This window comes from Micavibrio aeruginosavorus (assembly GCF_051245535.1).
Classification (GTDB): domain Bacteria; phylum Pseudomonadota; class Alphaproteobacteria; order Micavibrionales; family Micavibrionaceae; genus Micavibrio; species Micavibrio aeruginosavorus_D.
Window position 1 is genome coordinate 114,369 of the sequence record NZ_CP195303.1, and the last position, 57,394, is coordinate 171,762.

The window sequence follows — 57,394 nt, forward strand, 5'->3', positions numbered from 1 at the left end:
TAATCCGTGCCCATGCAGGTTTGGGTGTTCAATCCCGGCGTTGCGCATCCACTGAGAAACACAGCGGCCAGACCCAGTGCCGATAACGTGCCCGCGCGGCGCAGTTTTGCGTTTTCAAACACAGCGCGCAGAGGGGCATTGTCGTTGGTTGCGGTCGTTACGGTCACGGTCATTGGTTCACACCCTTTTTGGTTTTTTAAGGCTGGAGATAATTACCATAACATAAATCGCCACGTCAACAAAAACCGCCACAAATTTGTTAATTTATTGAAATATCACGAAAAAGCGCCCGGCTTGGGGCCGGGCGCTTTCCTGCACAATTCTTGCTTATTGGCCGCTTATTACGGGCGGGAGCACGGGCTCACATAGCGTTTCGTGGTCGTGGAACCGTTGCTTTTTTCGGTTACGTTCACGGTCACTTTGCCACCGCAGCCAACTTGTTGCTGAACAACCGGTTGGGCCACAACCTGCTGAACCGGAGCCGGTGCAGCGGAGTTGTCGAAGCTGACGCCGATACCCAGCAATTGGTTCCAGTTTTCGGAACGAACGCTGACGTTCTGGCCGTTCACGGCTTTCTGTTGAACGTTTTCACGGATGGCTTGAACGGCTTGGGCTACTTTTTCATCCGACTGGGCGCGTTCTTGAACAGCGATTGCGCGCAGCATCGGGTCGCCGCTTTCGATATAGGCTTTGCGTTCTTCATGCGCCAGGCAGTCTTTGTCCGAGCTGTTGGCTTCGGAGGAACCCAGGCTGATACCACCGCCGATGATCTGGATCGCGCCGACTTTCGTCTTCACGTTCGCGCATTTGGACGTTGCCACCGTGCTCAAAGACGGAGCAATTGCGGAGGCTGCAGCAACTTCGTTTTTGAAGCTGATGTTGTTGTCGCCGCCGACGGCATTGGCGTTGGATGCGGATTGGCCACCTTGACCACCCTCACCACCTTGGCCGCCCTGACCACCGTTAGCCGTGGCGTTGCCGCCCGTGGCATTTGCGTTGGAATTGGAACCGGAAACGGCACCAGCGTTCACGTTGTTGCTGTTGCTAACGTTGTTTTTAACGCTGTTATTGTTCACGTTAGCGTTATTGTTTGTGTTCGCGTTGTTGTTCACATTCGTGTTGTGATTCGCGTTTGTATTCGTGTTGTAGTTTTTGTTGGTGTTGTTCACATCAACGTTGGTCGTCGGTGTGGACGGCTGCTCCGGATATTCCGGGTAGTAGGTTGCGGAAGCCGGCGCGGCGAAAGCGGCGCTCAGGGCCAGGGCAGCAGCGGTCAGTTTCAGTGTTTTGAATGTCATTTATTTTCACCTTCTATTTGCGCGGCATGGGCCGCCTATTGGTTACGGGACTAAAAGTCGCGCCCTTGATATTCCATAATTGAACTTTATGTCAAGAAAATAATCACGCCTTAAGGATGCTCTTTTTGCAGGGCAGCCATCGCACGAAAAGTTTGCATAATTCGCCGCTCTTATGTATAGACCTGCAAAGCTTTTAAAAAAGAGGCCCCCAAGACCATCAAAACCGGGCCCATAAAAAACCAAGACAATAGTAAGGCGATTAGAGAGATAAAGGATCATCCCATGACCGATATGCTGACCCAACAATCCGACGACCAAAACCCGCAAGAACCGAAAAAAGGCGGCTTTGCCAAAGGCGCATTGAGCGCGGCCTTCCACATGGCATCCGGTATGGCGCTCAGCGTCGCCGTGAAATGTATGGTTGGTGCGACGCTGGCGGGTGCGGGTGGTCCGGTTGTGGCGGTGGCAACGACGGCGGTGGCCATCGGTTTGCTGTCGACCACGGCGTCTTATCTGTGGCAACGCATGCAGGCCGCCCCGGAAGATAAAGCATCGGTCAAATTCTCGATGAAAACGTTTGCGATGCGCACGGCCTTTGCGGGTCTGGGTGGCGCGATCGGCATGATGTTTGGTGACAGCCTGTGCGCGGCCGCCGAAAAAATCTGTGACGGCGCAAAAGAAATGCTGGGCTTTGGTGCTGTTGCGCCCGTGGTTGATGTTCCGGTTGTTGCCGATGTCCCGGCGGTTGATGTGCCTGTTGCTGTTGAACCCGATTGTGTTGATCAGGTGGCCAAGGCCGCATTGGTCATGGCGCAAGAAACCGATCTGACCCCGTGCGCGGACGAAGCCCTGCGCCTGGCGCAAGCTGGTTCGGCACAGGCAACCAAAGATCTGGGCCTGTTCTTCCTGAGCGGGTATGAAGGTGTTCCGGTGGATACGGCGATGGCTGTTGATCTGCTGAAACAAGCCGCCACCGCTGGCAATGAACAAGCCATTCAGGATTTGGCCTATCTGGAATTCCATGGCAAGGCTGGCTTCGTTGCCAACCCGGGCGAAGCCCTGAAAGCCATGATGACCGTTGATACCGCAACCGCCCGCGAATTTGTCGCCCAATGGACAGCCATGGGCGTTGAGGTTCCGGCGGATGTCGTGGCTCCGGTCGTTGATACGCCAGTCGTCGAAACACCAGTCGCGGAAGCGCCTGTTGCCGCAGCCCATGTTGTTGAGGCAGTTGCACCGGAAGCCCCGCAGGCCGATGTTGCAACGGCTGAGGTTGATTGCGTTGATCCGGTGGCCAAGGCCGCTGTGATTATGGCGGCGGAACATGATTTGACGCCGTGCGCGGAACAATCCCTGAAAATGGCACAAGCCGGAAATGCACAGGGCGTGAAAGATCTGGCGGCGTTCTTCCTGAATGGCACCGATGGCCTGCCGAAAGATCCGGCGCTGGGCGTTGAATTGCTGAAAGGTGCCGCTGAAGCTGGCAACGTGCAGGCGCAAGTCGATCTAGCCTACCTGCAATATCATGGTTTGCATGGTGTTGAGGGTGGCAAGGATGCCGCTCTGGCCGCGATGCAAGAAATCAAATCCGCCGCCGCGCGCGAATTCGTATCCGCATGGACCGGACAAGTGGTTGAAGGCAGCAGCGACATGGTGCTGGATATTTCCGCCGATGCCCGTGGCAACATGGTCATTGATATCGATGCCGGAAATGAAAAAGTACTGAGCCAGTCCTGCACGTTCTCGATGGCGGCCAATGGCACGGGCACCGTGGATTGCGCAATTGAAACGAAGGGCGGCGTGAAGAATATTCAGGCGATCATCGAAAATTGCGACAAGATGTTCCCGAGCCTGAAGCCGGCGTTCTAATCGCTGCGGACAATATGATTTTTAAAAACCCCGGTGTGAACCGGGGTTTTCTTATTCCGCCGCGCGGCTTTGCAGGCTGGGGACCAGATCGCCGTAAAACGTGCTTTTGTGCCATATGATCGCGCTGGAAATAATGTCATTCAGGCTGGATCCGGCTTTCCATTCCAAAATGCGCTGGGCTTTGTCCGTTTGGGTCAGCATCACGGGCACATCGCCGGCGCGGCGTGGCGCGATACGCACATCGATGGTTTTGTTCAGGTGTGTTTCAACCGCATCAATAATCTGTTTCACCGAATATCCATGCCCGGTGCCCAGATTGACGATGTCACTAGCCCCACCATTTTGCATGTGGTGCAGGGCAGCGATATGCGCATCGGCCAGATCGCAGACATGGATAAAATCGCGCAACGCCGTGCCGTCCGGCGTGTCGTAATCATTCCCGAACAGCGACAGCGGCCCCTCGTAGCCCAGACCAGATAAAATCACACGGGGCAACAGGTTGGTTTCCGGCCAATGTGCCTCACCAATGCCAACCGCCTCCGGCGCCGCGCCCGCCACGTTGAAGTAGCGTAAGACCACTGAGCGCACACCCCGTGAATCCAGCGCGCGCAAGGCATTTTCCGCACGGATTTTGCTTTCGCCATAGGGGTTGGCGGGCTGTAATGGCGTGTCTTCGTTCACATAGCCATCGGCATGGGGCACGCCGTAAACGGCGGCGGTGCTGGAAAATACGAAATGGTTGATGCCACAATCGGCCGCCGTGTCGAACAGGATTTTGGCCCGGGCGGTGTTGTTGTCAAAAAAACGGTCCGGTTCGCGCATCGATTGCGCCACATCGGTCAGGGCGGCGAAATGCATAACCGCGCTGGGGTTATAATCGGCGCAGATTTTGCGGATCAAATCGGCATCGCCAATATCGCCCTGCACCAAATCACCCCACCGCACGGCCCAGGCGTGCCCGGTGGACAAATTGTCCAGAACAACGGGCGTGTATCCGGCGTCATGCAAACGCCAGCACACATGCGATCCGATATATCCGGCACCGCCGGTGACGAGGATGGTTTTGCTCATGTCCGTGTCCCGATCAGAGAGTGGTACACATCATACATGGCTTGCGTCACATGAGTGGATGAAAATTTTTCGGCAATCAACGCGCGGCTGGCCAACCCCATGCGGGTGGTTTTTTCGCCATCACTGGCAAACGATTGAATGGCATCCGCCAAGGCCTGTGGATCTTGCTCGGGGATCAGAATGGCATTCACGCCATCCTTCGCCACTTCGCGGCATCCGGGCACGTTGGTGGCGATCATCGGGCGGGCGCAGGCTCCGGCCTCCAGCAACGATACAGGCAAACCTTCGCCGCCGATGGTCGGTTGCAGGGCTAGATGTGCCTGCGGCCACAGGGCGGCCATATCGGTTTGGTATCCGCGATACATCACATTCGTGTTGGATGCGGCCCAGTCGGTCAGGCGTTGTTCATCCCATGATTCCGGATTGCCCGGGTCCGGCGTACCGCAGAGCCAGAGTTTAATATGCGGCGCGGTATCCTTTAAAATCGCAAACGCATCATGGATGGTTTGCAACCCCTTCATCGCAATCATGCGGCCCGCAAACATGCAGATGAAGAGCGGCGTGGGCGGCATGGGCGCGGTTTGATACCGGTCAATATTCACGCCCGATCCGGGAACGATGGTGGTGCGGGCCTGTACGGCCATGCGGTCGCGGATCATGCGGCCCGCATCATCACTGTTTTCAAACAAGGTCCAGACCGTGTCGCTTTTCACAACGGCGCGCAGCAACGGGAAGATCAATGGGCGCAAAATACGGGTCAGGGGAATATCGCTGTAAAACAACGTGCCCAGCCCGACATAGCCATTCACAATACGCGGCACCCGGGCCAGCCATGCGGCCAGTGATCCGAACAAGATGGGTTTCAGGGCGATGTGGTGAACAATGTCCGGACGTTCGCGGCGATAAATATTCGCCAGCGCGAAAACATTGCCGATCGCGGTAAACGGGTTTTTGCTTTTGCGGCTGAACGGAAAGGGGATGACGCGAACGCCTTCGGCTTCGATCCGGGCGCGGTGCTGGTCCACATGGGTGATCAGCGCAACGTCAAAACCGGCCCGCACCGCCGCCCGCATGGTGGGCAGGCGGTGGATGTAAAAAAACCAGTCTTCGGTCACAACGTAAATCAGTTTCATGCCGCCATCGTCTTACGGGAAAGCGCGGTTCAGGGCAAGGCAAGGCTTGATTTTGCCATAATTATTCAGCAATTATTCGTCCTCGGCCCCCGGCTTCCGGCGTGGGAACAACAACCCGGTCAGGATGGTGGCCTGCCGTGGCATGGGGACCAGTTTTTGCTGTTCATCCAGCGGCACGGGCGCGCGCATCCGCATCCGGTGCAGGACAAAGACGGCCAGCGCCGCAAAGGTCACGGCGATGAAGGCGAAGAAGGCGTGCGGCCCGAACATATCCATCAACGCGGCGGCCACCGTGGGGCCGAGGCAAGCGCCGATGCCGTTATAGATCAGCATGCTGGCGCTGGCCGATACAAATTGATCGGGACGCAAATGGTCGTTGGTGTGGGTGATGGCCAACCCATAAAGCGGCATCGCCATCCCGCCATAGAGAATAACGGCGAGGATACCCGGAAATTGCGCCGGGCTGCCAAGCGCGCACAGGGCGGCCATCAATGCGCCGACGCACGATGTCACCAAAATCATTTTCCGGTGGTCGAACCGATCGGACAACCATCCCATGGGCAATTGCGAAATCATCCCGCCCAGAATGATGCTGGCGATAAACAATCCAATCTGGTGCGATTGTAACCCTGTCTGCGCCGCGTAAACGGGGCCAATTCCAAGGGCCACAGCGCCCAAAACCCCGGCGCAGGCCGTGGCAACAACCCCCAACGGTGAGGCGTGGAATAATTCTCGCAAGCCCAGACGCGCGGGCGCGGCAAAGCTGGGGGCCGATCGCGGGATCAAGGCAATCGGCAACAACGCCAGTGAAATCAGGATCGCGATAATCACGAACAATTCCATCTGGGCCGGGTCGGCCACGGGCAACAGCAATTGTCCGGCGGCCAAGCCACCATGCGACAGCATCATATAAATGCTCAGGATCCGCCCACGGTTGCCCGCCTGCGCCAGATCGTTCAGCCAGCTTTCAACAACAACGTACAGGCCCGCAAAGCTCAGTCCGCTGAAAATGCGTATGATGGCCCAGGCGAGTGGATGGACAAACAGCCCGTGCAACAGAATGCAGATGGCGGCCATGGCGGCCAGCGCGGCAAAAACGCGGATATGCCCAACCCGGGCCAGCAATTTCGGCGTGGTCAGCGACCCCAGCAAATATCCGCCAAAATAACACGACATGATCAGGCCGATGACCGTCGTGTCATAATTTTCAATCGTTGCGCGCAGGCCCAGCAGCGTACCCTGTAGCCCGTTGCCAATCATGAGTAATGCAAAACCAAGGAAGAGGGGCCACGACTGGGCCAGTACGCTTTTCATTTTTAAGACACGCGGTTGATCAGGGGTTGAATGTGCGATTCATATTTGCGCCAGCTTTGCACGGCGGTTTTGTAAACGGGCTTAATCACCTGCGCCTTGCTGGCGGTAATGACGGCGCGTTTATGTTCATGCGGTTTCAGACATGCGTCATTCCAAGGCAGGCCGATATAATCGATCAGCTTGCGCGCCTGTGATTCCAGATCATTGACCGTGTCTTCGTAATCAATCTCGATAAACGCATCGGGGATGGTATCGCGCCAATGCTGCATCATGCGTGTGTAAGCCTGATAATATTGACCCAGCTCGTCCAGATCGTAACTCCAATATTGCCCGCGCGCGAAAAGCTGTTTGTAACAGGACAATCCCGTATCGACGGGGTCGCGGCGGCAATGGATAATTTTAGCATGGGGCAGGGCGGCGGCAATCATGCCGATGCGTGAAAAATTGCCAGGCATTTTGTCGGTGATGCGTTTGGCGTTCCCGGTTTTGTCCAGTTTGCGAATGCGTTCGATATAGGTGTGGCCAATATCGGCGGCATTGTCCGGTGTGACACGCCCGCCGAAGAGTTGTTCGCACACGGTGAAGTCATGCAATTCTCCGGCACCGTAAACATCCGGGTGCGATGATAAAATTTGTTCGGTCAGGGTCGTGCCCGACCGCGGCATGCCGACGATAAAGACGGGAATATCGCTGTCATAGCCAAGGTTTTTGGCAATCGCGGGTGATGCAAACCGGGCAATGTCGTCCAGTTGTTTGCACGCATCATCAATATCAAAGAAAATGGTTTTGCGTTTGGTGTCGTTGCCGCGCCGCAGATAATCAAAGGCGCGGTCGTAATCCTTCAAATCTTCGTAGGCTTTATACAGGGCGAAATACAGGCTGATTTCCTGTTGTTGGCCGAATTGTTTGATGCGTGGTTCCAGTGCGTGCATGGCGGCCAGATCGGCATCATCGGCGGATTCAAATTTTTTCAATTTGACCAATGTCAGATACGGCCCCGGAATATCCGGTGCCATGGTAATGGCGCGGCGGATATGGTCGAGCGCGTCCGCTTCGTTGCCCAATGACAAAGCAATTTCCGCCTGCATCGCAATGCCATGGGCGAAATCGGGTTTGAGGGCGAGCGCGCGATCAACATTGTCCCGCACGGAATCCAGATCGTTTTTGATAAATAAAATCCCGGCCTTGCGGTAATACGGGTCCGGCATTTCGGGGCTGAGGTCAATGGCGCGGTCGATAGATGATAACGCATCATCAATACGCCCGGCGCGTTCCTGGGCCGCGGCCAGTTTCATATAAACCCGCGTTGAATCGGGTTTCAACCGCAACGCTTCGTTCAGCGCCAGTTCCGCCTCGTCAAACCGTTCCGCCATCAACATGACATCGCCGAAATCCACCTGTGCTTCGGCGGAATCGGGTTTGAGTGACACGGCGCGGCGCGCGGCATCCTCGGCTTCGCGCAGGCGGCCCAGTTCGCGCAGGGCCAGGCTCATGCTGCTCCACGCTTCGACGTAAGCGGGGTCGAAGGTCACGGCGTATTTTGCGGAGACCGCCGCATCGGCCAGCTTCATCTGATCGATCAGCGCGATGGCCAGATTGTGGTGGGCCACGGCGTAATCGGGTTTAATGGCGGTGGCGCGGCGGTAATAATCCTCGGCCTCGACGCTGCGGCCCAGATCGCGCACAGCATTGCCCAGATTGCACCAGCCTTGTGCATTGTTTTCATCCAGAGCAATGGCTTTGCGGCAGGATTCTTCGGCGTCATGTAATCGCCCCAGATCGCGGTGGGCGTTGCCAATATTGCTCCACGCGTTCGAGAACGTCGGATTGAAGGTCAGCGCTTGGTGCCACGCCGCAATAGCCTCTTCGGCGCGGCTCTGTTCCACCAGCGCGTTGCCCAGATTGAGATAGGCGTCGGCAAAATCGGGGCGCAGGGCGATGGCGCGGCGGGCTGCATTTTCGGCATCCGCATAACGTTTTAAAATCCACAGCGTGTTGGCACGGTTGCTGTGGACATCGGGGTAATCGGGGTTGATGGCGATGGACCGGTCATATTCCGCCAGCGCCGCATCATACGCGCCCGATTCCGACAGCATGATGCCGTGGTGGTTGGCGATTTCGCAATCATCCGGGGCTTGCGTGGCGGCTTCGCGCAGGCTGTGGACCGCGTCCTGTAACTGCCCGCGGTGATAACAGGTCAGGCCCAGCATGTGGCGGGCCGGGTAGTAGTCCGGCATATTTGTCAGAATGTCGCGGAAGGTGCGGTCGGCCACCATCAGATTGCCCGCCTGCAAATGCTGGACCCCGATATCAAAGGCTTCGTTGATGGTGACAGTGCGTGGCGCGGTCATGGGTTTAAATTACATAATGCAAAAATTTGTTTTGTTGTTTTGGGCCTCTCCACCTCTATCACGCAACGAATGGAGCGGGCCAGAGGATGCGTGTGTAGCAATCGAAAAAAACATTGGTATTATGAAATTTCACTTAAATGACTCTTCAGGTGAATCGGGCACACTGCTGTGTATCGAATCGGAGAATCAGTGCGGCGTGTGTGCGCTCATTCTTCTCGCCAGCAGTGTCTGTGAAAAATTCTCTGCGTACATTTTCTTATTATTGATTGAACCCGCATTCGCATGGTTGTGATGATCCGTGGCGAATGACAACAAAAAGAATGATTAAAAGGAACCATGCCATGAAAATGATGAAGATTCTGATGCTGGGCGCTGCGGTCGCTGTGATCGGCTCCGGTATTGTGATGCAGAAGGCCGACGCGGCAACCGACGCATTGGATGTGGAAGCGCGGATTTTGAACGCCGTGACCATCACCTGCACGGATGAATTGAGCTTTGGCTATCTGGCACTTGGTGAAGCCGGAACGGTAACAATTGATACGGCGGGTGGTCGCTCAGAGACGAACGTGGACTTGACTATTCCGGGCGGTTCGTACCAGTCCGGCAGCTGTGATGTGACGGGTGACAACACCGTTGTCATGGAAATCACCGGAACGCCGGGAACCATTACCAATGGAACGGACACGCTGAACGTCAACAACTTCACCTTTGACGATCCGGTCGGTGCGCCAGGTGTGGGTCCATATCCGACAACGGGAACGGGCGCTGCTGTGGCCATCACCATTGGTGCTGATCTGGTTGTCGCCGGGACCGAAAGTGCTGGTCAATATCTCGGTACCGTGGATATTACGGCTGACTATCAGTAATAAGACCGCCTCTCTTGCGGTCTAATGCGGGTTCTTGGATCATGAAAGCCGGGGGTTGAAAAATCTCCGGCTGATCCTCTCGAAAAATAAGAACAGTAAAACGAAAAGGCGATCGCTATCTATGGCACGACGCCACACTCCATGGAAAAAAACACTGCGTTCCGGGGCCGCGCTGGTTTCGGCGGGGGCGTTGATGTCTGTTGGCGCGCTGGGTGTTGTGCGGGCGATGGCGGCCACGGTGACATTGCCCATTCTGGTGAATGTCGTTAAATCCATTGAAGTCACCATCAATACATCGCTGAATTTTGGCACCGTTGCCATCACCAACCCCGATGTTGTCGGGGCTGTGCGTCTGGATCCATCGACCAGCCGGCTCAGTCTGGATGGTCGTGGCGGGCTGGCGCTGGCGGGTGGAACGCCGAAGGCCGGGCGTATCCGCATCAGCGGCGCGCCATTTCCGGTGAATGTGTCTCTGGCCGCCGATACGATGCAAATCGGCAACGGCGTTGATTTTATGACGGTCAGCAAATTCAATTTTATGACCGATCAGGCCGGGCCCCGCGTCACCATTACACCGGGCGGTGCGGGCAGTTCGGCGTTTCTGAATATCGGGGCCACGCTGACATCGCGCACGGGGCAGCCGACGGGCACCTATACCGGGGCCAATACGATCTATGCCAACTATCAATAAAGCGCTGTTTTATTGCGTGTTGTCATATCGCGCCACTGTGGCCGTCATTGAATTGCCGGATGAAGTGGGGCACAATGGCATGATTATAAACCCATTTCACATTTTTTCGCGATCATAACGGACACACCATGTTGATGAATAAAAAGACCAAAGCGTCATCCCGTCACAGCCCCCTTGTGCGTGGTTTGTGTGTTACGGCGGCGGCGTTGGTTTTAACGCTGGCCGCGAATGACGCGCAGGCCATCCGCCTGACCATGAAACGCGTGATGTTCGAAGGGTCGCAACGCACGGCGGATTTGACCATCATCAACAACACGGCGGAAGAACAGGTTTACCGCCTCGGTTTCAAAACCATGCGGATGACGCAAGGCGATGGTCTGGAAACATTGGAAGACGGTGTACAGGACCCGGCCTTGAAAAGCGCTGATAGCATGGTGCGGTTCTCGCCGCGCCGCGTCACCATACCCGCCGGCGGTTCGCAACAGGTCCGCCTGATGTTGAACAAGCCGAAAGATGTGGCGGACGGGGAATATCGGTCCCATTTCTGGATCCGGCCCGAAGCTGAATCCGCAAAATTCGATCCCGCACCGCAGGATAATGCCGCCAGCGGCCCCAGCGTGCAGATTAAAATGCTGGCCGGCGTAACGTTGCCTGTGTTCGTGCGGGTTGGTCCCATGAACGTCACCGCAACCATCGCCAACGCCAAAGCCGAGCGCAAGGGCGAGCGGATTGCCGTGAGCATGGACATTAACCGCGAAGGAAATCGCAGCCTGTATGGCGATGTTGAATTTACCTGCAACGGCAAAGTTCTGCATCAGGTGCGCGGCATTGCGGTGTATACCGAAATTGCCAAACGGACCGTGCGGTTGAATGTGCCCGTGCCGAAGGATGGGTTCGGTGGCTGTTCAGCCATGGATGTCATTTATCGTGCCGAAACTGCGGATGCGCAGTACAAAGGCGGCGTCATCGCCCAGACACAAGTGGCCATTCCCTAAAGCGTTTATTACCAAACAAAAACCCGCCGGATGATGGCGGGTTTTTTGTTGTCCACAACTCGTGCAAAACGGGTTGCGTGCTTTGTGAACCCATTGAAAGTCATGATAGAATCACGGGTAATCCCCGGCGTATCGGGGGATGTTTCTGGCCGCCGGTCCGGCGGGTTTTTATCACATCTTGAATTTTCTGAACTACGAAATTTTGTCTGGGTCAAAACGATCACAATTGTATTCCATTCTTCGTGCCCTGTGCCTTGGGGTCGCGATAATTTTTTGCGCCGTCATCATGGCGAACGGCGCACGGGCACAGGACGATGATTATTATATCGATGGACCGGAGGAGCTGATCTTCTCCGTCACTGTTCCGCCTTACGTTTTGTCGTCGGGTATTGTCGCCTATCAAAATGATGTTCGATTTTATTTGCCGATTGTGACCTTGGCCAACCTTTTTGATTTCGGAATTGAATCCGATCTGGGGCGTGGTGTCGTGTCCGGTTGGGCGTTGGAGGAAGGTCATACGTTCAGCATTGATACCGAACGTAAAATATTTGAGGTGGCCGGAAAACGCGAAACGCTCGGTGATCTGGATGTGTTGTCCGGCGATGCGGTTGATGCCACGGATATGTATGTTGAAATTGGCGTGCTCAATAAAATATGGCCGGTTGAACTGGGGATCAATATTTCCATGCTGGCGGTTGAGGTTTCATCGGATCAAAAACTTCCCTTTATGCAGAAGATGGAGCGTCAGGATCATCGTGAAATGCAGCTTGAAATGCGCAAAACGCGACTGGCGGCGAAACGATCCGACCTGCCATTCGTGCCGACGCCCTATCGCGCGTTCAGCCTGCCCTTCATCGATTTGGATACGGAATGGGGTTATGACAGCGATGAGGATGATACGACCGGAACGCTGCGCCTGACGGGTGTAAACGATCTCGGATATTTCCAGGCCGATTACACAACGACGCTCGGCTATAAAAACGGTGATCTTGAAGAGCCGGATAATATCCGCCTGCGTTTCTCTCGTGAAGCACAGGGTGAAGATTCATTGTTTGCCGGCATTCGCCATGTCGAATGGGGGGATACACGGGCGCGGCATTCCACGTTGATTGAAAACGGAACGTCGGGCCGTGGTGTGTATGTAACATCAACGGACCGCGCCCGCGATGGCGAATACGACATCACAACGGTGGAGGGTATCGGTACGCCGGGGTGGGAAGTCGAATTGTACCGGAACGGCGAATTGCTGGATTTCCAAATTGTCGATGCGCGCGGTGAATACCGGTTCGAAGATGTGCCATTGAATTTCGGCAATAACCGTATTCGTCTGGTGTTTTACGGACCGCAGGGGCAAATCCGTGAACGGATCGAAAATTATTCATTCGGATCGGGCATGGCCGAGCCGGGCCAGTTTCAATACAGCCTGTCCGCCGTGGACGCGAACGAAGATTTAATCCGCCTCAGCGACGATAACGTCGATAACCCGGAGGGGATTGCCTATAACGGTCGTGTCTCCTATGGCTTGACCCGCGGGCTGACCGTTTTTGCCACGACATCGCAAACCCCGACGCGCGATGATGATACGCTGAATTACGTCACGGGCGGTGCCGCCTTGTCTACATCGCTCGGTTTGTTCCAAGCCGAAGCCTATAAGCAGACGGATGGCGGGCAGGCGATTGATTTGCGCTATAACACGGAATGGAAGGGGGTCAATGTGGCCCTGCGCACCGCGTTATATAACGATTTTGAAAGCCCCGATGCGGGGTTTGGTGACGGAGCGTTGAAACGCGACCATGAGGGGGATTTGTCGAAAAATTTCAAATTGCCATTCGGTCTTTTGACGCTGGGGTTCAATGCACAGGAAGAAGAAAACGAAATCGGCGACACGCGCACATCATATCGCACGCGGCAAAGCCTGTCCTTTGCGGGCATTCGTTTGGGGAATGCGACCACGACGTCGCTCAATGATGGCAGCCATTCGACATCCACAGGGCAGGCGAGCCTCAACGTGCGCCAGCAACGCTGGTTGCTGCGTTCACAACTGGATTACGATATTTTCCCGGACTGGGATGTCACCAGCGTGCAAAATGAATTGCGCTATAGCGAACCGGAAGGGTTCTTTACGGCCCTGAACGTCAATCATAACTTTGTGGAATCGCAATCCTCTGTCGGGGTGCAGGTGGGGTATGATTTTGAAAAATTCCTGGGCAGCGTGGAAAGCAACTGGCAACAGGATGATGGATTCAGCGTTCTGCTGCGGGCCTCAACCGCTTTGGCGCCGTTGGGGCCGGATGGCAATTATACGATGACATCGGAACGCCAATCGTCTGTCGCCCCGGTGCGCGGACGCGTGTTTCTGGATCAGGATGGCGATGGCGTATTTGATGAAGGGGAAACACCGCTGGGCAATGCCCAAGTGATGGTGGGCAGTTATAGCGGCGCCAATGCAACGGATGAACAGGGGCAGACGATCAATTACGGGACCGCCTATCGACCCAGCAACGTGATGCTGGATGATGGCAGTCTGGAAGACCCGTATTACCGCTCAGGTAGCGAGGGGTTCAGCGTTTTCCTGCGCCCCGGCGTGGTGCCATCGTTTGATTTCCCTGTGGTGGTCACGGGGGCGATTGATGGCATGGTCGCGCGGGTTGATGGCACGCCGGTGCAGGGCATGCGGCTGGAGCTGGTGGACAAGGCGGGGGCCGTGGTGATGACGACGGACAGCGCCTATGATGGATACTACACTTTTGAATTCGTGCCGCCCGGAACGTATACGGTGCGCGCCGATCCGGCCTATGGGGTCGATGTGCCGACGCAAACCGTTACGGTTGAGGGCGATGATCTGTTCCCCGGCGGCATTGACCTGCAACTGATTTCCCCAGCCGCGGGCGGGACTGAGCCTGCCGCAGAGCAGCAGGATTAACCCGATATAAAGGACCGGGGTGATAGCGTTGGGGTGCGTTGCAATTTGCAAAACAGATGATTGCAATTTTGAATCTCTGCGTTACCATGGTTGAAATTCTAGGTAATTTTTTATTTTTTCAGTGATGCAGAACATGGATTTACAGCCCGGCCGCGCGGCGACCTATACACTCAGGGACTTTTCCGTTCTTGTTGTTGAGGATTACGATTTTATGCAGGGGTTGATCAGCTCGATGCTCAAGGCCTTTGGCGTTGGGCATATCATGGTTTGCGCCAACGCACGCGAAGCCCAGACCATGTTGAATATGTCGTGCGTCGCCGGTGGGGCCATTCGGCCGATTGATATGGTGCTGACCGACTGGATGATGCCGGGTGGGTCTGGGCGCGATCTGATTACATGGATGCGCGACCATAAAAACGAACAAATCAAATTCATGCCGGTTATTCTGGTCTCGGCCTTCACCAGCGAAGAAACGATTTTCGCCGCTCGCGATATGGGGGCCAATGAAATATTGGTCAAGCCGTTGTCGGGTGAAAAACTGGCCAACCGTTTGCTGGGGATCATTGATCATCCACGCCCGTTTGTGAAGGCGCCCAGCTATTTCGGGCCGGACCGCAGACGGCGGATCAAGGACATCCGCGGCAAATGCCGCCGCATTCTGACCGCGGAAAAAATGGTAACCCATGTTGAATCGATACAGAGTGCATCATGAGCGACGATACGTCCAAAATTGAAATTTACAAACGTGCCAACAAGCTGAAAGTCAAAGCGGGCGGCGATCCCAAGGGCGGGCCGGGGCGGTTTGATGCCACGGCGGTCAACCGCGCCAATATCGTCATTCAGAAAATGTCCGACATGTATCCCAACGAAATTAAAAAATCGTTGGAGGAACTGGATCGTTTGTGGGGTGAAACGAAACAGATGGATTCCGGCGCGCGCGCCGATCATGCCGCCCTGATGTCCAACACGGCGAACAAGATCAAGGATCTGGCCGGAACATTCGGGTATGAACTGATGTCCTATTTCGGCACATCGTTGCGCGATTATATTCTGGACACGGATTTGAGCCAGCCGGAACAGGCCACCATCGTTCAGGCGCATGTCGATGTGATGCAGGTGGCGTACCGCGAAAACCTCAAGGGCATGAAACACCCGCTGGCGGACGAGCTGAAACGCGTCGTGGCCGAGGCGATTGCGAAGTACAGTTAAGTGAAAGGGGATAGGGTTCCCTTGATTTAATCCAAATGAAATCAATATATTACCCGGTATGCCCCTGACATGGACTGGACGCGATAAAAAGTTTCACTTTTTTATCGAAAATAGCTATGGTGCGGGCCTGATTTCAAAGGGTTTTTTGTAATGGATCTGTTCCACCGCTTCGTACACTGGGTCGTCTTGTTCACCTTCGTTGGGCACATTTTCTGCTGTGGCCTGCCGCTGGTGGTCAGCTTCCTGTCCGTGATTGTCGGGCTGGGGTTGCTCTCGGGTGTATTGCCGGCGTTGGACCATGTTCACCACGTCGTGCATGGCTACGAAACCGGACTTGTGATTTTCTCAGGTGTGATGCTGGCGCTGGGCTGGATCGCGCAATGGGCCAGCACCCGGCTTGATTGCCATGACACCGGATGTGACCATCCCCCGTGCGATACGAAAAAAATCCGCAATGCCCGTATTCTGGGTGTGGCAACGGCGCTGTTTATGTTCAACCTGATTGTTCTTCTGGTTGCAAATCATACGGCCGCACACTAATCCCCCTTTCCCTGATGCCGCCCGTGCGGTAATTTGGTTCGCGATATTTACGGCTGTTCAAAACGGTTGGGGCGAACCATGCAAACCATTCCCGCGAATCTGCGTATCTTTCTGTCCTGGGTGACGTGGCCGTTTTTGATGGTGTCTTGCATCGCGGCGACCGCATATGGTTTTTCCATTGATCGCCCGGCGTTGGTGTTCACCATCGCGTATTTTATCATGGCGGCCATTTTGCTGGTTCTGGAACGGGTGATGCCGCACGAACGCGAATGGAATGAAAATGATGGCCAAACCTTCGCCAACATTGCCCACACGCTGGTGACCAAGGGAACGGTGCAAACCTGCATCGTCTTTGCATCGGTTATTGGCATTACCAATTACATCACGCCGATTGCGGAACCGGGCCACGGAATCTGGCCGCGGGACTGGCCGATGTGGATTCAGATTTTCATGGGAATCGTGGCGGCGGAATTTGGCCTGTATTGGGGCCATCATATTGCCCATAAATGGCGCCCGATGTGGCGTTTCCATGCCGTGCATCACAGCGTCACGCGCCTGTGGATCGTCAACACCGGGCGGTTCCATTTTATCGATTCATTCAAAAGCGTCGTTCTGGGCCTGGGCATTCTCACGCTGCTGGGCGCACCGTTGGAGGTGATGTCGTGGGTGTCGGCCATCACGGCCTATTGCGGTATTTTGACCCACTGCAATGTTGAAATGCGCTTTGGGTTTCTGTCCTGCCTGTTCAACACGCCGGAACTGCACCGTTGGCACCACAGCAAGGATCTGCGCGAAGGGGACAAAAATTTCGGTGAGAATATCATGCTCTGGGACTGGGTCTTTGGCACATGGTTTAACGAAGATCGCCGCCCGCCGGTGAATATCGGCATCAAGGAAAAAATGCCCGACGGATTTGTCCAACAACTGGTCTGGCCGTTCGTGCATCGTTACCCGCCGAAAGTTGCGGCCCACCCGACCCCGAACGTTCCGGACGCTGCGGAATAAGGTCTTTTCATATCTTCAGCCTTTTTTAACGCGACCCCGGCACAATGAAGGCCAATGGGGCGAAAAGTCCCCTGCGGTATAAAACCGCAACGGGTGTTGAAAGTAACAGAAGGCGGGGTGTGTAATGTTCCAGAAATGCGATTTCTTGTTGGGGGAGGGCGATACCATCGTGGTTGTCATTCCCGCACGATTGCCCCACGCCGAAACCTATACCCTGTCGGTCAGTGACCGCGATATACGCTTCCGTGCCGGATATGATGACATTGCCGAAATGCCGATTCAGGGCGCAGAAATTTTTCGTCGATTGATGAATTACACGCAAGTGGGTGTGGTTGAATATCCGCCCAATGCCGAAAGTTTTCCCAAAACCATCACCAACGTCGCCTATATCGAATTACGGAGAGCCGCATGAGTTTCGAAGCACAAACTGGGGATTCTCTGAACGATCTGGGCAAGTTCACGGCGATCAGTTCCGATGGCGGTGCGCCATCCATGGGTATGCTGGGCGCGATGGTTAATGCGGGGCTGGATGTGTCCGTTGATCCGTCCGCGGGACGGGGTTTGAGCGCGCAATTTGGTCTGGCGCATGGCGGTCTGTCCATGGGTGCGGGCGGTGCGTTGCATCTGGCCGGGGCGGCGCCGACACCGAATGCGGGCCCATCGGCCCCATCGCTGACGAATCGCCAGCCAGGTTTGGGCCGCTAGGCTTTAGAAAATCCAGTTTTTGGATAAAACGGGCCGTATCGCGGCCCGTTTTTGCATAATTTCCGGGATTTTTGAAATCTTTGGTCCTTTTGCCTGGGAGTTTCAGAAAAATCTCGCCATTTTGGCCCTCTTCGGGCATATCTGCATACATTCGCGTGTGTATTTTTGTTTGATTTTAAGGGGAGGCCGATGCCGCAGGATTGCGGGGGCGGGCCGGATTTCAGCCATGCAAGCAAGCCCATCAGCCCTGATCACAGGGATTACCGGACAAGACGGTGCGCATCTGGCGGAATTTTTGCTGGGGCGCGGGTATGTGGTGCATGGCGTGCGCCTTTATTCCGCGACCGATGATACGCAACGCCTGCGCGATATTCTGGATCATCCACGCTTTCACCTGCATATCGGCGATTTGAATGATGGCGGGTCGCTGGCCCGCCTGATCCGCGATTGTGCGCCCGATGAAATTTATAATCTGGCCGCGCAAAGCCATGTGCATGCAAGTTTCAAAGTGCCCGAAGCCACGGCCCAGATCAACGCGCTGGGCCCGCTGCGCCTGCTCGAGGCCATTCGTCTGCTGGGGCGCGAGCATGAGATTAAATTTTATCAGGCATCCAGTTCCGAAATGTTCGGCAATGCCCCGGCCCCGCAAAGCGAGGATACGCCCTTTGCGCCGTGCAGCCCCTATGCCGCCGCGAAACTCTACGCCTATTGGCTGGTGCGCAATTACCGCGATGCGTATGGCATGTTTGCGTGTAATGGCATCCTGTTCAACCATGAAAGCGCATTGCGTGGCCAGGAATTTGTAACGCAGAAAATTGCGCGCGGTGTTGCGGCGCTGGCCTGCGACCGTGATGCCCCGGCACTGGTTCTGGGCAATTTGAATTCCCGCCGCGATTGGGGCGATGCGCGTGATTATGTGCGTGGCATGTGGATGATGTTGCAACGGGATACGCCGGACGATTACGTTCTGGGCACCGGGCAGTCCTACAGCGTGCGCGATTTTGTCAATGCGGCGTTTGAATCGGTGGGTTTTGTCCTGACATGGGCGGGCATTGGCGTGGGTGAAACCGCGCGCTGTGCCCGCACCGGGCGGTTGCTGGTCAGCATCGATCCATCCTTGTTCCGCCCGACAGAGGTGAATAATTTGATCGCCGATGCGGCCAAGGCACGGAATGCTCTGGGGTGGGTGCCGGAAACGGATTTCCAGACGCTGGTGCGCGATATGGTTGCCGCCGCGATGGACAATGTTCCGGAATCGCGCCGTGACGATGACTGGGCAAATGATAATGATGCCCGCATTGCGTAATCTGCCGTATCGCCGGATCTGGGTTGCCGGGCACCGTGGGTTGGTGGGCGCGGCACTGGTGCGTCATTTGCGGGATTATTACCCGGATTGTGAAATTCTGATCGCGCCGCGCGATACGCTCGATCTGCGGCGGCAGGATGAAACCGAACGCTGGATCGCACACAACAAACCCGACGCCATTATTCTGGCGGCGGCGATGGTGGGCGGGATTGGCGCGAATGCGGCGCGCCCGGCGGATTTCCTCTATGACAATCTGGCCATTGCCACCAATGTTATTCACGCGGCGGCGGCCCAGAATGTGGGCAAGCTGCTGTTTCTCGGTTCATCCTGTATCTATCCGCGTGATTGCGCGCAGCCGATTACCGAGGATGCGTTGCTGACCGGGGCGCTGGAACCCAGCAATGAATGGTACGCGATTGCCAAGATTGCCGGGTTAAAATTGTGTCAGGCCTATCGTCGTCAGGGCGGGCATGATTTTATCGCGGCCATGCCGTGCAATCTATATGGGCCCGGCGACCGGTTCGATCTGGAGCAATCCCATGTTATTCCGGCGCTGATGATGCGGTTTGATCATGCGCGTCGTGCGGGGGATGCGTCTGTGTCCTTGTGGGGAACGGGCCGCCCTTTGCGTGAATTTTTGTATGTTGATGATCTGGCCGATGCGCTGGTGACTCTGCTGGGGCATTATAGCGGTGAAAGCCCGGTGAATATCGGCGCGGGGACAGACATATCCATTGCCGATCTGGCCGTGAAAATTGCGCACGTTACGGGTTATACGGGGCGTATTGCATGGGATACATCCAAACCCGATGGCACGCCGCGTAAAATCATGGATTCATCGCGCATGCGCGCGCTGGGCTGGGTCCCGCAAACCGATCTGGATGACGGGTTGGCTGCGGCGTGGGGTTGGTTTACCCGCACCCGCGATCAACGGGCGGCCTGATCCATGTTGCACAATATTATTCCGGTTATTTTATGCGGGGGTGTCGGGCGGCGTTTGTGGCCGTTATCGACACCGCGCCGACCCAAGCCGTTTTTGCGCGATATGTCCGGGCAATCCTTGTTGCAACAAACATTGGATCGCGCCCGTGGTATGAAGCCCCCCGTCATCGTGTGCAATGGACAGCATGCGGACATGGTCCGGCGGAATGTGGGGGATGCGCCATCAACGCTCCTGCTGGAACCCTGTGGCCGCAATACGGCCCCGGCGATTATTGCGGCGGCCCATCATGTTCAGCGCGATGCCGGGGATGATGCCGTCATGCTGGTCATGCCCTCCGATCATTTTATGGCGGACCCAACCGCGGTGGGCCGGGCGGCGCTGACTTTATGGCCGTATCTGGACCATGACATCGTCGGCGTGTTTGGTTTACGCCCGACGCGTGCGGAAACGGGCTATGGCTATATTCAGGTGGATATTGGCGCGCATGCGCGTCCGGGGTCGCATGCGGTGCGATCCTTTGTCGAAAAACCGGACCGGGACTTGGCACAAACCTATCTGGATCAGGGATGCTGGTGGTGGAACAGCGGTTTGTTTCTGGCGCGGGCCAAAACCATTCTGGACCACGCACAAACCCATGCGCCTGTGATCAATATTGTGGCGCGGCGCGCGGTTGAAAACGGAAAATGGCATGACCGGGCCCTGTCCCTGTCTGTCGATTTTGCCGATTCTCCGGCGGTGTCCTTTGACAAGGCGGTGATGGAGCGAATCGGCGGCGTACGCGTGGCCGCGCTGGAAACCGTGTGGTCCGATCTGGGCACCTGGCCGGCTTTGGCCAAAAACATGTGTGCCAAGCTGTTTTCAGCCGGTTGAATGTGCGGCGCATCATGGCGTAGTCTGGGGGCGTTGTTAAACCCTTGGAGTCGTTCTGCCGATGACCACCCCGCCGGATGCGTTGTTACAGGTTGCCTTGATCCCCTATGTCTGTGGCGCGGGCGCACAAACCCCCGGGTGTGAGCAGGGGCCATTGGATTTCGAACTGCGCGGCCTGGCCGATTCGTTGCAGGCCCCCGGCCGCGATGTGTGGTGGAGCGCCGATCCCGAAACATTGTTAGCCGGACCATACGGGTCCAGCGCCCACCGCGATTTGCCGCCGCTGGGGTCGGATGAACGCAACGAGATTGTTGTGTGGCATGTGCGCGGTCTGGCCGACCGGGTCGAGGAAGATGTGCGGAGCGGGGCCTTTGTCGTGACGCTGGGGGGCGACCACAGCATGGCCGCCGGATCGATGACCGGGCTGGCCCGGGGATTGCAGAAAACGATGGGCGCGGATGTGCGGCTGGGGTTGCTCTGGCTGGATGCGCATGCGGATTTGAACACACTGGCGACCACCCCGTCCAAAGCCCTGCATGGCATGCCGTTGTCGCAAGTTTTGGGGCTGGACACAGCGCATGATCCGTTCGGTCTTGGCCACGATGGCGTGGCCGTTGCGCCTTCACGCCTTCTCTATGCGGGATTGCGGGATCTGGATCCCGGTGAAGTCGATTTTATCCATGCAATGAATATTCATTCATTTCCGATGCGGGATCTGGCTGGGAAAGACCTGACCGCGACGTTGATTGCGACCATGGCCGCGATGGATGTGGATGTGTGGGCCATCTCGCTGGATCTGGATGGGTTGGACCCGGCCTTTGCCCCGGCGGTGGGAACCCCGGTTTCTGGCGGATTAAACCAAGATGACGTTCTGGATGCGCTGCGGGCGGTGATGGGCCGTTTTGATGTGCGCCTGTTTGAACTGGCGGAACATAACCCGACCCTGAAGGGGGCGGGCGTTAATTATCAAAGCGCTCTGTCCACTTTGCAGCTGGTTTTGGATGGGGCCACACAGCGCTTTAAGATTCGATCCGACGCAGCGTGATAAAGATGACGTTGTCGCCATCTTCGACCTTCCCCGTCATCTGGATTTTATCCCCCTTGCGCGCAAGTTTTAAAATGGCGCGATAGGTAACGGGTTGCAATGATGGCGTGCCATCAGGGTTCATCAGCGAAAAGTCGGCATTTGCATCCGTGGGGTCGGCAATGGTCACCATTTCCACTTCGTTTTCATTCAAAAGCGTAAAGGTGCTGGACCACAGGCAATTGGCGGCATCGCGGCGTTCTGTTTTGCCATCACGAATTTCCGTGACACCATCGGCGTCTATTTCCAACGGTCCTTGATAGGAGCTGGTGGTGGTGATCAAATATTGTCCATCAAGTTCGTGGGTCATGGTTTCGGTTTATCTCTTTGTCTTATGTGCTGAAAATATGCAGGGTGGGCCCGTTCGGGTGACGGTGAATTTCGGTTGTTGATATTCCAATTTCACGACCCAGCGTGTCAATCATTTGGGGGCGTGGTTTTAATGAAGCCATCATCGTCAGGCGCTGCCCTTTTTTGAGCTCAAAATTTATAGGTCTTTCATTCTTATTAAGAAGTGTAATTGTCTGGTCTTGCTTTACAACGATCCTGTGTTCAACCATGGGGGTGCGCGGAACGATGCTGGCCTCGTAAGAAAAATAATTCGGGCCGATTTTCATTTGCCGTGCGCCATGCGCATGGTCCCGAATCACACGCATAATGTTGATCATAAATGGTTCAAGGTGCTGATTGTAGGCGCTTAACAATGTATTGAGATCATTGTTGGCATCATATCCGATCAATATCTTTCCGTTTGGTCCCGCCAAATGCTGCAGGCCCGTCATAAAAATTTTTGTTTTCAGTCGAGGAAATGCGCTGGTCGTTCGTACGTTTTCCAGATTGGATATCAAAGACCCTGTACACAATACTGCGGTGTTTTCCTGAGGGGGAAAAAAATGCGCAGCAACACGAAAATCCATGGTCATATAGGACGTACGGACGCCCGCAGAATTGAAAAGATAGGAACGGTCGATCTCGCTTTTTGCGGCCTCGTTAAACTTCTGGCTCAAATCGATGAAGATGATCTCTTGCAAGCTGGGCATATATTTGAGGATGTGCATTTCCTTCTTCTTAAAACTGTCTCGGGGGCCGGGGCCAACGATAAAAGCGCGCGTGCAAAAGCGAAAATTTCGGGCCAGCGCGGCACAGTTTTTTGAAAACAGCTCAATTTCGTCGTGGTACAGGTAATAGTCCGGGTTTTCGTGAACAAATTTATTGAACAAAAACGCCCCGTCATCCAGATACGCGATACGGCCCATATGGCCGTGCTCAATCCCGCTGAACAGGTTGATAGCTGCCGCGGTAATCTCTGTTTTTTGCTCTGTGGTCAGCTTTGGGTTGGCCATGATGCGCTTTTATTTATGCCGCAGCTTTTTCCGGTTTGTTGACGGATGTTGACCGCGCCCACATATCGGCGAATTGCATGCGATACGCGCTGGCAATCGCCGGGTAATCCATCAAAATCACGGTGACATTGGCATCGAACAGCATGATGGCCAGTTTGTCGCCATAGACATAGAACGGAACCGATGCGAACAGCTCACTGGGGATCCAGCGATATTCGGCATAGGATTCACCGGGCACGAAATCGTCGCCCTCGCGGATCAGGATTTTGTATTTAATTTTTTTCAAGGCGCGCATCCGGTCGATGTGCGTTTGGGCATAGGGGCCCAGATGTTTGATGAACAAACGTTCATCCACGTTGCTGACCAGAATGTCACCGGCGTAATTGCGCACGGTGCTGTAGATGTCTTCGTAAAAATCGATCAGTCCGGCTTGGCCCGTGAACACGCGCACTTCGCCACTGCGCAGACGAATGCCGGTGGTGCCCAGAAATTCAATTCCGGCCGATTCAAACGCCTTCTGAATGGTGTGCAGGGTGTTGTTGCGGGGTGTACTTTGGTTATTTTCGATGCTACCAATAGAGGTCGCAGACAACCCGCATCGATCGGCCAGATCTTGTTGGCTCCAGTTCAATACGGCGCGCGCGCCCCGGATTTGTGCGGTGGTGATTGTCATTATGTGTGTCCCGGTTTAAATAATTTTGTTTTTCTTAAGTTGGCCTTGAGAATTTCGCAAGTCCTGGCTATAGCGCCTGGGCGTGGGATGCGCAACCAAAATCATTTTTCCATATACCGAATCTGTGGATTGAAAAAACGCCCCTGTGCGTGTCGGCAACAGGGGCGCTTTATAACCGTCTGATTTTATTGGGTGGGCTACGCCACCTGACCCGAATGGATCTGGTTGGGGTCCAGCAACCCCTCACGGCGCAGCAGGGCGTCCGGGTCGGCATCCCGGCCCCGGAACCGGACATACAGCACCTGTGGGTGTTCGCTGCCGCCACGGGACAGGATTTCGGCCTTATACGCCTTGGCCGTTTTCTGGTCGTACAGCCCCTTTTCCTCGAACAGGGCAAAGGTGTCGGCGTCCAAAACTTCGGCCCATTTATAACTGTAATACCCAGCGGAATATCCGCCGGCGAACAAATGGCTGAACGCGGTCGATTGCGGCCCGGCCAGACGTGGGAACAGGGACATATCCTTCATCACGCTGTCTTCGAACGTGGCGGTGTCCTTGATCGTGGACGGGTTGGCCGTGTGCCATGCCATGTCGAGCAGGGCGAAGCTGACTTGACGCAATCCGGCCCAGCCGCCCATGAAGTTTTTGGCATCGTTCAGTTTCTTGACCAGATCACCCGGGATTTTTTCGCCCGTTTTGTAATGCGCGGCGAACAGGTCGAGTGTTTCCGATGTATAGGCCCAGTTTTCCTGAACCTGACTTGGCAATTCAACGAAATCCCACAACACGTTGGTGCCGGCCATGGACATGTATGTCACATCCGACAACATGCCGTGAATGGCGTGGCCCATTTCATGGAACAGGGTCAGCAATTCATCAAAGGTCAGCAAGGACGGTTGGTCCTTCGCCGGTTTTGTGAAGTTGCAAACAATGGCAATGACGGGGCGGCGGACTTCACCGCGGTACAGGCCCTGATCGCGGAACGCGGTCATCCATGCGCCGTCTTTCTTGCCCGTGCGCGGGAAGAAATCGGCGTAGAATGTGCCCATGAACCGCCCGTCATCATTGTCGAACACGTCATAGGCGGTGACATCCGGGTGCCAGACAGGGTATTTGTCATTGGCGACGAAGCGCAAATTGAACAATTTGGTGAAATGCTGGAACACGCCTTCCAACACATTATCCAACGGGAAATACGGGCGCAGATCTTCGGATGAGAATTTGAACAGATCCTGTTTCAGCTTCTCACCGTAATACGCCACATCCCATGGCTGGATCGGGTCCGGGCCGCCTGCCTTGCGGGCAAAGTCCTGCAGCATCTTCAGATCTTTTTCGGCGGCGGGCTTGTACGCGTTTTTCAGTTTGGTCAGAAACGCGCGCACTTCATCTTCGGTCCGGGCCATGCGTTGTTCCAGAACATAGGCCGCATGGTCGTTATAGCCCAGCAATTTGGCCCGTGCATCGCGTAAACCAACAATGTCCAAAACCATCTGGCTGTTGTCAAATTCATCGCCATAGGCGCGGCTGGCAAAGGCGCGCCAGATTTTTTCGCGTAAACTCCGTTTATCGGCATATTGCACAACGGGCAGGTAGCTGGGGAAATCCAGTGTGAACAGCCACGCATCGTTGCGGCCTTTTTCTTCGGCCATTTGTTTGGCCACGGCGCGGGCTCCATCCGGAATGCCGGACAGGTCAGATTCATCCGTGATCCACAGCTCGAATTTTTCCGCCGATTTTTTGACGTTGTTGGAGAATGCCGGGCCCATGGTGGACAGGCGTTCATTCATATCGCGCAACTTGGTCTTGTCGGCATCGTTTAACAACGCGCCGCCGCGCACGAACCCTTTGTATGTTTCATCCAGCATGCGGGATTGTTCCGGGGTCAGGGACAGGCTGTCGCGCTGATCCCACACAGCCTTGACGCGGGCGAACAATTCCGGGTCCAGCGATACGTCACTGGAAAAATTCGCGCTCAGCGGGCCGATTTTATCGGACAGGGCTTGCAACCCGTCGGTGCCATTGGCGGACAGCATGTTATAAAACACGCCCGATGCCGCGCCCAATGTTTCCGATGCGGTTTCCAGCGCAACGATGGTGTTTTCGAATGTCGGTGCGTCTTTGTTCGCTTTGATCGCGGCAATGTTTTTGCGCGCTTCTTCGATGCCGGCTTCGACCGCGGGCAGATAATGCTCTTCCCGGATTGTATCAAAGGCCGGGGCCATGTTCGGCACAGCGGACGGGGTCAGCAACGGGTTCGTATTGGTCATTGGTGTGTACTCTTTCCTTGTGTCAGTTATTTTTGGGCGGTTTTTGTTTTATCGGCGGCGGTTAACACGATGCTGCTGGAGGCCATGCCGCCTTCCTTGGTCATCGGGTCAAACGCTGTCACGTAAATCTGGTATGTGCCGGGTTCGGGCATGCGGGCCTTGGCCACGAATTCGCCGGCATTTTTTCCGGGCTGCATTTTAATGGTTCCGGCGGGAACGGATTCTTTATACAGCGCCATTTCAATGTCATAGCGGCTGGGGTCCCACGCCGTATCGGTGCCCACGGCACAGGCGCATAATTTGGCAATATTGGCCGTGATGTCGATAATTTTTTCCGGGTCATGCGTGGCGGTTTGGCCTGCAACCGGCGCTGTAATATCAATCGCAAAACCGGGCAGTTCCAGCAGAATGCCATTCCCCGTTGCGTAGTCCTTGCCGGGGATCAGGATCATATCCGTACTGGTGGTCACGGCGTTGCCTTGGGCCATCATCGGGCCGGTGGCGGAAATGGTCACGGGCATGGGGTGGGCCAGATCGATGGACACATCGAATTTCGCACTGTCATCATCGGCCAGAATGGCGTCACGTGTGCGCGATGACACCATGATTTTTTTCGCATCACCCGTGCCGCCATGGGTCACGCCATTGGCGATGATATCGCCGGTCATTTTGTTGCGGATGACCACATGCGCGCCGCCCATTGCGGTGCCGATAAAGGTCGCGTCCTTGGCCATTACGCGCACGGTCATGGGCGTTTCCACCTGCGCCATGGCGGGCGCCGCCAAGACGGGGGACAGGCACAGGACGGCAACACTGGTCAGAAGGGCAAAGGCGCGCATAATCAAAATCTCCCGCATGAAAATAAATATAGAGCAGTGTCCGGCTTTCAAGGCGCGGGGTCAAGGTGCTTTTGCCATAATGCTGATGGGCGGATAAAAAGAAACGGCGCATCCGTTTCGGTGCGCCGTTTCTGCATTGGACTGGGCCGCAGGCCTTACGGCGCCGGGGCCGGGCCTTTGCGTTTCTGTCCGGCTTGTGGCGCTGCCGTTGCGTTGTCATTGGCGGGCAACAACCCTTCACGACGCAGCAACGCATCCGGGTCCGGGTTCCGGCCCATAAAGGCGCGGAACAGGTTCGAAGCCTGACGCGTGCCGCCTTTCTCATAAATATGACGGCGCAGATCATCACCCAGCTTGCGGTCGTACAGGCCGACGGACTTGAAGGGTGTGAACGCGTCCGCGTCCAAGACTTGGGCCCATTTGTAACCGTAATATCCGGCGGCATAGCCACCAGAGAAGATGTGGCTGAACGATGTCGACATCAGGCCGTTACCGGTGCGTGGGTTCAACCATGCACGGGCGATCACGGAATCCTCAACATCTTCGACCGATGTGATTGTGGCGGGGTCAATCATCTGCCATTCCATGTCGAGCAGGCCGAAATAGGTTTGGCGCAAGCCCATATAACCGGCGGCATAATTGCTTTTGGCGATAATTTTTTCGATCAAATCGTCGAGGATTACTTCGCCCGTATCTTTATGGAAGGCATAGGTTGTCAAAACCTCTTTTTCCATGGCCCAGTTTTCTTGCAACTGGCTGGGCAGTTCAACAAAATCGCGGGCGACGTTGGTGCCGTTTTGGGAAGGGTAACGCCCCTTCGCCAGAATGCCGTGCAGGCCGTGACCCCCTTCGTGGAAGACGGTGATGACATCGCTTTCCGACAACAAAGCGGGTTTCCCCGCCGCCGGTTTCAGGAAGTTACAGCAATTCAGGATGACCGGAATTTGTTGAACGCCGTCTTTATCAATACCGGCATTGCGCAGATCGTTCATCCATGCGCCACCTTGTTTATTGCCGCTGCGGGCGAAATAGTCACCGTAGAAGACGGCGAGTATTTTGCCCGTTTTGTTGTCGTGGATTTCGTATGTCTTCACATCCTCGTGCCATGTCGGGTATTTTCCGGCGGTTTCGGTGAAACGGATGTTAAACAATTTCTCCGCGTGGGTCATAAAGCCCTTCAACACGTTATCCAGTGTGAAATATTCACGAATTTTCTGGCTGTCGATGTTGAATGAACGTTGTTCGTTGATGTTGTTATAGTAGGCATAGTCACTCGGTTTAAAATCGGTGATGCCATCCATTTTCAAGGCCAGGGCTTTGATGCGGTTTAAATGTTCTTCCGCATGCGGGCGATAGGCTTTCAAATTGCGATCCAGGAAATTCAAAACGGTTTCCGGCGTTTTCGCCATGCGGCCATCCAGCGCCATGTGGGCATAGGTTTTATACCCCATCAGATTGGCCAGCTCACGGCGCAGCGTTACAATGCGCACAATAACATCATGGTTATCATACGGTCCCTTGGCGGATTGTTCGGCTCCGACGGTTTGTATACGGGCGCGCACATCGCGGTTTTGCGCATACAGCATGACCGGATAGGACGTTTCATCGCTGATCAGATACTTGCCGGGCAGCCCTTTATCCTCTGCGGCGGCGGCATAACCATCAATAACGTCCTGCGGAACACCTTTCAGCAGCGCGACATCATCCAGAATGACGGGGTTTTCTTCGGCGTCTTTCAGGTTGTTCTGTTCAAATTCCTGCGTCGCCTTGGACAGGGCCTCGGAAATTTCCTTGTAACGGGCTTTATTTTCCGGCGAGAAATGGACGCCATTGTCAACGAACGAATCGTATGTGTCTTTTAACAGGGTTTTCTTTTCTGTCGTCAGGCTCAGGGATTTACGGGCATCGTAAACGGCTTTCACGCGGGCGAACAAAACCTCATCCTGAAAAATCGGCATGCTGTAATCCGACAATTGCATGGTGACCCAGTCGCTCAGCTCCATCAATTCCTTCGACGTGTTCAGCCCCATAAAATTGTAATAGGTGCTGATTACGGGTTGCAAAATACCGCTTTGTTTTTCCAGCGCCTCGACCGTGTTTTCAAATGTCGGGGTGTCCGGGTTGAAGCGGATTTCATCCAGCGCTGTTTGCGCCTTGGTCAGGTAATGTTGGAACGCGCGCTTGAAATGCTCCGGCTTGATCTGGTCATAGGGCAGGACGCCATGCGGCAGTGCGGGCAGGTCAATCAGCGGATTCGTGGTGTCGTCGTGCGTCGTCATGGCTTTAACGTCCCTGTTCTTCGATTTTTTGTTGTATATGGTTGGTCTCAGTTTTAAGACGGAGCCTTGGAAAGGGCAAGTTTTTCATATGATCCGGTCGGAAATATTTGATGATATTTACTTTTCTGCCGCCAATGGCTGGGCCGAAACCCAACATGTGTTCCTCGGGGGTAATAATCTTGCGCAGCGTTGGGTGCATGAAATGGGGGATCGGACCCGGTTTACCATCGCCGAAACGGGGTTTGGTACGGGGCTGAATATGCTGTCGGCCTGGGCGTTGTTTGATGAGGTTGCGCCGGATCATTTGAAACTGGATCTGGTGTCCTTTGAACTCTATCCCCTGACCAAAAATCAAATTGCCGAAGTTCTCGCCCCGTGGGCGGACAAATTGGGCCAGCACCGCATTGATGCCTTGCTGCGCGATTATCCCCTGCGCGTGGCCGGATGGCACCGGATTGATTTATCACCGCGTGTCACACTCACTTTGATTTTCGACGATGTGAATGCGGCGTTATCGCGTGTGGTGATTCCGGGCGGCGTTGATGCGTGGTTCCTGGACGGGTTTGCCCCGGCGAAAAATCCGGGCATGTGGACCGAGACGGTTTTTAACGGCATGGCGCGGCTGTGTGCGCCGGGTGCGACCTTTGCCACCTTTACGGCGGCGGGGTTTGTAAAGCGCGCCATGCGCGAAGCGGGCTATACGGTCAATCGAAAACGTGGATTTGGGTATAAATGGCACATGCTGGCCGGATCGTTTCCGGGGACAATGCGGGCCGCCCCGCAACCCCAGCATCAAAAAATTGCGGTGATTGGCGGCGGGCTGGCCGGAACATCCGTGGCACGCGTTTTGGCGGATGATGGGTACAGCGTGGTTTTGTTTGAACGGGATGATATTGCCTCCGGTGCATCGGGCAATCTGCGCGGTATGATCAACCCGCGGATCAGTGCGTTGCGCTCATCCGATTCTGATTTTTATGCCTCGGCCTATGTGCGGGCCTTGCGGGTTGTGACGCGGTATCCGGATGCCGGATTTATGGCGTGCGGCAACCTGCATCTGATCCGCGATGCGGACAAAGGTAAGCGCTTTACATCCTGCCGTGATCATTGGGGATGGCATGCCGACCATATGCAGATCGTCGATGCGGATGATGCCTCTGACATTGCGGGCGTGCGCGTGGACCATGCGGCCCTGTATCTGCCCGATGGCGGGCAGGTCAGCCCGCGTGATCTGTGCCGGGCCATGGCACAGGGCATTGAACGGCGGGGTGGGGTGGATATGGCCTCCATCGTTCAGGTGCCGTCATCCCGGCGAAGGCCGGGATCTTTCGCCATAAGGGAAGAAGATCCCGGCCTTCGCCGGGATGACGATGGGGGGGCGTGGGCTGTTGACGGTGAAATCTTCGATGCTGTCGTTCTGGCCTCTGGAATTGAATGTTTGAAACATCCGGCGTTGTCTTCTCTGCCCCTGCACACTGTGCGCGGACAGATTATGAATGTGGAAGCGGGGCATCCCGCGCCCCGCGCCAATCTTTGCTTCAGCGGGTATATCGGCGCAGCGCAGGATGGGGTGCAGGTCATGGGATCGACCTTCCAGAAATGGCTGGACACCACCGACCTGCGGGATGAGGACAATGACTATATTCTGGATCAGGCGCATGCGGCGGTGCCCGCCTTTGTCCCCGGTGTGGTCATGGGGGCGCGGGCTTCCTTGCGGTGCGCGGCACAGGATCGTTTTCCCGTGATTGGCGCGGTTGCGGACCAGCCGGGGTTATACGTTTCCACGGCGCACGGGTCGCATGGGATTGTGTCATCCATGGCCGGGGCGCGGATTGTGGCGGACATGATCGGGGGCGGGGTCTGGTCCTTGCCGGGGGATGTGGTGGATGCCCTGAATCCCGCCCGTTTTGCCCGCCGCGCCGCGCAAAAGGCCTGAGCGCGGCCCGCTTTATTTATCGCCCCCGGCGCGGTACACTGGCGCCCGGTTTCATAAAGAGCGTTAAAATGGTTTTCGATTCCATCGATATTCTGGTCTGGGCCCTTGTGGCCTTTGCGGCGGCGTTGGTTGGTGTTCCGGTGGCGGCGCGTCTGGCCATTCGCACCGGGTTCGTTGATGCGCCGGGCGGGCGCAAGGATCATGCCGGGCTGGTTCCTCCCGTCGGTGGGTTGGTTGTGTTTCCGGTTTTTGTGGCGGTGCTGTTGGCCTCCGGCCTGATCGATTCCGCGTTCCTGTATTTTATTGCGGCCTTGGCTGTCATCGTCTTTGCCGGAGCGATGGATGATCGCTTCGCGATTTCACCGCGCTGGAAATTCGTGGCGCAATTTATGGCCGCCTTCCTGATCGTGATTGGCGGCGGGGCACGTGTCGGGTCGCTGGGCAATTTGTTTGGCTTTGGTGATGTCTGGCTGGGCTGGATGGATATTCCGTTTTCCGTCGTGGCCACGGTCTTGCTGATCAACGCCATCAATCTGATTGACGGGTTGGACGGTCTGGCGGGCGGGAAGAGCTTTGTCGCGTTGGCATGGTTGCTGGTCGCCTGCCTGCTGGGCGGGGCACATGATGCCGCGGTGCAGGTTGCGGTGCTGATGGCGGCGTTGGCCGGGTTTCTGGCTTATAATATGCGCCATCCGTTGCGCGAACGGGCGGCGGTGTTTCTGGGCGATTCCGGCAGCATGGCGCTGGGCCTGTCACTGGCATGGTTCTGCATTACATTGGCGAAACCGGGCGCGGATATAATTCAGCCCATTTCAATTGCATGGATTCTGGCCCTGCCCATTATTGATACGTGTGCGCAATTTGCCCGTCGCGTGGCGCAGGGGCGTCACCCCTTTTCCGCCGACCGCAACCATTTCCACCACCATTTCGTGAATGCCGGGGTCAGCGTTGGCTGGACCATGGCGGCCTTGTGCTTGATCGGGGTTGGCATGGGGGCTGTGGGGATTGGCGGCATGGTTCTGGGCGTGCCGGAACCCGTGTTATCCTATGCGTGGATTGCCATGCTGTTCGCGCATATTTACATCAGCCTGCGTCCACGGCGGTTCCGCCGTCTGGCCGCTTGGGCTTTGCGTTGCATCCGCGGTGAAAAAGCAGCCGATTAAAGAATGCCGCCGACCCATTGCACGAAATCGGTCGTGCCCCGATCAATGGCAAAGGCGATGAAGGCCAGAAACCCGGCAAATTCCAGCGGCACCCGCAAAACATGCGCCGCCATGAAGGCCGTAAAGAAATAGGTATAGCCCATCAGGCACAGCATAAAGGGATAAAGGTCCGCCATCGTGTGCGATCCCGTCAACACCATAAACGCGACCGGAATAAAAATCGCCGTGGCCGGAACGGCCAGCCAGTTGTTCGCGGTGACGAAGCGATAGAAATGATCCATCCGCCCAACTTCGCGCAAAATCCAATAGACGAATCCAAAAAATAAAACCCATGACGCAAACAGGCGCAGGGAATAAAGCAGTGCGATTGTGTTCGTGGATGTATCGGCCATGGCACCGGGCGACATATAAACCGCAATCAAGGATGCCGGGAATAAAAGAGCGGGAACGATGAAGGAGCGCAGCGCCGCATCACGGTCATTGGAAAAACGGTCGGTGCCCTGCGGCATCAGCAGCGCCAGTTCCAGCGTGCCGAGCAGGCTGGTTTTAATGCTGGATGGTTTTGCCTCTGAATCCGCCGCCATACACACCTCTTATTCTGAACTCTTTTTCTTTTGATCAGATAATTATAGATATGAGGTCTTAAGACTTTTTTACAAGCCTGATGTAAAAGCCCTTTCTATCCCAAAGGGTTAGGTATTTTTGCGCGGAACCCAGCGGTCCATGACCGTGCAGGCGGTCAAATCGCCGCTGATATTCACCACGGTGCGGCACATATCCAGAATACGATCGACACCCAAAATTAACCCCACCCCGGCGGGCGGAACGCCGATTCCGGTCAGAATCGTGGCCAGCACGACAATGCCGACACCGGGAATGGCGGGTGTGCCAATCGACGCCCCAACGGTGGTCAGGACCAGCAGGACGGTTTCGCTAAGGCTCAGCTCCACCCCGAACACTTGAGTCAGGAAAATCGCTGCGGCGGCCTGATACATGGCGGTGCCGTCCATATTGATGGTGGCCCCCAGCGGGATAACCACCTGCGTCACCGACGGGCGAATGCCCAGATTGCGTTCCGCCACCAACATGGAAACCGGCATCGTCGCCGCCGAGCTGGAGGATGAAAAGGCCAGCAATTGCGCTTCACGAATGCCCTTCATAAAATCCACAACCGACCGTCCGGCCACGAACCGCACCATGATCATGTAAAACACCATGATACAGGCCAACCCCAACAGGATCGTCACAACATATCCGCCCATGCCGACCAGAACATCCTTGCCCGTGCGGGTGGTGATGTCGGCCAACAGGCCAAAGACCGCTAATGGCGCAATGGTCATGGCCCATCCAATAATCTGCATGGTTAAAACCTGAACGGACTCACTGATTTCAATCAAGGGCCGTGCGGTGCGGGCGGGCATGGATAAAATGGCCACGCCGAACATCAGCGCCGCAATAACGATTTTCAACATATCGCGGTGCAGGCTGGCCTCGGCCAGATTGACAGGCAGAATATTGACGATGCGTTGTGGAACGGTCAGATCGTTCAGTGTTTTTTGTTGCAGGCTGGCGGCTTGTCGTTCGGCAACGTGCAATGTGGTTTGCATGTCGGCGCTGTCGATCATGCTGCCGGGGTGGATGAGTGTGCTGACCGTAATACCGATCACGACGGCGACAATTGTGGTCAGGATGAAATAAGGAACCAGCCGCAGGCCAATCTGGCGCAGGAAGCTCAGCTCTCCGCTCTGGCAAATGCCCAGAATGATCGAGCTGAAAATCAGCGGGATAATGACCATCTGGATCAGGCCAAGGAAAATCACCCCCGGCAAAGCCAACCACTCCCCGACCGGGGTGGCTTGATCGGTATTCAGAACGCCCCCGACATCGGGCGACAGGATCAGCCCCGTGGTCAGGCCGGCCACAAGGCCAACCAAAATCCACAGCCATAAACGGCGTGGCAATTTGAGGGGGAGAAGATCCGAAGGGGCCGGAGTGGCGATCGGGGCGGCGGTGTGTGTGTCCTGTGTCATGGTGTCTAGGGTACCATGACTTGTCCGAAGTCCCAAAAAATGTCGGAAATTTACGCCCGTGTGCCTTCGCCGCGTTCGCGGATCAGGAAATTATGCCGCTGGCGCAGCATGGTCCGGCGTTCCTCGCTCAAACCATCATGGCAGTGGGAGCAGGACACGCCGGCCTCATACGCATCATGGTCATGTTCTTCCGGGGTCAGCGGGTGGCCGCAGCCGAGGCAGATATCCCACGTGCCTTCTTTCAGCCCATGGGTCACGGCCACGCGTTGGTCGAACACGAAACATCCGCCATCCCATAACGATTCTTCCGCCGGAACATCTTCCAGATATTGCAGAATGCCACCCTTCAGGTGGAACACTTCTTCAAACCCGTGCGCCATCATATAGCTGGATGCTTTTTCACACCGAATGCCGCCGGTGCAATACATGGCGACCTTTTTGTGCTTCGCGGGGTCGAGGTGTTTTTGCACGAAATCCGGAAATTCGGTGAAAAATTCCGTTTTCGGGTCCAGCGCGCCGCGGAACGTGCCAACGGCGGTTTCATATTGGTTGCGCGTGTCGATCACGACCACGTCCGGGTCGCTGATAATCGCGTTCCAGTCTTTCGGCGCGACATAGGTGCCGACCAATTTCGTTGGGTCCGCTTCCGGTTTTTTCAGTGTGATGATTTCTTTCTTCGGGCGCACCTTCATCCGTTTGAACGGCTTGTCGGACGCATGGGAATATTTCAATTCGCCCTGACGCACGGCGAACAGGCCATCCAGAATATCAATCATCTGGTCCAGATCATCCGGCGCACCGGCGATGGTGCCGTTGATCCCTTCGGGCGCGATCAGCAACGTGCCACAGATGTTCAGCCGTGTGCAGTCCGCCGTCACGCGGTCTTTCAAACCGGGCAGATCGGACAGGGCAACAAAGCGGTACAGGGCCGCGATTTTGTACGGATATGTCTGTGTCATGCGGGTACCTATAGCGCGGCTTTTATCCATGATCAACATTTGCGGCAATATGGCGGCCCAACAGGCGGAATTCCGCCCCCCGCGCGCTGTTTTGCCGCCAGATCAGGCCGATGGTCCGGGTGGGTTGTGGGGCGGTAAATTCATGGATTTCCAGCCCCGCAGGCAGCAACCCGGCCCGGGCCGCCATGGCGGGTAACAAAGTGTGGCCATAGCCATGCTGGACCATCTGCAACAGGGTTGGCAGGCTGGTGGCGCTGAATCCCTTTTTCGTCGACTGTTCCTGGAGCTGGCAGGCCTCCCGCGCATGGTCGCGCAGGCAATGCCCGTCTTCCAACAACAAGATCGTCTGATTTTTCAATGCGCTCAATGCAATGCGCGCGGGCAAGGGCGCGGCATGATCCGCCCGGACGAGGACGAAGGGCTCGGAAAATAAATCCATATGCTCCATGCCCAGCGTGTCATAGGGCAGGGCGATCAACGCGGCATCGATGTCATTGCGGTCCAGAGCGCTGACCAGCCGGGCACTCATATCCTCGCGCAAATGCAGATCCAGATGGGGGTAGTCCTTGCGCAGGCTCGGCAAAATATCGGGCAGGAGATAGGGGGCGATGGTCGGGATTACCCCCAGCCGTAAGGCCCCCGTCAACGGCACGCGCCGGGCGCGGGCTTGGTCGATCAGTTTTTCGGCCTGCTCCACCGTGGCGCGGGCATAGGGCAAAATATCGCGGCCAAAGCCGGACAGGGACACGCGGCGGCTGGTGCGTTCCACAACCGGCTGACCGAGAATGGCCTCCAGATCCCGAATCCCCGCGCTCAGGGTCGATTGGGTGACGTGGCACATTTTGGCCGCCCGGCCAAAAGACAGGGTTTCGGACAATGCCAACAGATATTGTAATTGCCGCAAACTGGGCAGCGCGCTCATTTTTGACCTTTATTTTCAGGGGTTGGGTTTTATCTATCGAAAAAAACGATCAATAGCAATGGAAATTCTCGCTTGATTTCGCAGGCGCGAAAAGGGCATGGTGGCCTCGATTTCAACCCCACCCCTCAACGATGAAGGAACAGCACAATGCTCGGTATTGGCGATCGTATCCCGGAATTCTCTATCACTGGCGTAAAGCCGAAATTCATGGCGCACGAAGAAAACGGCGTGTCCGCTTTTGAAACCATCACGCAGGACAGCTTCGAAGGAAAATGGAAAGTCATTTTCTTCTATCCGAAGGATTTCACCTTTGTGTGCCCGACCGAAATTGTTGAGTTCGCAAAACTGAACAAAGAATTTTCTGATCGTGACTGCATCGTTCTGGGCGGCAGCACGGATAACGAATTCTGCAAACTGGCTTGGCGCCGTGAACACAAGGATCTGGCCAATCTGGATCAATGGAGCTTCGGTGACACCAACGGCTCTCTGGTCGATGGTCTGGGCATTCGTGATTACGAAGCGGGCGTTGCCCTGCGCGCGACATTCGTTGTTGATCCGCACAACGTGATCCAACATGTAACGGTCAACGGCCTGAACGTTGGCCGTAACCCGAAAGAAACGCTGCGCGTCCTTGACGCCCTGCAAACGGACGAGCTGTGCGCATGCAACCGTCCGGTTGGCGGCGACGTTATCGATCTCAAAGCCGCTTAATTGATGCTTTGAATCGGTCAGGAAGGTTGGTTCATACCTGCTCCAACCTTCCGCATCGGTTCAAACTGTAAATTCAAGGAGCAAGATGATGAGCATTGAAGCCATTCAAAACCTGATCCCCGACTATGCAAAGGACATTCGCCTGAACCTGTCCACCTTGGCATCGGAAGAAACCCTGAACGACCAGCGTAAATGGGGCACGTTCGTGGCCTGCGCCCATGGGGCCCGCAATGCGGACATTATCCGTCTGGTCGAGGCCGAAGCCGCGACGAAATTGTCGCCGGAAGCATTGAACGCCGCCCGCGCCGCCGCTGCGATCATGGCGATGAACAATGTCTATTACAAATTCGTGGGCATGTCCGACAACGCTGATTACAAAACCCTGCCGGCGAAGCTGCGCATGAACGTGATTGGCAATCCGGGCGTGGACAAGGTTGATTTTGAATTGTGGTCGCTGGCGGTGTCCGCCATGAATGGCTGCGGGTTCTGCGTGAATGCGCATGATGCCGTGTTGATGAAAGCTGGCGTGGACAAGGCCGAAGTTCAAGCCGCTGTCCGCATTGCCGCCGTGATCAATGCCGCTGCCGCCATCGTTGACGGCGTTGCTGCGATGGAACAAGGCTTTGCGAAAGCGGCCTAAGGTAAAACCATCCCTGAATGCAAAAAACCCGCCATCGCTGGCGGGTTTTTTATTATGATTTGTTATGGATGAAAATTTCACGGTGCGGGTAGGGGATTTTGATATTGTGCTGATCAAACACATCCCACAGCGCCAGCAGAATTTCGCTTTTAACGCCAGCGGTGCCGTTTTCCGGGTCCGCAATCCAGAAGTTCAATTGGAAATCCAGTGAATTGTCGCCAAACCCAGTAAACAGGCAGGAGGGCTCGGGAAATTGCAGGACACGGGGGTTCCCGTCGGTCGTGGCTGTGGCCAGTTTGATGATCTGGTGCGGGTTGTGGCTGTAATCGACGCCGAACACAACGCTGACCAGGTTTTCGCGACCACCGCGGGACCAGTTGATAACCGGTTGGGTGACCAATTGCTCGTTCGGGATCAAATAAGACCGGCGGTCCAGCGTAATCACCTCGGTGCAGCGCGACCCCATCTGCTTCACGGTGCCAATGCCGCCCGTGGATAATTCAATCACGTCACCTGGCTGGATGGTGCGATCCATCAGCAACATCATACCGGTAAACAGGTTGGACACACCGCGTTGCAGGCCCAGACCAACCCCGATACCCACCGCCCCGGAGAACACGGCCAAGGCCGATAAATTAACCCCCGCCATGGTCAGGCCGATCATGACCGCCAGAATGGTCAGGACGATACGAACAATCTTCCCGATCAACAGGCGCGAGCCACTGGTCATACCCGGAATATTGATCAGGCGGCGTTCCACGGTGCGTGACATGCTGGACGCGATATAAACCATGATCATGGTTGCCAGCAGGCATTTCACCACGGTCAGTGCCGTCAACTGGAAATCCCCGATGGTCAGGGATGTGGCATGCAGCATCTCAACCGTGTTGTCGAGGAAGCCAAAGATGCTGAGCGCCGCAATCGACCATGTGATAAATGCAATCACATTGCGCATGGTCGGATTATGCACGATCTGAACCACCAGCCGGATCACGATCCAGGCCGCCGTCAGGCGGGTGACGGCATCAACCAAGCCCAGCCGGATATCCGGTACCATCAAGGGCGCGATGGCCAGGCACAGGGACAGCAGGATAAAGATGCTGACCGGGGCCAGCGATTTACGGATTTTCTGCAATGCGCGTTTGACAATGTTCGGTGCATGCAGGCGGTTGATAATCTGGGCCAGCTTTGCCGACGATATTTTGCTGATAATAAAACCAGCCGTGATGGCCGTAATAATAATGGCAACTTCGATCGCGGTGTCCAGTGTCAGCACATTGGTGGTGGTCCAGTCGACCGCTTGTTCGATCCAGCTTTTCAACGCTTCAGGATCAATGTCAAAAACTTCCGCCGTCAGATCGGTGAGGCTCTCATCGGTGTTTTGGCTGGATGCGGCGGTCATGCGGCGGGTCCTTTAACGCTTATGGTTTTGGCAGGCTGGGGCCCGTGGTCGATTGGCGCAGCCGCGCGGCATTGCCACCATCGCGATGGCGCAGGACGAGGGCGAAAGAACCACCGGCTTCATACGCGCTGGAATAATAACGATCGCGTGCGCTTTTTCCATCTTCATACAGATATTTTGTATCAACCAGTTGCGTACCATTGTGTGGCGCGCTGGTTTCTGCAGCCTGTTTCAGGGCGGCGATGAAAGCATGCGTCCGGCGCAAATCACCCGCATCCCGGCTTTTTTGCGCCATGTGGACCAGATCGCCGATATGGACGTAGCAATGCTCCGGAAAGAACATGTCTTGCTCAGGATAGTTATAAACACCCGGGCGTGGCAGGAAGAACCCAATCTCACCGCGCTGCATCCGGGATTGGAAGCGGCTGAGCGTCGTGAAGTAGACGCTGCCACCACTGTCCAGCGGGTTTTCGGTGCGCGGCATGTTTTTGGTCTGTGCGTTCAGCGCCTTCATAAAATCACCGAGCTGGATAAAGGGAGTCGTTGCCCATTTTTCGTTCAGGCTTTGCAGTTCTTCATTCGTAACCGGGGGCAGGGCTTGTGGTGTTGCCCGCGCAGGTATCGGCGCGGGGGAAATCCCCAAAACAGCATTAAAAATCTTCGTCAGAAATTTTTTCATGCCTATGCCCCACGGATCATATTCAAAACAGTGACCGGATAATCTTCGATAAAGCGGTCATCCAACCCGTCCCGCGTGGTCAGCAGGCGGAAGAACACCGGGCCCATGATCATATCGGCGGCAATATCCGGGGCGATGACGGCACCGAACTCACCGTTGCGCTGGCCCTGATAGACGAGGTGTTGCAAGGATTGTTTGCGGGCATCCATGTAAAACGCCTGCAGCAGGGCCATCACACCTTCATCCGCCTGAGCCTCGGCCATGATGTCGGCGATGATGCGGCCATTGCGACCACGCAAATGGCGGATCATTTTATCGACCTGCGCCATCAAGGCATCGGTGGTGGTCATTGATACTTCGGTCAAATGCGGCGCGTGCAGGTCCAATTGGTCGGAAAACGCCTCGATCACCACGGCGACCTTGTTCGGCCACCAGCGGTAAATGGTGGTTTTGCCCACACCGGCCTTGCGGGCGATCGCTTCGATCGACAAATCACGCAAGGGTGTGTGCAGCATCAGGCGACGGGTGGCATCCAGAATGGCCTTGCGGGATTCTTCGCTGCGCGGGCGCCCCGATTTCACTGGCGCAGCCATGTTGGGACTGCTCAGTCCGCCATCATCCATCGTGGCATCGGTTTGAATCTGGTTCAGGGCATAAGCGTGCGACATAAGAAATCCTTGGTCCGTCATATATAAGTACAAGAGGTGAAAACGATACGCCCTGTATCCGATTCTGGGCGAGGGGGCATGAATCCACAGCCACACGGCGGGCGCAAGGGGGCACGGGGAAATCTGCACAGATTCTGTGCTGTGCCCGGAAATCGCCACAATTCACCTATTTTCCAGAATAATTTATTGTTGTAACATATTGAAATTACATGAAAATGCCCATCCTGTTTGGCGAGGGCCATGTTTTCAGGTATAAAAAGGGCCATCGAAGACTGTGCATGGCGTGATGGCCAAACCACTTAGGCGTATTCGACGAGACCATCAGGCGGCGGCCCGCGCGTAATTGAAATAGCGTAATATACGGACCGCCAAATTGTTAACCAAGAAACACAGGACGTACTCGACACATGAAAATCTGGTTTATTTACGAGCGTGATCTGAGCAGCCCCGAAGCGTTTGAAACACTGCGCTATATGGAAGAGGGCAAAAAGCTCGGCCATGAGGTCACCGTCTACAAACCCAACCAGTTCGAAATTCTGGTCGCCGATGGTGATGCCGAACCCAGCATCCTGATCGACGGCGTCAAAACCGCTTTGCCGGATGTGTGCTTCCCCTATCTGGCGCGCAATGAAAACATGTATTTCTGCATGGCCGTTATTCGTGAGATGGAACGCCAAGGCGTTTTGGTCATGAATGATGCCGCCACCATCGAATGCGTCTGCGACAAATTGCACACGCACCAGATTCTGGCCCAACACAACATCCCGACCCCGACCACCATGCTGGCCAAATTCCCGGTCGATGTGAAAATGGTTGAAAAACATCTGGGCTTCCCGGTTGTCGTGAAAACCGTTCTGGGCACACAGGGCAGCGGCGTTTTCCTGCTGAACAATGAAAATGAATTTACCGACATGATGGCCTTCATCGGTGAAACCAGTTCCGGTGTGCAGTTGATCATGCAAAAATTTGTGGCCGCATCATCGGGCCGTGACCTGCGTTTGTTTGTGGTCGATGGCAAGGTGATTGGTGCGATGGAACGCCGTTCTGGCAATGGCAGCTTCAAAGCCAACTATTCACTGGGTGGATCGGTTGCGAAGTTTGAGCCGGATGCCGAAGCCGAATGGATCGCGGTCAAAACCGCCCGCGCGCTGGGTGCGGATATTGCGGGTATTGATTTGCTGTTCACGGACGATGGTCATTACACCGTCTGCGAAGCCAACGTGTTCCCAGGCTTTAAGGGTCTGGAACAAGCGTGCGGCGTCAATATTCCGAAACAGGTTTACGCCGGTATTGAAAATCTGCTGGCCCAGCATCGTGCGGATCGTCGCCCAACGGCGACCGTCAACGTGGGTGGCGGTGCATCCTTCACCCGCTGGCTGGGCAATGTGCGCAGCATCTTCGACACGAAGAACGCCAAGGCGAAAAAGAAAGCGGCTTAATAAAAGCTGGATTAGAAATAAAAAAGGCGGCTCCAACCGGGCCGCCTTTTTTTATTTTTACTGCACCACGCTGCTTTGCTGGATCGGGCTTTGGAATGTTTTCGGGGCGGGGTCGACCACCACGATCTGACCGTTGCGATATTCCAAAACGGCCAATCCACGATCCACCAATCCATCCGGGCGGAAACGGAAGATACCGTCCAGACCCGCAAACCCGTTCGGGTTCATAATGAAATTCCAGTCAAAGGCGGGCACACCTTGTGTCGCATGGCCATTGCGGGCCAGCACAACGGCCAGCGCGGCGGCATCATAGCCCAATGTTGCCACGCGCGGCGGTGTCATGCCGTATGCGTTGCGGTATTTGCTGTTGAAGGCGTGCAGCGCTGAGGGCTCCGGCGCGGCAAACCATGCACCCTGCAGGTTTTTGTCGGAGGCCAGCGTGACATCATCCCACAATCCCGTGCCAATCCGGCGCACCTGTTGCGGTGGCATGTCGAAATAGGTCAGCAGGTTGGCCAGTGCCCGCGCATCGGTTCCCCCCGCCGGGATCAGCACAGCCTCGAACGGAGCCGGCGCACCGGACGTGTGGCGTTGATCATACTGGCTGAATTGTTTCACCGCATCGGTCATGTTTTTATCGCCGGGGGTAAAGCGCATGGATGCCGTGGCCTGCATCCCGACCACCGGGGCGCGGTTTTGGAAGGCGCTATACACCATCTGGCCATATTCGCTGTCGGGGATCATGACGCCAACATTGCGTGTGCCTTGGGTGGCGGCGTAATCAACAACACGCTGAACCTGACCAAACGGCATAAAGCCCATCAGGAATGTATTGCCACCCGCCAGCTTCCAGTCCGTCGAAAATCCGATGACGTTCAAATTATATTGTGCGGCGACATTTTTCACCGCGCGCACTTCATCGGCGAACAGGGGGCCGAGGATCAGTTGCGCGCCATCACGGGCCGCACTTTCAGCGGCGGCGGATGCGCCCTGCGCTGTGCCATGTGTATCACGCGGCATCAATTCAAACGCGTCATAACCAACATCGAACAACGCCAGTTGCGCGGCGTTCATAATGGCTTCGCCCACTTCTTTGCCTTGGCCGGACAAAGGAACCAACAGGGCCACCTTCACTGGCGGCAGGTTTTGCACCGGCATGGCGGCGGGCGGCGGGGTGAATGTTCCGGTGCTGCTGCCCGGCTGGTTCAGCAGGGCGTCCGTTTGCGGTGTCGTTTGTGTTTGCGCGTTCAGCCATTCATTCCGGGAATCCAATTGGCCGGGGGCTTGGCTGGCCGGGGCCTGCGCCGTTGGGCGGGTCCATGGGCTGGATGAGGATGACCCACAGGCCGCCAGCAACGTGGCCGCCGTGAAAATCGTGAAAAACAGAACGAAAAAACGCTGAAACATTTGAAAAGTCCCCTTTGTGGGAGAGATCGCGGTGTGGCGCGAAGCCTAGGGTCTGTACTCAATTCTAGTCTTTTGGCCTGCAAACGGTGTTTTTCTGTGCTTCCGCTCCTCAAATACATCAATGTATTCTGCGGGGCGGTTCTCGAAAACCATCGTTTTCGGCTCAAAATCCGTCAATTGAGTACAGACCCTAGCACACTCATAAAGGGCTATAAAGGGCGGGTTTTCTCACTTATATATAGAGGTATGAAAACACTGCATCCTGTCTCCCTGCCTCCCGGCCTGTATCTTGTTTCCACGCCCATCGGTAATCTGCGCGATATGACGCTGCGGGCGCTGGATGTGTTGACCACGGTCGATACCATTATATGTGAAGACACGCGTGTGACGGCCAAGCTGTTACAGGCGCACGGTATTCCGAACAAGCCGCTGCTGGTTTTGAACGACCATAGCGAGAATAAAGGGCGGGCCGCGATCCTCAGCCGTCTGGCCAATGGGGAATCCATGGCGCTGGTGTCCGATGCGGGCACGCCGCTGGTGTCTGACCCCGGTTATAAACTGGTCCGCGATGCACAGGATCTGGGCATCATGGTCACCAGCCTGCCGGGGGCGAATGCGCCGCTGACGGCGTTGCAATTGTCGGGCCTGCCTAGCGATGCGTTTTGCTTTATCGGCTTTCTGCCATCCAAATCAGTGGCGCGGAAAAAGGAATGGCAGCGCTGGGCCCACAGCCCCGCCACCTTGCTGGCCTTTGAAACCGCGCCGCGCCTGCTGGATTCCTTGATTGATATGCGCGATGTGCTGGGCGATCGTGACGCGGCGGTGGTGCGTGAAATCACCAAAATGTTCGAAGAATCCCGCCGTGGAAAAATTTCGGAACTGGTGGCGCATTACACGGCCGAGGGGCCGCCGAAGGGAGAAATTGTTCTGGTCGTATCCGGCGCGCCCGAAAATATTGAAATGGATGATGCCGCGATTGATGCCATGATCGCTTCTGCCTTGGACAGTATGCGGGTGAAAGATGCCGCCGCTTTTGTATCGGAACAAACGGGCCGCCCGAAAAAGGAAATTTATGAACGCGCCTTGATTGTCTCTAAACAGGGCCGCGATGAATGACCCAATCGGAATCCAATCGTTATCGCCGAGGATTGAACGCCGAATTTTGGGCGGCGCTTTATCTGCGTGTCACGGGCTATCGCATTCTGGAACGGCGATGCCGCACCCCGGTCGGGGAAATTGATATTGTGGCCCGGCGTGGAAAAAACCTTGTGTTTGTTGAGGTTAAGACCCGGATGGACATGACCACGGCGCTCGAATCCATCTCGTCGACGCAACGGGGGCGCATTGTGCGGGCCGCGCAATATTATATGGCCCGCTTGCGCAGCGAATTTGATCCGCGTTTTGACGTGATTGCCATTGTTCCGCCGTTTTCCTTGCGGCATATTAGGAATGCTTGGGATCTGTCCGGCGCTCTCTAACGTGTTTCTACTCTTATCGGGGTTCTTGCCATGAAAATTTCCACTTCATCCGGTTTTGTTGCTTTGGCATGTGTTGCCGTATTGGCGCTGGGCGCTTGCACGCCGTTGGGTGTTGCGACCGGTGCCGGGGCCACGGTGGGTATTGCCGCCGCGGGTGAGGGTGGAATTAATGGGGCCGCGACGGACATCCGCATCCGTACCCAGATTAACGAAAGCTGGTTCCGTCACGATGTGGACATGTTCCGCAAAGTCGGCCTGACCGTCGATCAGGGGCGCGTGTTGCTGACCGGGATCGTGCAAAACCCTGACCATCGTGTTGAGGCTGTGCGTCTGGTCTGGCAAGTCGATGGCGTGAAGCAGGTCATCAACGAAATCCGCGTGGATGAAGGCGCAGGCTTTGTCAGCTACGCCAACGATGCGTGGATTTCCACGAACATGCGCACATCAATGACGTTTGACAAAAATATCCTGTCCATCAACTATTCCATCGATACGGTGGATGGCACCGTTTACATCATGGGCGTCGCCCGGGATCAGGCGGAACTGGACCGCGTGATTGCGCTGGCCAAAAATATCCGTGGCGTGAAACAGGTTGTCAGCTATGCCAAAATGCTGGGCGAGCCGATCGTGTCGCAGGCGGATCAAAGCATTCCTCTGCAATAAGCCCAGGATATAACGCATGAACCAATCCCCCATTTCCACCTTGCGCACGGACAATCCCGCCGATGTTATGAATCATCTGCGCGGGCTGGGGGCTGTGCCGGATGGGGGCATTGAACTGGCGGGCACGGCGTTGTTGCTGGCCGCGCTGGACCAGCCGGGTATTACGCTGGATCAATATGAAAGCCATCTGCGCCGTTTGTCCGATGATGTGCGTGAGCGTTTCGCGGCCTTGGTCGAAGCCGGGGCCGGTGATACGCCGGAAACGAAAATCGCGGCCCTGAAACATATTATTTGCGATCAATACGGGTATGACGGGGACCGCGATCATTACGACGATCTGCAAAACGCCAGCCTGATCCGCACCATCGATCGTCGCCGCGGTATGCCGATTACATTGGCCATTTTGTGCATCGAGGCAGGGCGCCGCATTGGGTGGAGCGTTCAGGGCCTCAATGTCCCCGGTCATTTTGTATGCCGCATGGATGACGGCGCAACGCGTGTGATTTTTGATCCGTTCAACGGATGCAAAATTTTACAGGCTCCCGATCTGCGCCAATTGGTGAAACAGACATTGGGGCCCAATGCGGAACTGTCCGCCGATTATTACAACCCGGCGGATAACCGCACGATTTTGGTGCGATTGCAAAACAACATCAAACTGCGCCGTATCGAAGCCGAAGATTACGAAGGGGCGTTGAACGCCGTTGAAGCAATGCGCGCGTTCGATCCGAACGAGGTGCGCTTGTTGCTGGATGCTGGTGTTTTGTATGCGCGGACGGGGCGGTTGAACGATGCCGTGTCTGTGTTGGAGGCCTATATTCCACGCGCGCCGAATCCGCAGGACCGTCAGGATGCGGAAATGTTGTTGTTTCAGGTGCGGGACATTTTGAACTGATTCGTTTTCATAATCATATGCTTATTGCGGGGTGCCCGCAAAGCGCCGCGTACTTGCCTTAAAAATGTCCAGAATATGTTATGTTATGAACCTGTTCGGCCCTTGCAAGTGCTTGAGGAACCGAATAGAAGATTCACTATTAGTTTCTCTGGGGGCGTGATTCTGCGTCTCTCAAACAACCTGAACCATTCATAAGAATTCAAGGAGTCGTCCCATGTTCGTCCGTAATCTGCTGCTGGTGTCCGCTATGGGCCTGTCTCTCGCTGCTTGTTCTTCCAAGGATGATCAAGCTGAAGTTGGTGAAGTGCGCGTTGGCGCGAACGACACCATGACCCCCGGTGCGCTGGACGGTTCCTACCAAGATATGAACGGCCCGATCCCGGGCACGCAACAAGATCTGGTTGTCAACATCGGCGACCGCGTCTTCTTCGGCTATGACCGTATCGATCTGACCCCGGAAGCACAAAACCTGCTGAAAATGCAAGCTGACTGGATGGGCCGTTACCCGAACGTCAACGTTGTGATCGAAGGTCACGCGGACGAGCGCGGCACACGCGAATACAACTTGGCTCTGGGTGAGCGTCGTGCGAACTCGGTTAAAAACTACCTGACCGCCATGGGTGTTTCCCCGGCGCGTATCCGCACGGTCAGCTACGGTAAAGAACAACCGGCTGTTCTGGGTTCCACACCGGAAGGTTGGGCACAAAACCGTCGCGGCGTAACGGTTGTTGAATAAGATCAGAACATAAGGAAGGAAAGCGCGTGATTATCAGTCATTCCGGTCGTCCATCGATCCGTAAGACCGTTCTTTCCACCCTTCTTGTTACAGTGATGGCCGGCGCGGTTTTCGCGCCGGCTTTCGCGCAATCTGGGGGCGACACGCAAGCGCGCCTGACCCGGATGGAAAACGAAATCCAGACTTTGTCCCGCGCGATTTTCAAGGGCGAAACACCGCCGCCCGGTGCATTCGGCGCATCCGCCGATCAATCGGCGCAGGCCGAATTGCAATTGCGCCTGACGCAGATGGAAGAAGACCTCCGCGCCTTGACCGGCAAGGTTGAAGAACAGAATTACCAGATGGAACGCCTGCGCGATGAAATGACGCAGTTGAAAAACGCGTCTTTGTCCGCGCCTGTGGCACCAACCCCGGCCCCGCGCAATGGCATGATCGGTTATCCCGATCAACAGCCCACAACACCGGCCAGTGATATGGATGGCATGGTGGATGTGCCAGCGCAAAATAATGATTTCGCTGTGACCGACCCGAATGCACCCGCGCCCATGAATGCACCGACATCCGGGCAACTGGGATCGGCGGTGACGGCCCCGACGGGGCAGGCCGTAACGGCGGGCACGCCCGCGGCCCTGTACGAAGAATCCTTTGCCGCTGTGCGCAGCCGTGATTTTGCCAAGGCACGGGCGGGGTTTGAAAAATTCCTGAGCGAAAATCCGGATCATAATCTGGCCGCCAATGCGACCTATTGGTTGGGTGAAACCTATTACGCGCAGAATGATTACGAATCCGCCGCACGCGTTTTTGCCGAAGGCTTCCAAAAGTTCCCGAAGGGGGCCAAGGGACCAGATAATCTGTTGAAACTCGGCCTGTCTCTGGCTGGTTTGGGCAAGACGAAGGAAGCGTGCATCGCGCTGGGCCAATTGCGTAAGCAATACCCGTCCGGTGCCGTGCCTGTCCTGACGCAAGGCGATCAGGAAATGGCGAAGCTGCAATGCAATCCCTAAACGTGCATGTGACTCCTGAAACACCGGATTCATTCACGGCGTGGTTTGGGACTCTGCCTGTCGTTCGCAACAACATTCAATTCGATCATATTGCGATTGCGCTGTCCGGCGGACCGGACAGCATGGCGTTGCTGCATCTTCTTGCGCGGGTTTGCCAGCCGCAAACAATTATTCATGCCATCACGGTCGACCATGGCCTGCGTGCGAGTTCTGCGGATGAAGCGCAGCTTGTTGGGTCGTGGGTGTCTTCTCTGCACAATGTGCGCCATCATATCGTGCGCTGGGACGGTGAAAAACCGGACAGCGCTATCATGGAATCGGCGCGCGCCGCACGCTATCGCCTGCTGGAACAATTTTGCGGCACACGCGGCATTAAAAATTTATGGGTCGCCCATAACCGCACGGATCAGGCGGAAACGTTTTTGTTTCGTCTGGCGAAAGGCAGCGGGCTGGATGGGCTGGCCGCCATTCACGAACAAACATCATCGCCATCGGGGGCTGTGCAAATTCTGCGCCCCTTGCTGGATGTGGCCAAGGATGATTTGACCGCATGGTGCGTGGATCAAAATATTCCCTTCGTCACCGATCCATCCAACCAGAACACAGCCTTCGCCCGCATCCGTTTGCGCCAGAGCATGGATGTGCTGGCGGCGGAGGGTTTAAGCGAAAAACGTCTGGCGACCACCGCCCGCCGCATGGGCCGGGCCCGCGCGGCCTTGGACCATTTCACGGATCAGGCCTGGGCGCAGGTGGTGACGGTTCAAAATGATGCCATCACGATGGATCTGCACGCGTTGGCCACATGGCCGGATGATATCCGCCTGCGCGTCATTCGCCGGGCCTGTGACCATGTGACAATGGACCGCGAAGGGTTCGGCCCACGTCTTGATCGTCTGGAGGAAATCGTCGATCAAATCTTTACCGATCACGATTTCCGGGCGGCGACATTGGGCGGTGTTCTCCTGCGCCGTGCACCGGGTGGTGGCGATCGTCTGCGGATTGTGCGCGAAGGCGGAAAAACGTCCTAAAACCAAGCGAATCTGCGCTTTTTGCACCCCCGCCACCGCTTGTTTGCTTGGACAAATGTGCTACATATCCTGTAGAGTTCGAAAGCGTGTAAAATCACGCATTTTCAATAACGTAGAGGCGGAGCAATCACTGTGAACAATTTTGGCCGTAACCTGCTGTTCTGGTTGGCCGTTGGCGTAACGCTGGCGTTCCTGTTCAATGTGTTTCAAGGCGGCAAGACCGCAGCCACGGGCGGCATCAGCGGTGACACGCTTGCCTACAGCGACTTCATGGCCGATGCGGGCGGTGGTCGTATTTCCGATGTCACGATCAAGGGACAGGAAATCACCGGGCATTACAGCGCCGATGGCCGCGCGTTCCGCGTTCTGGTTCCGAACAATGAAAACGTGGTTGACCGTCTGGCCACCACGGGCGTTCGCATCACCGCCGAAAAAGATGACACCGGCAAAGTCAGCCTGATGGGCGTTTTGCTGTCCTGGTTCCCGATGCTGCTCCTGATCGGTGTGTGGATTTTCTTCATGCGCCAGATGCAGGGCAAAGGCGGCGGCGGTGCCATGGGCTTTGGTAAATCCCGCGCCCGTATGCTGACTGAAGCGCACGGCCGCATTACGTTTGATGACGTGGCCGGTATCGAAGAAGCCAAAACCGAACTGGAAGAAATTGTTGAGTTCCTGAAGGATCCGCAAAAATTCCAACGCCTCGGCGGTAAAATTCCGAAGGGCGCGTTGCTGGTCGGCCCCCCGGGTACGGGTAAAACCCTGATTGCGCGTGCGGTTGCGGGTGAAGCCAACGTGCCGTTCTTCACCATCTCCGGTTCTGACTTCGTTGAAATGTTCGTCGGTGTTGGTGCATCCCGTGTGCGCGACATGTTCGAACAGGCGAAGAAAAACGCCCCTTGCATTATCTTCATTGACGAAATTGATGCGGTTGGTCGTCATCGTGGTGCCGGTCTGGGCGGCGGGAACGACGAACGCGAACAAACCCTCAACCAGTTGCTGGTTGAAATGGACGGGTTCGAAGCAAGCGAAGGTGTAATCCTGATCGCCGCCACCAACCGCCCCGACGTTCTGGACCCGGCGTTGCTGCGTCCGGGCCGTTTCGACCGTCAGGTTGTTGTGCCGCTGCCGGATGTGAATGGCCGTGACAAAATTCTCAGCGTTCACATGAAGAAAGTGCCGCTGGCGAAAAACGTTCAATCCATGGTGATTGCACGCGGTACGCCGGGCTTCTCCGGTGCCGATCTCGCCAACCTGGTGAACGAGGCCGCGTTGCTGGCCGCGCGCCGTGGCAAACGCGTCGTCGGTATGGAAGAATTCGAAGACGCCAAGGACAAAGTGATGATGGGCACGGAACGTCGTTCCATGGCTATGTCCGACAAGGAAAAGAACCTGACCGCCTATCACGAAGCCGGTCACGCCATTCTGGCCATCCACGAACCGGAATCCGATCCGATCCACAAGGCAACGATTATCCCGCGCGGTCGCGCGCTGGGTATGGTTATGCGCCTGCCGGAAGGGGACCGCTTGTCCGTTGCGTATGACAAGTTGAAGGCCGATCTGGTCGTGGCCATGGGTGGCCGCGTGGCCGAAGAACTGATCTTCGGTAAAGAAAAAGTCACGACGGGCGCATCCAGCGATATTCGCTTTGCAACGGATATGGCACGCCGCATGGTCACCGAATGGGGATTCAACGAAAATCTCGGCCCGTTGCATTACGGCGCGAACCAGGAAGAAGTGTTCCTGGGCCACTCCGTTACGCAATCGAAAAACATGTCGGAAAACACCGCGTCGGTGATTGATACCGAAGTGCGCCAGATCGTGGAAACCGCGTACAAACGCGCCCGCGTCATGCTGACCGAACATCTGGATCAATTGCACATTCTGGCGAAGGCTCTGCTGGAATATGAAACGCTCAGCGGTGAAGAGATCAAGGCCGTCCTGCGCGGTGAAGTCATCATTCGTGACAATGGTCAGGATGAAAGCGATGATCGTCCGCACTCCTCCGTTCCGACGGGCGGCGACATTGATCTGGGCTCCATCAAGCCGCAAGGGGCATAGGTTAGAATGGCCCGTAAATATTTCGGTACCGACGGTATCCGCGGTCGCGCCAACACGTTCCCGATGACCGCCGATATGGCGTTGAAGGTGGCCATGGCCGCCGCCGCGTCTATCCGCGCGGATCAAGGGGGCCTGCACCAAAACCGCGCCATTATCGGCAAGGACACACGCCTGTCCGGCTATATGCTGGAGGAGGCGATGGCCGCCGGTTTCGTGGCGATGGGGATGGAGGTTATTCTGGTCGGCCCGATCCCGACGCCGGGTATTGCCATGCTCACGCGCTCTCTGCGCGCTGATGTCGGGGTGATGATTTCCGCATCCCACAATCCGTATGAAGATAACGGCATTAAATTGTTCGGTGCCGATGGCTACAAACTGCCCGATGCGCTGGAAGAGGCGATTGAAGCGCGGATCGACACGCCCGACCTGTCCGCCGAACTGGCCCCCGCCGACCGCATTGGCAAGGCCAGCCGTCTGGAAGATGCGCCGGGCCGCTACATCGAATTTATCAAAAGCAGCTTCCCCAAGGGCATGAGCCTTGAAGGCCTGAAAATCGTTGTCGATTGCGCCAACGGGGCCGCTTATAAAATCGCGCCGCAAGTTCTGTGGGAACTGGAAGCAGAAGTCATCGCCATGGGCGTTGCCCCGAATGGCCGCAACATCAATGACAAATGCGGCGCCACCGCCACGCAAGCGTTGCAGGACCGCGTTGTCGCAGAGAAAGCCGATATCGGTATCGCGCTCGATGGTGATGCCGACCGCATCATCATGGTGGATGAACGTGGCAACCGTGTCGATGGCGACCAATTGATGGCGCTGCTCGCCCGGTCGGGTCAGGCCAATGGAACCTTGCGCGGCAACGGCGTTGTCGCCACCGTCATGTCCAATCTGGGGCTGGAACGCTATTTGAAAACGCTGGGCATGGAATTGATCCGCACGCCGGTGGGTGATCGCCATGTGGTCGAACGCATGCGGGCCGATGGATATAATCTGGGCGGGGAACAATCCGGCCATATTATCATGTCCGATTTCGGCACGACGGGGGATGGGTTGCTGGCGGGCCTGCAAATTCTGGCCGCGCTGAAACAACAAAGCTTCCCGGCCTCAACCGCGCTGAACATCTTTACGCCCGTGCCGCAGATTCTGAAGAATGTCCGTTTCCAAAAGGGGCACAAGCCGCTGGACCACGACGCGGTGAAGGCCGCGATTGAAAAGGCCGAAGCCAAGCTGGTGAAAGAAGGCCGCTTGCTGGTTCGCGCGTCCGGCACAGAACCGCTGATCCGCGTGATGGCCGAGGGCGATGATCAATCGCTGGTCGAAACCGTCGTCAATGATCTGTGCGGTGTGATTGAAAGCGTCGCGGTTTAAACTTTATCCGTGCAGAACATACGCACCAAGCCCGCGCCAGAATCCCATTTCGCGGCGCAGGTGTTTGCAATATTGCCCGACAATTTTATTGGCGACATGATCCGTCGTGTTTTTAACATTGATCGGTGGGCTGGTTAACGGTTCGTGCCGTGCCACTTTGTCAAAATTTCTAACGGCGCCGGATCTCAGCAAAGAGGCGGGCATGTCGAATCCGCAAAAGTTAAAAGCATAGAGGGCGCGCCCACGACTGAGCGTTTCCGACAAAATGGATTTTGAATCACCGTACAGGATAATATGCTCTGATCGGTCAATCAGCCCGAGATAGGGGTTATAGGCCCCGTCTTTCCGCCCTTTTTGAAAATCATAGCCTAGAATGTTGACCTGATTTTCCAGCCCCAGATTGCGCGCCGTAGAAAACAGGCCAGCCATCATCTCAGTGTATGAATCCGTATCCGTGCGGCGTCCGCCACAAACGAAGATCGTGGATTCAGGCAATGATTTTAATTTCGGCAGCAATTTTTCGGCTAGGCCGTATGAACCGTGATCGGCCATCATCACGGTGATAATCGGGCCTTTAATATCTTTGTACGCTTGTTCAAAAAGCTGTCCGTGTTCGTGCAGCAATGCGGGTGTGATGTGGTGCGGCACCAGATCGAAGCGACCCGCATACATGCGTGCAAGGGCTTCGTTAATGTTATTGACGACATAGGTTTTTTTCCCGTCCTTGCTACGCTCATTAAAGAGGTTGATGTGCGGGAATACAGCATTGGGGTCGGTCGCCGGGAATAAATGTTTTGGATCGTGGGAGAAAATAATATCCGGCCATCCATATTCGCGCAGATACTCCCCGCGCGCGGCTTCACTGTCGGCAATATGGGGATAATCCGTGCGCAGAACATCATCATCGATGTAGCGATATGTGCCGCCCAATTTTTCAGCGACGATTTTTCCCAACCCGACATAACCATGTGAATCGCCGCGGTCTTTGTCATTGTTGACGGCGCTGACCAGAACTGTGGGGTTCTGGGGGACATAGGACGGCAATGCGGCATTATTGAATATTTTTCTTAGCATTGTGACCTCAGGTCAAATTCGGGGGCCAATTCGGGGGCCAAATCCGGCAAAGATTTTCGTTTTTATCACGGGGTTATGTTTTATGACAATAAAAATCACCCCGGCCGAGGAGGGGGCCGGGGTGTCGGGGAGATCAAGCTTTAAATCTGTTATTTTTCAGTCCGTTACCATTTGACGGGCTTCGGGTTCCGTTCCTCAAACCCCATCTGGTGCCAGTATGGATAGGCCGGGGTTTTGCGGCTGACATTGTCCAGCCGTTCAATCTGGTCGGCGTTTAAGGTCCAGCCCAGTGCCCCCAGATTTTGGCGCAGCTGTTCCTCGGTCCGGGCGCCGATGACGATGTTGGAAATGGTCGGGCGCGTGGTCAGCCAGTTCAGGGCGACCTGTGGAATGGTTTTTCCGGTTTCCTTGGCAATCTCATCCAGCACGTCGACAATGTTATAGAGGTGTTCTTCGTTCACCTCTGGTCCGCCAACGGCACCGGATTCGTTGGCCATGCGGCCTTCGGTTGGTTTTTGTCCGCGACGGATTTTTCCGGTCAGGCGACCCCAACCCAGCGGGCTCCACACCATTGTTCCCAATCCTTGATCCTGCGCCAATGGCATCAATTCCCATTCATAATCGCGGTTGGCCAGAGAGTAATAACCTTGATACGCGACATAGCGCGCAAGGCCGTCGCGTTCCGATGTGGCCAGCGATTTCATCACATGCCAGCCCGAGAAGTTGGAACAGCCGATATAACGAATCTTGCCCGCTGTGACCAAATCATCCAGCGCGCGCAGCGTTTCATCAACCGGGGTCAGGGCGTCAAAACCGTGCATGAAATACACGTCGATATGATCGGTGCCCAGACGTTTCAAACTGTCTTCGCACGCTTTGATCAGGTGGAAGCGGGATGATCCCTTGTCGTTCGGTCCATCACCCATGCTGAACGTTGCTTTGGTGGAAATCAGCATGTCATTCCGGCGGCCCTTAATCGCCGCGCCCAAAACTTCTTCCGATGCGCCGGCGGAATAAATGTTGGCGGTGTCGAAAAAGTTAATGCCCGATTCCATGCAAATATCGATCAACCGGCTGGCGGCCTTTACATCGGTATCGCCCCAGACTTTGAAAAATTCCGTGGTACCGCCAAAGGTGGCCGTGCCAAAGCTGAACACGGGTACTTTCAGGCCGGAGCGGCCCAACTGTCTGAATTCCATGGTTTTTGCCTTTTAATGAGGAGGGGTGAAAAATCTCGTTACCCAATGTGGGGCAATGGGAGGAAAAGAAAAGCCCCGATGGCCCCCTGAATACGGGATTATCCCATTGACAAAATCAGATATTTTTCATATTCTTCGGCCAGTTTTTAGGACAGGCCCGATTCGGTGAAAGGACCCCAAATGACCATCAGCAATCAGGACAAATTGTTTGCCGCCGCTCGGTGCGGGGATAATGCCACCATCCGCCAATTGGCGTTCAGCGACGTTGATTTTGGCGCTCGTGATGAAAAGGGCCGCACCCCGTTCAATCTGGCCACCCAATATGGTCATGCCGATACGGCCAAAACCATTCTGGCCGCCAAGGAAATGAAATATATGCAGCAACTGGGTCTGGTGGGCGAGGGCTCCGTGCCGCCGTCCCGTGAGGAAGAGGCCCAAAAGGCCGTTGGTTAAGCTGCTGAGAATGCGGAAATAATGTTTTTTCAAACCGACCCTTGAATACAGGGGTCGGTTTATGTTTGTGTACACCGTAACAGCCAACAATGGAGTTTATTATGGCGAATGTCGCGGTCATCGGGTCCCAATGGGGTGACGAGGGCAAGGGTAAGATTGTCGATTGGTTATCCTCGCGGGCCGATGTGGTTGTCCGTTTCCAAGGTGGTCACAATGCGGGTCACACGCTGGTGATCGACGGGGTGACCTATAAACTCCATCTGTTGCCGTCCGGTGTTGTGCGCGGTGGCAAACTCTCCATCATCGGCAACGGTGTCGTGATCGACCCGTGGGCGCTGATGAAAGAAATTGGCGATGTACGCGCGCAGGGCGTTGAAATTTCACCGGAGAATTTGATCGTCGCCGACAACGCATCCCTGATCCTGCCGGTTCATTCGGCGGTTGATAAAGCGTTTGAAGCCGCGCGCGGTAAAAAATCCATCGGCACGACGGGCCGTGGCATTGGCCCGTGTTACGAAGACAAGGTCGCGCGCCGTGGTATCCGCGTGTGCGATCTGGCCGATGATGAATTGTTGATGGAAAAGATCGAACGTTTGTTGATGCATCACAACACCTTCCTGAAAGGTCTGGGTGCGGAAACGATCGAGCCGAAAACAATCTATGATTCACTGGTGCAAATTCGTGGCGATATTCTGCAATTCGCCGCGCCCGTCTGGCAACGTCTGGACGCCGCCAACAAGAACGGAGAGAAAATTCTGTTCGAAGGCGCGCAGGGCATCATGCTGGATGTCGATCATGGCACCTATCCGTATGTGACATCGTCCAACACCGTGGCGGCCCAGGCCGCAACCGGGTCGGGCGTTGGTCCGCGCACGGTGGGTTATGTTCTGGGTATTACCAAGGCGTACACAACGCGCGTTGGGTCTGGTCCGTTCCCGACTGAATTGATGGATGATGATGGTGAAACGCTGGGTCGTCGCGGTCATGAATTCGGCACCACCACCGGGCGGAAACGCCGTTGCGGCTGGTTTGATGCGGTGCAGGTGCGTCAGGCGATTAAAACATCCGGCATTGACGGTATTGCCCTGACCAAGCTGGACGTGCTGGACACGTTTGCGGAGATCAAGGTTTGCGTTGGTTATGACCTGAACGGCGTCCGTCTGGACCGCCTGCCCGCCGGGCAGAAGGATCAGGCCGCGGTGACCCCGATTTTCGAAACCATCGAAGGCTGGCAGGAAAGCACCCAAGGGGCGCGTAGCTGGGCCGATCTGCCCGCCAAGGCGATTAAATACATCCGCCGTCTGGAAGAGCTGATCGAAACCCCGGTCTCGATGGTCTCCACCAGCCCGGAACGGGATGACACCATTTTGGTGCAGGACCCGTTCGCGGCCTGAGTCTTGCGGGTTTTACAAAAACCGGATTGAGATATACAATGAAGAAAGCGGTGTCATGCAACACCGCTTTCTTCGTTCTGACAAATCCTCGCCCCGGTTCTTCGCCCGTATGACCTCTGATAACGCCACAGAAAAGGCCGAAAATGCCGCCCCGGTGACCGAACCGGCGGGGGATGCTGCTCCATCAGCGGCGGAAGCCGATGCGGCTCCGGTTGCATCAGGTGGTTCTGGGGGCGTGACCTCGCTGGCGGATAAATTCTTTATCCATCCGCAAAAACCCCTTCCGCAATTTGATCAGGGCCCTGTGAAGGCCTATAGCGTGACACAGGGGCGGGATGCCGTTTCGGTGGATCATTTCGCCCTGATCTGCGAACCGCATCTGACGCCACGGGCGCGATTGGCGGGGGCGTATAACGGTATTTCCAATCCGAATGTGATCCGGTTGGTGGGCTCTGGCGTCATCTACTGGCCGCCCACATCGGAAGAACGTTACACCTTTATCTACGAAAAGCCGGTT

The 57,394-nt window shown here is 55.8% G+C and carries 55 protein-coding genes (2 of these 55 only partly in view); 33 read left to right on the top strand and 22 right to left on the bottom strand.

The features are described 5' to 3' along the window. Together ACSC94_RS00570 and ACSC94_RS00575 are read right to left on the bottom strand one after the other, a co-directional pair. A protein-coding gene (locus ACSC94_RS00570; protein WP_435641133.1) for a hypothetical protein crosses the window boundary here: on the bottom strand, positions 1-173 show its 5' end (the start). It extends 532 nt beyond the left edge of the window; the window shows 173 of its 705 coding nt (coding positions 1-173); its start codon is at positions 171-173; its stop codon lies beyond the left edge, outside the window. A gap of 168 nt (positions 174-341) precedes the next feature. Next, positions 342-1,298 carry a hypothetical protein gene (locus tag ACSC94_RS00575; protein ID WP_435641134.1) on the bottom strand — a complete coding sequence of 319 codons (957 nt, stop codon included), beginning with the start codon at positions 1,296-1,298 and terminating at the stop codon, positions 342-344. A 282-nt stretch (positions 1,299-1,580) separates the two neighbouring features. Between ACSC94_RS00575 and ACSC94_RS00580 the strand changes: the two genes are divergently transcribed. Further along, on the top strand, positions 1,581-3,167 hold the full coding sequence (locus tag ACSC94_RS00580; protein ID WP_435641135.1) for a sel1 repeat family protein: 1,587 nt from the start codon (positions 1,581-1,583) through the stop codon (positions 3,165-3,167). Positions 3,168-3,218: 51 nt separating this feature from the next. On the opposite strand, the gene galE is transcribed toward ACSC94_RS00580, so the two are convergent. The 4 genes from galE to ACSC94_RS00600 form a co-directional block, all read right to left on the bottom strand. Next, positions 3,219-4,238, bottom strand: coding sequence for a UDP-glucose 4-epimerase GalE (gene galE / locus ACSC94_RS00585; protein WP_435641136.1), 1,020 nt, complete (start codon positions 4,236-4,238; stop codon positions 3,219-3,221). After that, the gene (locus ACSC94_RS00590; protein ID WP_435641137.1) at positions 4,235-5,371 is read right to left on the bottom strand and encodes a glycosyltransferase family 4 protein; all 1,137 of its coding nucleotides are present in this window, start codon (positions 5,369-5,371) and stop codon (positions 4,235-4,237) included. The genes galE and ACSC94_RS00590 overlap by 4 nt, the downstream gene beginning before the upstream one ends. A gap of 72 nt (positions 5,372-5,443) precedes the next feature. Next, a complete protein-coding gene (locus ACSC94_RS00595; RefSeq protein ID WP_435641138.1) occupies positions 5,444-6,685 on the bottom strand; it encodes an MFS transporter in 1,242 nt (413 codons plus the stop codon). A 2-nt stretch (positions 6,686-6,687) separates the two neighbouring features. After that, positions 6,688-9,036: a tetratricopeptide repeat protein gene (locus ACSC94_RS00600; protein WP_435641139.1), complete on the bottom strand. Its 2,349-nt coding sequence runs from the start codon at positions 9,034-9,036 to the stop codon at positions 6,688-6,690. Between ACSC94_RS00600 and ACSC94_RS00605 the strand changes: the two genes are divergently transcribed. From ACSC94_RS00605 to ACSC94_RS00675, 15 genes are all read left to right on the top strand, one after another. Beyond that, positions 9,011-9,328, top strand: a complete 318-nt coding sequence (locus tag ACSC94_RS00605; protein WP_435641140.1) for a hypothetical protein — start codon at positions 9,011-9,013, stop codon at positions 9,326-9,328. The genes ACSC94_RS00600 and ACSC94_RS00605 overlap by 26 nt on opposite strands. Positions 9,329-9,377: 49 nt before the next feature. Then, the gene (locus tag ACSC94_RS00610) at positions 9,378-9,902 is read left to right on the top strand and encodes a DUF4402 domain-containing protein (protein WP_435641141.1); all 525 of its coding nucleotides are present in this window, start codon (positions 9,378-9,380) and stop codon (positions 9,900-9,902) included. 121 nt (positions 9,903-10,023) lie between these two features. Next, positions 10,024-10,593 carry a DUF4402 domain-containing protein gene (locus ACSC94_RS00615; RefSeq protein ID WP_435641142.1) on the top strand — a complete coding sequence of 190 codons (570 nt, stop codon included), beginning with the start codon at positions 10,024-10,026 and terminating at the stop codon, positions 10,591-10,593. Positions 10,594-10,727: 134 nt separating this feature from the next. Beyond that, entirely contained in the window at positions 10,728-11,588 is an 861-nt protein-coding gene (locus ACSC94_RS00620; protein WP_435641143.1) for a fimbrial biogenesis chaperone, read from the top strand. Positions 11,589-11,874: 286 nt separating this feature from the next. Further along, positions 11,875-14,511, top strand: coding sequence for a carboxypeptidase regulatory-like domain-containing protein (locus ACSC94_RS00625; RefSeq protein ID WP_435641144.1), 2,637 nt, complete (start codon positions 11,875-11,877; stop codon positions 14,509-14,511). Between the two features lie 133 nt (positions 14,512-14,644). Then, on the top strand, positions 14,645-15,223 hold the full coding sequence (locus ACSC94_RS00630) for a response regulator (RefSeq protein WP_435641145.1): 579 nt from the start codon (positions 14,645-14,647) through the stop codon (positions 15,221-15,223). Continuing rightward, complete coding sequence (locus ACSC94_RS00635) at positions 15,220-15,720, top strand: hypothetical protein (protein ID WP_435641146.1); 501 nt, start codon at positions 15,220-15,222, stop codon at positions 15,718-15,720. Before ACSC94_RS00630 ends, ACSC94_RS00635 begins: the two co-directional genes overlap by 4 nt. 150 nt (positions 15,721-15,870) lie before the next feature. Continuing rightward, positions 15,871-16,260 carry a hypothetical protein gene (locus ACSC94_RS00640; protein WP_435641147.1) on the top strand — a complete coding sequence of 130 codons (390 nt, stop codon included), beginning with the start codon at positions 15,871-15,873 and terminating at the stop codon, positions 16,258-16,260. Between the two features lie 78 nt (positions 16,261-16,338). Beyond that, a complete protein-coding gene (locus ACSC94_RS00645; RefSeq protein ID WP_435641148.1) occupies positions 16,339-17,265 on the top strand; it encodes a sterol desaturase family protein in 927 nt (308 codons plus the stop codon). A gap of 124 nt (positions 17,266-17,389) precedes the next feature. After that, positions 17,390-17,677 carry a hypothetical protein gene (locus tag ACSC94_RS00650; protein ID WP_435641149.1) on the top strand — a complete coding sequence of 96 codons (288 nt, stop codon included), beginning with the start codon at positions 17,390-17,392 and terminating at the stop codon, positions 17,675-17,677. Beyond that, positions 17,674-17,970 (top strand): hypothetical protein, encoded by a 297-nt coding sequence (locus ACSC94_RS00655; RefSeq protein WP_435641150.1) that lies wholly within the window; start codon positions 17,674-17,676, stop codon positions 17,968-17,970. Before ACSC94_RS00650 ends, ACSC94_RS00655 begins: the two co-directional genes overlap by 4 nt. A 226-nt stretch (positions 17,971-18,196) precedes the next feature. After that, complete coding sequence (gene gmd, locus ACSC94_RS00660; protein ID WP_435641151.1) at positions 18,197-19,276, top strand: GDP-mannose 4,6-dehydratase; 1,080 nt, start codon at positions 18,197-18,199, stop codon at positions 19,274-19,276. Continuing rightward, complete coding sequence (locus ACSC94_RS00665) at positions 19,260-20,219, top strand: GDP-L-fucose synthase family protein (RefSeq protein ID WP_435642130.1); 960 nt, start codon at positions 19,260-19,262, stop codon at positions 20,217-20,219. The genes gmd and ACSC94_RS00665 overlap by 17 nt, the downstream gene beginning before the upstream one ends. 3 nt (positions 20,220-20,222) lie before the next feature. After that, positions 20,223-21,089 (top strand): mannose-1-phosphate guanylyltransferase, encoded by an 867-nt coding sequence (locus tag ACSC94_RS00670; protein ID WP_435641152.1) that lies wholly within the window; start codon positions 20,223-20,225, stop codon positions 21,087-21,089. Positions 21,090-21,150: 61 nt separating this feature from the next. Then, the gene (locus ACSC94_RS00675; protein ID WP_435641153.1) at positions 21,151-22,134 is read left to right on the top strand and encodes an arginase; all 984 of its coding nucleotides are present in this window, start codon (positions 21,151-21,153) and stop codon (positions 22,132-22,134) included. On the opposite strand, the gene ACSC94_RS00680 is transcribed toward ACSC94_RS00675, so the two are convergent. The 6 genes from ACSC94_RS00680 to ACSC94_RS00705 all read right to left on the bottom strand — a co-directional run bounded on the left by ACSC94_RS00680 (position 22,109) and on the right by ACSC94_RS00705 (position 29,574). After that, positions 22,109-22,483 carry a hypothetical protein gene (locus ACSC94_RS00680; RefSeq protein ID WP_435641154.1) on the bottom strand — a complete coding sequence of 125 codons (375 nt, stop codon included), beginning with the start codon at positions 22,481-22,483 and terminating at the stop codon, positions 22,109-22,111. The genes ACSC94_RS00675 and ACSC94_RS00680 overlap by 26 nt on opposite strands. A 22-nt stretch (positions 22,484-22,505) precedes the next feature. Continuing rightward, on the bottom strand, positions 22,506-23,516 hold the full coding sequence (locus tag ACSC94_RS00685) for an L-histidine N(alpha)-methyltransferase (protein WP_435641155.1): 1,011 nt from the start codon (positions 23,514-23,516) through the stop codon (positions 22,506-22,508). A gap of 13 nt (positions 23,517-23,529) precedes the next feature. Continuing rightward, a complete protein-coding gene (locus tag ACSC94_RS00690; RefSeq protein WP_435641156.1) occupies positions 23,530-24,189 on the bottom strand; it encodes a helix-turn-helix domain-containing protein in 660 nt (219 codons plus the stop codon). A 197-nt stretch (positions 24,190-24,386) separates the two neighbouring features. Further along, complete coding sequence (locus ACSC94_RS00695; protein ID WP_435641157.1) at positions 24,387-26,456, bottom strand: M3 family metallopeptidase; 2,070 nt, start codon at positions 26,454-26,456, stop codon at positions 24,387-24,389. Between the two features lie 26 nt (positions 26,457-26,482). Next, positions 26,483-27,295 carry a hypothetical protein gene (locus tag ACSC94_RS00700; protein WP_435641158.1) on the bottom strand — a complete coding sequence of 271 codons (813 nt, stop codon included), beginning with the start codon at positions 27,293-27,295 and terminating at the stop codon, positions 26,483-26,485. A 155-nt stretch (positions 27,296-27,450) separates the two neighbouring features. Then, a complete protein-coding gene (locus ACSC94_RS00705) occupies positions 27,451-29,574 on the bottom strand; it encodes a M3 family metallopeptidase (protein ID WP_435641159.1) in 2,124 nt (707 codons plus the stop codon). Positions 29,575-29,662: 88 nt separating this feature from the next. On the opposite strand from ACSC94_RS00705, the gene mnmC reads away from it, so the two are divergent. Next, positions 29,663-31,507: an FAD-dependent 5-carboxymethylaminomethyl-2-thiouridine(34) oxidoreductase MnmC gene (mnmC, locus tag ACSC94_RS00710; RefSeq protein ID WP_435641160.1), complete on the top strand. Its 1,845-nt coding sequence runs from the start codon at positions 29,663-29,665 to the stop codon at positions 31,505-31,507. A 68-nt stretch (positions 31,508-31,575) separates the two neighbouring features. Continuing rightward, positions 31,576-32,670, top strand: coding sequence for an MraY family glycosyltransferase (locus tag ACSC94_RS00715; protein ID WP_435641161.1), 1,095 nt, complete (start codon positions 31,576-31,578; stop codon positions 32,668-32,670). Here ACSC94_RS00715 and ACSC94_RS00720 read toward each other — a convergent pair. The 4 genes from ACSC94_RS00720 to ACSC94_RS00735 all read right to left on the bottom strand — a co-directional run bounded on the left by ACSC94_RS00720 (position 32,667) and on the right by ACSC94_RS00735 (position 36,581). Beyond that, the gene (locus ACSC94_RS00720; RefSeq protein ID WP_435641162.1) at positions 32,667-33,254 is read right to left on the bottom strand and encodes a hypothetical protein; all 588 of its coding nucleotides are present in this window, start codon (positions 33,252-33,254) and stop codon (positions 32,667-32,669) included. The genes ACSC94_RS00715 and ACSC94_RS00720 overlap by 4 nt on opposite strands. A 108-nt stretch (positions 33,255-33,362) precedes the next feature. Then, the gene (locus ACSC94_RS00725) at positions 33,363-34,700 is read right to left on the bottom strand and encodes a dicarboxylate/amino acid:cation symporter (protein ID WP_435641163.1); all 1,338 of its coding nucleotides are present in this window, start codon (positions 34,698-34,700) and stop codon (positions 33,363-33,365) included. A 50-nt stretch (positions 34,701-34,750) separates the two neighbouring features. Beyond that, positions 34,751-35,659, bottom strand: a complete 909-nt coding sequence (locus tag ACSC94_RS00730; protein ID WP_435641164.1) for a rhodanese-related sulfurtransferase — start codon at positions 35,657-35,659, stop codon at positions 34,751-34,753. Between the two features lie 22 nt (positions 35,660-35,681). After that, on the bottom strand, positions 35,682-36,581 hold the full coding sequence (locus ACSC94_RS00735) for a hydrogen peroxide-inducible genes activator (RefSeq protein WP_435641165.1): 900 nt from the start codon (positions 36,579-36,581) through the stop codon (positions 35,682-35,684). A 147-nt stretch (positions 36,582-36,728) separates the two neighbouring features. On the opposite strand from ACSC94_RS00735, the gene ACSC94_RS00740 reads away from it, so the two are divergent. Continuing rightward, complete coding sequence (locus ACSC94_RS00740; protein WP_435641166.1) at positions 36,729-37,292, top strand: peroxiredoxin; 564 nt, start codon at positions 36,729-36,731, stop codon at positions 37,290-37,292. Positions 37,293-37,380: 88 nt separating this feature from the next. After that, positions 37,381-37,932 (top strand): carboxymuconolactone decarboxylase family protein, encoded by a 552-nt coding sequence (locus ACSC94_RS00745; protein ID WP_435642131.1) that lies wholly within the window; start codon positions 37,381-37,383, stop codon positions 37,930-37,932. Positions 37,933-37,984: 52 nt separating this feature from the next. Here ACSC94_RS00745 and ACSC94_RS00750 read toward each other — a convergent pair whose 3' ends face one another. Genes ACSC94_RS00750 through ACSC94_RS00760 form a run of 3 tightly spaced genes read right to left on the bottom strand, consistent with a single transcriptional unit; the run spans position 37,985 to position 40,681 of the window. Next, positions 37,985-39,334, bottom strand: a complete 1,350-nt coding sequence (locus ACSC94_RS00750; protein WP_435641167.1) for a mechanosensitive ion channel family protein — start codon at positions 39,332-39,334, stop codon at positions 37,985-37,987. Positions 39,335-39,353: 19 nt separating this feature from the next. Continuing rightward, entirely contained in the window at positions 39,354-40,013 is a 660-nt protein-coding gene (locus ACSC94_RS00755; RefSeq protein ID WP_435641168.1) for a hypothetical protein, read from the bottom strand. Between the two features lie 2 nt (positions 40,014-40,015). Next, positions 40,016-40,681, bottom strand: coding sequence for a TetR/AcrR family transcriptional regulator (locus tag ACSC94_RS00760; protein ID WP_435641169.1), 666 nt, complete (start codon positions 40,679-40,681; stop codon positions 40,016-40,018). Between the two features lie 407 nt (positions 40,682-41,088). Between ACSC94_RS00760 and ACSC94_RS00765 the strand changes: the two genes are divergently transcribed. Further along, positions 41,089-42,120, top strand: a complete 1,032-nt coding sequence (locus ACSC94_RS00765) for an ATP-grasp domain-containing protein (RefSeq protein WP_435641170.1) — start codon at positions 41,089-41,091, stop codon at positions 42,118-42,120. Positions 42,121-42,177: 57 nt separating this feature from the next. On the opposite strand, the gene ACSC94_RS00770 is transcribed toward ACSC94_RS00765, so the two are convergent. Further along, entirely contained in the window at positions 42,178-43,527 is a 1,350-nt protein-coding gene (locus ACSC94_RS00770; protein ID WP_435641171.1) for a penicillin-binding protein activator, read from the bottom strand. Positions 43,528-43,773: 246 nt separating this feature from the next. Between ACSC94_RS00770 and rsmI the strand changes: the two genes are divergently transcribed. The 9 genes from rsmI to glmM all read left to right on the top strand — a co-directional run bounded on the left by rsmI (position 43,774) and on the right by glmM (position 52,757). Next, entirely contained in the window at positions 43,774-44,643 is an 870-nt protein-coding gene (rsmI, locus tag ACSC94_RS00775) for a 16S rRNA (cytidine(1402)-2'-O)-methyltransferase (RefSeq protein ID WP_435641172.1), read from the top strand. Continuing rightward, positions 44,640-45,005, top strand: a complete 366-nt coding sequence (locus ACSC94_RS00780; protein ID WP_435641173.1) for a YraN family protein — start codon at positions 44,640-44,642, stop codon at positions 45,003-45,005. The genes rsmI and ACSC94_RS00780 overlap by 4 nt, the downstream gene beginning before the upstream one ends. 30 nt (positions 45,006-45,035) lie before the next feature. Beyond that, positions 45,036-45,668: a BON domain-containing protein gene (locus ACSC94_RS00785; RefSeq protein WP_435641174.1), complete on the top strand. Its 633-nt coding sequence runs from the start codon at positions 45,036-45,038 to the stop codon at positions 45,666-45,668. Positions 45,669-45,684: 16 nt separating this feature from the next. Next, complete coding sequence (locus ACSC94_RS00790) at positions 45,685-46,563, top strand: SirB1 family protein (RefSeq protein WP_435641175.1); 879 nt, start codon at positions 45,685-45,687, stop codon at positions 46,561-46,563. A gap of 214 nt (positions 46,564-46,777) precedes the next feature. Continuing rightward, positions 46,778-47,299, top strand: coding sequence for a peptidoglycan-associated lipoprotein Pal (gene pal / locus ACSC94_RS00795; protein WP_435641176.1), 522 nt, complete (start codon positions 46,778-46,780; stop codon positions 47,297-47,299). A gap of 26 nt (positions 47,300-47,325) precedes the next feature. Next, complete coding sequence (gene ybgF, locus ACSC94_RS00800) at positions 47,326-48,303, top strand: tol-pal system protein YbgF (protein WP_435641177.1); 978 nt, start codon at positions 47,326-47,328, stop codon at positions 48,301-48,303. Beyond that, complete coding sequence (gene tilS, locus ACSC94_RS00805) at positions 48,291-49,331, top strand: tRNA lysidine(34) synthetase TilS (RefSeq protein WP_435641178.1); 1,041 nt, start codon at positions 48,291-48,293, stop codon at positions 49,329-49,331. The genes ybgF and tilS overlap by 13 nt, the downstream gene beginning before the upstream one ends. A 132-nt stretch (positions 49,332-49,463) precedes the next feature. Next, complete coding sequence (gene ftsH / locus ACSC94_RS00810) at positions 49,464-51,389, top strand: ATP-dependent zinc metalloprotease FtsH (protein WP_435641179.1); 1,926 nt, start codon at positions 49,464-49,466, stop codon at positions 51,387-51,389. 6 nt (positions 51,390-51,395) lie between these two features. Further along, positions 51,396-52,757, top strand: coding sequence for a phosphoglucosamine mutase (gene glmM / locus ACSC94_RS00815; RefSeq protein WP_435641180.1), 1,362 nt, complete (start codon positions 51,396-51,398; stop codon positions 52,755-52,757). 3 nt (positions 52,758-52,760) lie between these two features. Here glmM and ACSC94_RS00820 read toward each other — a convergent pair whose 3' ends face one another. Together ACSC94_RS00820 and ACSC94_RS00825 are read right to left on the bottom strand one after the other, a co-directional pair. Then, complete coding sequence (locus tag ACSC94_RS00820) at positions 52,761-53,831, bottom strand: hypothetical protein (protein ID WP_435641181.1); 1,071 nt, start codon at positions 53,829-53,831, stop codon at positions 52,761-52,763. Positions 53,832-53,995: 164 nt separating this feature from the next. Beyond that, entirely contained in the window at positions 53,996-55,030 is a 1,035-nt protein-coding gene (locus ACSC94_RS00825; protein WP_435641182.1) for an aldo/keto reductase, read from the bottom strand. Positions 55,031-55,210: 180 nt separating this feature from the next. On the opposite strand from ACSC94_RS00825, the gene ACSC94_RS00830 reads away from it, so the two are divergent. The 3 genes from ACSC94_RS00830 to ACSC94_RS00840 all read left to right on the top strand — a co-directional run. Continuing rightward, positions 55,211-55,483 carry an ankyrin repeat domain-containing protein gene (locus ACSC94_RS00830; protein ID WP_435641183.1) on the top strand — a complete coding sequence of 91 codons (273 nt, stop codon included), beginning with the start codon at positions 55,211-55,213 and terminating at the stop codon, positions 55,481-55,483. Positions 55,484-55,584: 101 nt separating this feature from the next. Further along, on the top strand, positions 55,585-56,877 hold the full coding sequence (locus ACSC94_RS00835) for an adenylosuccinate synthase (RefSeq protein WP_435641184.1): 1,293 nt from the start codon (positions 55,585-55,587) through the stop codon (positions 56,875-56,877). 109 nt (positions 56,878-56,986) lie between these two features. Further along, positions 56,987-57,394 carry the start of a hypothetical protein gene (locus tag ACSC94_RS00840; protein WP_435641185.1) on the top strand. Its footprint extends 1,725 nt past the window's final position, so the window shows 408 of its 2,133 coding nt (coding positions 1-408); its start codon is at positions 56,987-56,989; its stop codon lies off the right edge, out of view.

Excerpts from the sequence above, each read along its gene's own strand:
- ACSC94_RS00575 (WP_435641134.1), bottom strand. The coding sequence starts at position 1,298 with ATGACATTCAAAACACTGAAACTGACCGCTGCTGCCCTGGCCCTGAGC.
- ACSC94_RS00580 (WP_435641135.1), top strand. The coding sequence starts at position 1,581 with ATGACCGATATGCTGACCCAACAATCCGACGACCAAAACCCGCAAGAA.
- galE (WP_435641136.1), bottom strand. The coding sequence starts at position 4,238 with ATGAGCAAAACCATCCTCGTCACCGGCGGTGCCGGATATATCGGATCG.
- ACSC94_RS00590 (WP_435641137.1), bottom strand. The coding sequence starts at position 5,371 with ATGAAACTGATTTACGTTGTGACCGAAGACTGGTTTTTTTACATCCAC.
- ACSC94_RS00595 (WP_435641138.1), bottom strand. The coding sequence starts at position 6,685 with ATGAAAAGCGTACTGGCCCAGTCGTGGCCCCTCTTCCTTGGTTTTGCA.
- ACSC94_RS00605 (WP_435641140.1), top strand. The coding sequence starts at position 9,011 with ATGGTGACAGTGCGTGGCGCGGTCATGGGTTTAAATTACATAATGCAA.
- ACSC94_RS00600 (WP_435641139.1), bottom strand. The coding sequence starts at position 9,036 with ATGACCGCGCCACGCACTGTCACCATCAACGAAGCCTTTGATATCGGG.
- ACSC94_RS00610 (WP_435641141.1), top strand. The coding sequence starts at position 9,378 with ATGAAAATGATGAAGATTCTGATGCTGGGCGCTGCGGTCGCTGTGATC.
- ACSC94_RS00615 (WP_435641142.1), top strand. The coding sequence starts at position 10,024 with ATGGCACGACGCCACACTCCATGGAAAAAAACACTGCGTTCCGGGGCC.
- ACSC94_RS00620 (WP_435641143.1), top strand. The coding sequence starts at position 10,728 with ATGAATAAAAAGACCAAAGCGTCATCCCGTCACAGCCCCCTTGTGCGT.
- ACSC94_RS00625 (WP_435641144.1), top strand. The coding sequence starts at position 11,875 with ATGGCGAACGGCGCACGGGCACAGGACGATGATTATTATATCGATGGA.
- ACSC94_RS00630 (WP_435641145.1), top strand. The coding sequence starts at position 14,645 with ATGGATTTACAGCCCGGCCGCGCGGCGACCTATACACTCAGGGACTTT.
- ACSC94_RS00635 (WP_435641146.1), top strand. The coding sequence starts at position 15,220 with ATGAGCGACGATACGTCCAAAATTGAAATTTACAAACGTGCCAACAAG.
- ACSC94_RS00640 (WP_435641147.1), top strand. The coding sequence starts at position 15,871 with ATGGATCTGTTCCACCGCTTCGTACACTGGGTCGTCTTGTTCACCTTC.
- ACSC94_RS00645 (WP_435641148.1), top strand. The coding sequence starts at position 16,339 with ATGCAAACCATTCCCGCGAATCTGCGTATCTTTCTGTCCTGGGTGACG.
- ACSC94_RS00650 (WP_435641149.1), top strand. The coding sequence starts at position 17,390 with ATGTTCCAGAAATGCGATTTCTTGTTGGGGGAGGGCGATACCATCGTG.
- ACSC94_RS00655 (WP_435641150.1), top strand. The coding sequence starts at position 17,674 with ATGAGTTTCGAAGCACAAACTGGGGATTCTCTGAACGATCTGGGCAAG.
- gmd (WP_435641151.1), top strand. The coding sequence starts at position 18,197 with ATGCAAGCAAGCCCATCAGCCCTGATCACAGGGATTACCGGACAAGAC.
- ACSC94_RS00665 (WP_435642130.1), top strand. The coding sequence starts at position 19,260 with ATGCCCGCATTGCGTAATCTGCCGTATCGCCGGATCTGGGTTGCCGGG.
- ACSC94_RS00670 (WP_435641152.1), top strand. The coding sequence starts at position 20,223 with ATGTTGCACAATATTATTCCGGTTATTTTATGCGGGGGTGTCGGGCGG.
- ACSC94_RS00675 (WP_435641153.1), top strand. The coding sequence starts at position 21,151 with ATGACCACCCCGCCGGATGCGTTGTTACAGGTTGCCTTGATCCCCTAT.
- ACSC94_RS00680 (WP_435641154.1), bottom strand. The coding sequence starts at position 22,483 with ATGACCCACGAACTTGATGGACAATATTTGATCACCACCACCAGCTCC.
- ACSC94_RS00685 (WP_435641155.1), bottom strand. The coding sequence starts at position 23,516 with ATGGCCAACCCAAAGCTGACCACAGAGCAAAAAACAGAGATTACCGCG.
- ACSC94_RS00690 (WP_435641156.1), bottom strand. The coding sequence starts at position 24,189 with ATGACAATCACCACCGCACAAATCCGGGGCGCGCGCGCCGTATTGAAC.
- ACSC94_RS00695 (WP_435641157.1), bottom strand. The coding sequence starts at position 26,456 with ATGACCAATACGAACCCGTTGCTGACCCCGTCCGCTGTGCCGAACATG.
- ACSC94_RS00700 (WP_435641158.1), bottom strand. The coding sequence starts at position 27,295 with ATGCGCGCCTTTGCCCTTCTGACCAGTGTTGCCGTCCTGTGCCTGTCC.
- ACSC94_RS00705 (WP_435641159.1), bottom strand. The coding sequence starts at position 29,574 with ATGACGACGCACGACGACACCACGAATCCGCTGATTGACCTGCCCGCA.
- mnmC (WP_435641160.1), top strand. The coding sequence starts at position 29,663 with ATGATCCGGTCGGAAATATTTGATGATATTTACTTTTCTGCCGCCAAT.
- ACSC94_RS00715 (WP_435641161.1), top strand. The coding sequence starts at position 31,576 with ATGGTTTTCGATTCCATCGATATTCTGGTCTGGGCCCTTGTGGCCTTT.
- ACSC94_RS00720 (WP_435641162.1), bottom strand. The coding sequence starts at position 33,254 with ATGGCGGCGGATTCAGAGGCAAAACCATCCAGCATTAAAACCAGCCTG.
- ACSC94_RS00725 (WP_435641163.1), bottom strand. The coding sequence starts at position 34,700 with ATGACACAGGACACACACACCGCCGCCCCGATCGCCACTCCGGCCCCT.
- ACSC94_RS00730 (WP_435641164.1), bottom strand. The coding sequence starts at position 35,659 with ATGACACAGACATATCCGTACAAAATCGCGGCCCTGTACCGCTTTGTT.
- ACSC94_RS00735 (WP_435641165.1), bottom strand. The coding sequence starts at position 36,581 with ATGAGCGCGCTGCCCAGTTTGCGGCAATTACAATATCTGTTGGCATTG.
- ACSC94_RS00740 (WP_435641166.1), top strand. The coding sequence starts at position 36,729 with ATGCTCGGTATTGGCGATCGTATCCCGGAATTCTCTATCACTGGCGTA.
- ACSC94_RS00745 (WP_435642131.1), top strand. The coding sequence starts at position 37,381 with ATGAGCATTGAAGCCATTCAAAACCTGATCCCCGACTATGCAAAGGAC.
- ACSC94_RS00750 (WP_435641167.1), bottom strand. The coding sequence starts at position 39,334 with ATGACCGCCGCATCCAGCCAAAACACCGATGAGAGCCTCACCGATCTG.
- ACSC94_RS00755 (WP_435641168.1), bottom strand. The coding sequence starts at position 40,013 with ATGAAAAAATTTCTGACGAAGATTTTTAATGCTGTTTTGGGGATTTCC.
- ACSC94_RS00760 (WP_435641169.1), bottom strand. The coding sequence starts at position 40,681 with ATGTCGCACGCTTATGCCCTGAACCAGATTCAAACCGATGCCACGATG.
- ACSC94_RS00765 (WP_435641170.1), top strand. The coding sequence starts at position 41,089 with ATGAAAATCTGGTTTATTTACGAGCGTGATCTGAGCAGCCCCGAAGCG.
- ACSC94_RS00770 (WP_435641171.1), bottom strand. The coding sequence starts at position 43,527 with ATGTTTCAGCGTTTTTTCGTTCTGTTTTTCACGATTTTCACGGCGGCC.
- rsmI (WP_435641172.1), top strand. The coding sequence starts at position 43,774 with ATGAAAACACTGCATCCTGTCTCCCTGCCTCCCGGCCTGTATCTTGTT.
- ACSC94_RS00780 (WP_435641173.1), top strand. The coding sequence starts at position 44,640 with ATGACCCAATCGGAATCCAATCGTTATCGCCGAGGATTGAACGCCGAA.
- ACSC94_RS00785 (WP_435641174.1), top strand. The coding sequence starts at position 45,036 with ATGAAAATTTCCACTTCATCCGGTTTTGTTGCTTTGGCATGTGTTGCC.
- ACSC94_RS00790 (WP_435641175.1), top strand. The coding sequence starts at position 45,685 with ATGAACCAATCCCCCATTTCCACCTTGCGCACGGACAATCCCGCCGAT.
- pal (WP_435641176.1), top strand. The coding sequence starts at position 46,778 with ATGTTCGTCCGTAATCTGCTGCTGGTGTCCGCTATGGGCCTGTCTCTC.
- tilS (WP_435641178.1), top strand. The coding sequence starts at position 48,291 with ATGCAATCCCTAAACGTGCATGTGACTCCTGAAACACCGGATTCATTC.
- glmM (WP_435641180.1), top strand. The coding sequence starts at position 51,396 with ATGGCCCGTAAATATTTCGGTACCGACGGTATCCGCGGTCGCGCCAAC.
- ACSC94_RS00820 (WP_435641181.1), bottom strand. The coding sequence starts at position 53,831 with ATGCTAAGAAAAATATTCAATAATGCCGCATTGCCGTCCTATGTCCCC.
- ACSC94_RS00825 (WP_435641182.1), bottom strand. The coding sequence starts at position 55,030 with ATGGAATTCAGACAGTTGGGCCGCTCCGGCCTGAAAGTACCCGTGTTC.
- ACSC94_RS00830 (WP_435641183.1), top strand. The coding sequence starts at position 55,211 with ATGACCATCAGCAATCAGGACAAATTGTTTGCCGCCGCTCGGTGCGGG.
- ACSC94_RS00835 (WP_435641184.1), top strand. The coding sequence starts at position 55,585 with ATGGCGAATGTCGCGGTCATCGGGTCCCAATGGGGTGACGAGGGCAAG.